General features: G+C 50.1%; 61 protein-coding genes and 1 pseudogene (1 of these 62 running past the window's edge). 1 reads left to right on the top strand and 61 read right to left on the bottom strand.

Annotation, left to right across the window (positions count from 1 at the left end; translation table 11 throughout):
• The 55 genes from QW71_RS06820 to QW71_RS06550 all read right to left on the bottom strand — a co-directional run.
• Nucleotides 1-1,628, bottom strand: the 5' end (the start) of a protein-coding gene (locus QW71_RS06820; RefSeq protein WP_039295266.1) for a PolC-type DNA polymerase III. It extends 2,698 nt beyond the left edge of the window; the window shows 1,628 of its 4,326 coding nt (coding positions 1-1,628); its start codon is at nt 1,626-1,628; its stop codon lies beyond the left edge, outside the window.
• A 160-nt stretch (nt 1,629-1,788) separates the two neighbouring features.
• Complete coding sequence (gene proS, locus QW71_RS06815) at nt 1,789-3,237, bottom strand: proline--tRNA ligase (RefSeq protein WP_039295264.1); 1,449 nt, start codon at nt 3,235-3,237, stop codon at nt 1,789-1,791.
• 99 nt (nt 3,238-3,336) lie between these two features.
• Entirely contained in the window at nt 3,337-4,611 is a 1,275-nt protein-coding gene (gene rseP / locus QW71_RS06810) for an RIP metalloprotease RseP (protein WP_039295261.1), read from the bottom strand.
• A gap of 150 nt (nt 4,612-4,761) precedes the next feature.
• A complete protein-coding gene (locus QW71_RS06805) occupies nt 4,762-5,901 on the bottom strand; it encodes a 1-deoxy-D-xylulose-5-phosphate reductoisomerase (protein ID WP_039295258.1) in 1,140 nt (379 codons plus the stop codon).
• A gap of 22 nt (nt 5,902-5,923) precedes the next feature.
• Nucleotides 5,924-6,727 carry a phosphatidate cytidylyltransferase gene (locus QW71_RS06800; protein ID WP_039295255.1) on the bottom strand — a complete coding sequence of 268 codons (804 nt, stop codon included), beginning with the start codon at nt 6,725-6,727 and terminating at the stop codon, nt 5,924-5,926.
• A gap of 21 nt (nt 6,728-6,748) precedes the next feature.
• A complete protein-coding gene (locus QW71_RS06795; protein WP_039295253.1) occupies nt 6,749-7,516 on the bottom strand; it encodes an isoprenyl transferase in 768 nt (255 codons plus the stop codon).
• 78 nt (nt 7,517-7,594) lie between these two features.
• The gene (frr, locus tag QW71_RS06790; RefSeq protein ID WP_039295250.1) at nt 7,595-8,149 is read right to left on the bottom strand and encodes a ribosome recycling factor; all 555 of its coding nucleotides are present in this window, start codon (nt 8,147-8,149) and stop codon (nt 7,595-7,597) included.
• Entirely contained in the window at nt 8,149-8,877 is a 729-nt protein-coding gene (gene pyrH, locus QW71_RS06785; protein WP_039295247.1) for a UMP kinase, read from the bottom strand. The genes frr and pyrH overlap by 1 nt, the downstream gene beginning before the upstream one ends.
• A gap of 107 nt (nt 8,878-8,984) precedes the next feature.
• Nucleotides 8,985-9,635, bottom strand: coding sequence for a translation elongation factor Ts (gene tsf, locus QW71_RS06780; RefSeq protein ID WP_039295244.1), 651 nt, complete (start codon nt 9,633-9,635; stop codon nt 8,985-8,987).
• Between the two features lie 135 nt (nt 9,636-9,770).
• The gene (gene rpsB, locus QW71_RS06775; protein ID WP_036692565.1) at nt 9,771-10,472 is read right to left on the bottom strand and encodes a 30S ribosomal protein S2; all 702 of its coding nucleotides are present in this window, start codon (nt 10,470-10,472) and stop codon (nt 9,771-9,773) included.
• 196 nt (nt 10,473-10,668) lie between these two features.
• Nucleotides 10,669-11,304 carry a hypothetical protein gene (locus QW71_RS06770; protein ID WP_039295240.1) on the bottom strand — a complete coding sequence of 212 codons (636 nt, stop codon included), beginning with the start codon at nt 11,302-11,304 and terminating at the stop codon, nt 10,669-10,671.
• Nucleotides 11,301-11,879 carry a hypothetical protein gene (locus tag QW71_RS06765; RefSeq protein ID WP_039295237.1) on the bottom strand — a complete coding sequence of 193 codons (579 nt, stop codon included), beginning with the start codon at nt 11,877-11,879 and terminating at the stop codon, nt 11,301-11,303. Before QW71_RS06765 ends, QW71_RS06770 begins: the two co-directional genes overlap by 4 nt.
• Nucleotides 11,880-11,943: 64 nt before the next feature.
• On the bottom strand, nt 11,944-12,252 hold the full coding sequence (locus QW71_RS06760) for a hypothetical protein (RefSeq protein WP_039295234.1): 309 nt from the start codon (nt 12,250-12,252) through the stop codon (nt 11,944-11,946).
• Nucleotides 12,253-12,318: 66 nt separating this feature from the next.
• Nucleotides 12,319-13,722 (bottom strand): DUF342 domain-containing protein, encoded by a 1,404-nt coding sequence (locus QW71_RS06755; protein WP_039295231.1) that lies wholly within the window; start codon nt 13,720-13,722, stop codon nt 12,319-12,321.
• A 30-nt stretch (nt 13,723-13,752) separates the two neighbouring features.
• A complete protein-coding gene (locus tag QW71_RS06750) occupies nt 13,753-14,541 on the bottom strand; it encodes a FliA/WhiG family RNA polymerase sigma factor (protein WP_039295228.1) in 789 nt (262 codons plus the stop codon).
• 77 nt (nt 14,542-14,618) lie between these two features.
• Nucleotides 14,619-15,035 carry a hypothetical protein gene (locus tag QW71_RS06745; protein ID WP_039295224.1) on the bottom strand — a complete coding sequence of 139 codons (417 nt, stop codon included), beginning with the start codon at nt 15,033-15,035 and terminating at the stop codon, nt 14,619-14,621.
• Nucleotides 15,036-15,037: 2 nt separating this feature from the next.
• The gene (locus tag QW71_RS06740) at nt 15,038-15,535 is read right to left on the bottom strand and encodes a chemotaxis protein CheD (RefSeq protein WP_039295222.1); all 498 of its coding nucleotides are present in this window, start codon (nt 15,533-15,535) and stop codon (nt 15,038-15,040) included.
• On the bottom strand, nt 15,528-16,121 hold the full coding sequence (locus tag QW71_RS06735; protein WP_216626453.1) for a chemotaxis protein CheC: 594 nt from the start codon (nt 16,119-16,121) through the stop codon (nt 15,528-15,530). The genes QW71_RS06740 and QW71_RS06735 overlap by 8 nt, the downstream gene beginning before the upstream one ends.
• 36 nt (nt 16,122-16,157) lie before the next feature.
• A complete protein-coding gene (locus tag QW71_RS06730) occupies nt 16,158-16,619 on the bottom strand; it encodes a chemotaxis protein CheW (RefSeq protein ID WP_039295214.1) in 462 nt (153 codons plus the stop codon).
• Between the two features lie 27 nt (nt 16,620-16,646).
• A complete protein-coding gene (locus QW71_RS06725; RefSeq protein ID WP_039295212.1) occupies nt 16,647-18,734 on the bottom strand; it encodes a chemotaxis protein CheA in 2,088 nt (695 codons plus the stop codon).
• A 34-nt stretch (nt 18,735-18,768) separates the two neighbouring features.
• Nucleotides 18,769-20,184 (bottom strand): chemotaxis response regulator protein-glutamate methylesterase, encoded by a 1,416-nt coding sequence (locus tag QW71_RS06720; RefSeq protein WP_039295208.1) that lies wholly within the window; start codon nt 20,182-20,184, stop codon nt 18,769-18,771.
• Between the two features lie 35 nt (nt 20,185-20,219).
• Complete coding sequence (locus tag QW71_RS06715; protein WP_039295204.1) at nt 20,220-21,101, bottom strand: MinD/ParA family protein; 882 nt, start codon at nt 21,099-21,101, stop codon at nt 20,220-20,222.
• Nucleotides 21,098-22,501 (bottom strand): flagellar biosynthesis protein FlhF, encoded by a 1,404-nt coding sequence (flhF, locus tag QW71_RS06710; protein WP_039295201.1) that lies wholly within the window; start codon nt 22,499-22,501, stop codon nt 21,098-21,100. Before flhF ends, QW71_RS06715 begins: the two co-directional genes overlap by 4 nt.
• Entirely contained in the window at nt 22,498-24,480 is a 1,983-nt protein-coding gene (gene flhA, locus QW71_RS06705) for a flagellar biosynthesis protein FlhA (RefSeq protein WP_371916295.1), read from the bottom strand. The genes flhF and flhA overlap by 4 nt, the downstream gene beginning before the upstream one ends.
• 71 nt (nt 24,481-24,551) lie before the next feature.
• Complete coding sequence (flhB, locus tag QW71_RS06700; protein WP_039295197.1) at nt 24,552-25,646, bottom strand: flagellar biosynthesis protein FlhB; 1,095 nt, start codon at nt 25,644-25,646, stop codon at nt 24,552-24,554.
• A 22-nt stretch (nt 25,647-25,668) separates the two neighbouring features.
• On the bottom strand, nt 25,669-26,460 hold the full coding sequence (gene fliR / locus QW71_RS06695; RefSeq protein ID WP_039295194.1) for a flagellar biosynthetic protein FliR: 792 nt from the start codon (nt 26,458-26,460) through the stop codon (nt 25,669-25,671).
• A gap of 4 nt (nt 26,461-26,464) precedes the next feature.
• Nucleotides 26,465-26,734, bottom strand: coding sequence for a flagellar biosynthesis protein FliQ (gene fliQ, locus QW71_RS06690; RefSeq protein ID WP_036692523.1), 270 nt, complete (start codon nt 26,732-26,734; stop codon nt 26,465-26,467).
• Nucleotides 26,735-26,756: 22 nt separating this feature from the next.
• Nucleotides 26,757-27,521 (bottom strand): flagellar type III secretion system pore protein FliP, encoded by a 765-nt coding sequence (gene fliP / locus QW71_RS06685; RefSeq protein WP_039295192.1) that lies wholly within the window; start codon nt 27,519-27,521, stop codon nt 26,757-26,759.
• Nucleotides 27,518-28,048: a flagellar biosynthetic protein FliO gene (locus QW71_RS06680; RefSeq protein ID WP_039295189.1), complete on the bottom strand. Its 531-nt coding sequence runs from the start codon at nt 28,046-28,048 to the stop codon at nt 27,518-27,520. The genes fliP and QW71_RS06680 overlap by 4 nt, the downstream gene beginning before the upstream one ends.
• A gap of 9 nt (nt 28,049-28,057) precedes the next feature.
• Entirely contained in the window at nt 28,058-28,423 is a 366-nt protein-coding gene (locus tag QW71_RS06675) for a response regulator (RefSeq protein WP_039295187.1), read from the bottom strand.
• 26 nt (nt 28,424-28,449) lie between these two features.
• The gene (gene fliY, locus QW71_RS06670; protein ID WP_039295184.1) at nt 28,450-29,760 is read right to left on the bottom strand and encodes a flagellar motor switch phosphatase FliY; all 1,311 of its coding nucleotides are present in this window, start codon (nt 29,758-29,760) and stop codon (nt 28,450-28,452) included.
• On the bottom strand, nt 29,750-30,748 hold the full coding sequence (gene fliM / locus QW71_RS06665; RefSeq protein ID WP_039295181.1) for a flagellar motor switch protein FliM: 999 nt from the start codon (nt 30,746-30,748) through the stop codon (nt 29,750-29,752). The genes fliY and fliM overlap by 11 nt, the downstream gene beginning before the upstream one ends.
• A 40-nt stretch (nt 30,749-30,788) precedes the next feature.
• A complete protein-coding gene (locus QW71_RS06660; RefSeq protein ID WP_039295180.1) occupies nt 30,789-31,256 on the bottom strand; it encodes a flagellar basal body-associated FliL family protein in 468 nt (155 codons plus the stop codon).
• The gene (locus QW71_RS06655; RefSeq protein WP_039295177.1) at nt 31,253-31,477 is read right to left on the bottom strand and encodes a flagellar FlbD family protein; all 225 of its coding nucleotides are present in this window, start codon (nt 31,475-31,477) and stop codon (nt 31,253-31,255) included. Before QW71_RS06655 ends, QW71_RS06660 begins: the two co-directional genes overlap by 4 nt.
• 122 nt (nt 31,478-31,599) lie before the next feature.
• On the bottom strand, nt 31,600-32,418 hold the full coding sequence (gene flgG / locus QW71_RS06650; RefSeq protein WP_039295174.1) for a flagellar basal body rod protein FlgG: 819 nt from the start codon (nt 32,416-32,418) through the stop codon (nt 31,600-31,602).
• A 124-nt stretch (nt 32,419-32,542) separates the two neighbouring features.
• Nucleotides 32,543-32,926 carry a TIGR02530 family flagellar biosynthesis protein gene (locus tag QW71_RS06645; protein ID WP_039295171.1) on the bottom strand — a complete coding sequence of 128 codons (384 nt, stop codon included), beginning with the start codon at nt 32,924-32,926 and terminating at the stop codon, nt 32,543-32,545.
• Nucleotides 32,923-33,408: a flagellar hook assembly protein FlgD gene (gene flgD / locus QW71_RS06640; protein ID WP_039295169.1), complete on the bottom strand. Its 486-nt coding sequence runs from the start codon at nt 33,406-33,408 to the stop codon at nt 32,923-32,925. Before flgD ends, QW71_RS06645 begins: the two co-directional genes overlap by 4 nt.
• Before the next feature lie 26 nt (nt 33,409-33,434).
• On the bottom strand, nt 33,435-34,898 hold the full coding sequence (locus tag QW71_RS06635; protein WP_052769919.1) for a flagellar hook-length control protein FliK: 1,464 nt from the start codon (nt 34,896-34,898) through the stop codon (nt 33,435-33,437).
• Between the two features lie 22 nt (nt 34,899-34,920).
• Nucleotides 34,921-35,880, bottom strand: a complete 960-nt coding sequence (locus tag QW71_RS06630; RefSeq protein WP_235441409.1) for a MotE family protein — start codon at nt 35,878-35,880, stop codon at nt 34,921-34,923.
• A gap of 18 nt (nt 35,881-35,898) precedes the next feature.
• Nucleotides 35,899-36,342: a flagellar export protein FliJ gene (fliJ, locus tag QW71_RS06625; RefSeq protein WP_039295167.1), complete on the bottom strand. Its 444-nt coding sequence runs from the start codon at nt 36,340-36,342 to the stop codon at nt 35,899-35,901.
• Between the two features lie 6 nt (nt 36,343-36,348).
• A complete protein-coding gene (gene fliI, locus QW71_RS06620; protein ID WP_039295284.1) occupies nt 36,349-37,662 on the bottom strand; it encodes a flagellar protein export ATPase FliI in 1,314 nt (437 codons plus the stop codon).
• On the bottom strand, nt 37,655-38,503 hold the full coding sequence (locus QW71_RS06615; RefSeq protein ID WP_039295164.1) for a FliH/SctL family protein: 849 nt from the start codon (nt 38,501-38,503) through the stop codon (nt 37,655-37,657). The genes fliI and QW71_RS06615 overlap by 8 nt, the downstream gene beginning before the upstream one ends.
• Nucleotides 38,496-39,512, bottom strand: coding sequence for a flagellar motor switch protein FliG (gene fliG, locus QW71_RS06610; protein WP_036692485.1), 1,017 nt, complete (start codon nt 39,510-39,512; stop codon nt 38,496-38,498). The genes QW71_RS06615 and fliG overlap by 8 nt, the downstream gene beginning before the upstream one ends.
• A 4-nt stretch (nt 39,513-39,516) precedes the next feature.
• Nucleotides 39,517-41,106, bottom strand: a complete 1,590-nt coding sequence (gene fliF, locus QW71_RS06605) for a flagellar basal-body MS-ring/collar protein FliF (protein WP_039295161.1) — start codon at nt 41,104-41,106, stop codon at nt 39,517-39,519.
• 34 nt (nt 41,107-41,140) lie between these two features.
• A complete protein-coding gene (gene fliE, locus QW71_RS06600; RefSeq protein ID WP_039295158.1) occupies nt 41,141-41,449 on the bottom strand; it encodes a flagellar hook-basal body complex protein FliE in 309 nt (102 codons plus the stop codon).
• A gap of 24 nt (nt 41,450-41,473) precedes the next feature.
• The gene (gene flgC / locus QW71_RS06595; protein ID WP_039295155.1) at nt 41,474-41,920 is read right to left on the bottom strand and encodes a flagellar basal body rod protein FlgC; all 447 of its coding nucleotides are present in this window, start codon (nt 41,918-41,920) and stop codon (nt 41,474-41,476) included.
• Nucleotides 41,921-41,926: 6 nt separating this feature from the next.
• Complete coding sequence (gene flgB / locus QW71_RS06590) at nt 41,927-42,334, bottom strand: flagellar basal body rod protein FlgB (RefSeq protein ID WP_039295153.1); 408 nt, start codon at nt 42,332-42,334, stop codon at nt 41,927-41,929.
• Nucleotides 42,335-42,709: 375 nt separating this feature from the next.
• Entirely contained in the window at nt 42,710-44,110 is a 1,401-nt protein-coding gene (gene hslU, locus QW71_RS06585) for an ATP-dependent protease ATPase subunit HslU (protein WP_039295151.1), read from the bottom strand.
• Between the two features lie 33 nt (nt 44,111-44,143).
• Nucleotides 44,144-44,686, bottom strand: coding sequence for an ATP-dependent protease subunit HslV (gene hslV, locus QW71_RS06580; RefSeq protein ID WP_039295147.1), 543 nt, complete (start codon nt 44,684-44,686; stop codon nt 44,144-44,146).
• A gap of 146 nt (nt 44,687-44,832) precedes the next feature.
• Complete coding sequence (gene trmFO / locus QW71_RS06575) at nt 44,833-46,212, bottom strand: FADH(2)-oxidizing methylenetetrahydrofolate--tRNA-(uracil(54)-C(5))-methyltransferase TrmFO (RefSeq protein WP_047013662.1); 1,380 nt, start codon at nt 46,210-46,212, stop codon at nt 44,833-44,835.
• Between the two features lie 23 nt (nt 46,213-46,235).
• Nucleotides 46,236-48,332, bottom strand: a complete 2,097-nt coding sequence (gene topA / locus QW71_RS06570; protein ID WP_039295145.1) for a type I DNA topoisomerase — start codon at nt 48,330-48,332, stop codon at nt 46,236-46,238.
• A 99-nt stretch (nt 48,333-48,431) separates the two neighbouring features.
• Nucleotides 48,432-49,550 (bottom strand): DNA-processing protein DprA, encoded by a 1,119-nt coding sequence (dprA, locus tag QW71_RS06565; protein WP_200905894.1) that lies wholly within the window; start codon nt 49,548-49,550, stop codon nt 48,432-48,434.
• A 182-nt stretch (nt 49,551-49,732) separates the two neighbouring features.
• Nucleotides 49,733-50,662, bottom strand: a complete 930-nt coding sequence (gene sucD / locus QW71_RS06560) for a succinate--CoA ligase subunit alpha (RefSeq protein WP_039295139.1) — start codon at nt 50,660-50,662, stop codon at nt 49,733-49,735.
• A gap of 35 nt (nt 50,663-50,697) precedes the next feature.
• Nucleotides 50,698-51,855 carry an ADP-forming succinate--CoA ligase subunit beta gene (gene sucC, locus QW71_RS06555; protein ID WP_039295138.1) on the bottom strand — a complete coding sequence of 386 codons (1,158 nt, stop codon included), beginning with the start codon at nt 51,853-51,855 and terminating at the stop codon, nt 50,698-50,700.
• A gap of 358 nt (nt 51,856-52,213) precedes the next feature.
• Entirely contained in the window at nt 52,214-52,681 is a 468-nt protein-coding gene (locus tag QW71_RS06550; protein WP_039295136.1) for a MarR family winged helix-turn-helix transcriptional regulator, read from the bottom strand.
• A 148-nt stretch (nt 52,682-52,829) separates the two neighbouring features.
• Here QW71_RS06550 and QW71_RS06545 point away from each other — a divergent pair, with 148 nt between their 5' ends.
• Nucleotides 52,830-53,258, top strand: a complete 429-nt coding sequence (locus tag QW71_RS06545) for an organic hydroperoxide resistance protein (RefSeq protein WP_039295134.1) — start codon at nt 52,830-52,832, stop codon at nt 53,256-53,258.
• A 220-nt stretch (nt 53,259-53,478) separates the two neighbouring features.
• Here the strand turns inward: QW71_RS06545 and QW71_RS06540 are convergent, their stop codons facing one another.
• From QW71_RS06540 to QW71_RS06515, 6 genes and pseudogenes are all read right to left on the bottom strand, one after another.
• Entirely contained in the window at nt 53,479-55,209 is a 1,731-nt protein-coding gene (locus QW71_RS06540; protein WP_039295132.1) for a YifB family Mg chelatase-like AAA ATPase, read from the bottom strand.
• A 211-nt stretch (nt 55,210-55,420) separates the two neighbouring features.
• On the bottom strand, nt 55,421-55,930 hold the full coding sequence (locus tag QW71_RS06535) for a metallophosphoesterase (protein ID WP_039295129.1): 510 nt from the start codon (nt 55,928-55,930) through the stop codon (nt 55,421-55,423).
• Nucleotides 55,931-55,965: 35 nt separating this feature from the next.
• Nucleotides 55,966-56,379 (bottom strand): hypothetical protein, encoded by a 414-nt coding sequence (locus QW71_RS36950; protein ID WP_052421921.1) that lies wholly within the window; start codon nt 56,377-56,379, stop codon nt 55,966-55,968.
• A 134-nt stretch (nt 56,380-56,513) separates the two neighbouring features.
• Complete coding sequence (locus tag QW71_RS06525) at nt 56,514-56,900, bottom strand: YraN family protein (protein WP_039295126.1); 387 nt, start codon at nt 56,898-56,900, stop codon at nt 56,514-56,516.
• Entirely contained in the window at nt 56,897-57,199 is a 303-nt protein-coding gene (locus QW71_RS06520) for an EscU/YscU/HrcU family type III secretion system export apparatus switch protein (protein ID WP_039295123.1), read from the bottom strand. Before QW71_RS06520 ends, QW71_RS06525 begins: the two co-directional genes overlap by 4 nt.
• Nucleotides 57,196-57,671 (bottom strand): annotated as a pseudogene (locus QW71_RS06515) (DNA ligase); the annotation flags it as partial. The gene QW71_RS06520 and the pseudogene QW71_RS06515, both read right to left, overlap by 4 nt.

Genomic DNA, 57,671 nt, shown 5'->3' with positions numbered 1-57,671 from the left:
AGCAAACGCGCAAGCTCCAGCGTATCCAGTGAAGGATTCGGCAGCGGCGGCTGTCCCAGCTTCTTCAGGGAAGCCTGAATGAACCCCATATCAAACCGTGCATTATGGGCTACCAGAATGCTGTCACCTACAAACTGGACAAACTCCTTAAGTACAGGTTCCAGATCAGGAGCGTCTTTAACCATTTCATCGGTAATGTTGGTCAACTGCTGGATATGATAGGGAATCTTTTCATGCGGATTAACGAAGGTGGTATAACGGTCCAGCTCTTTGCCTTCGCACATTTTTATCGCTGCCAGCTCTGTAATATTGTTGCGCGTGATCGACAGTCCAGTGGTCTCGATGTCAAATACGACATAGGTTGCTGTTTTGAGCTCCAGGGGCTGTGCATTCTCCACGATGTTTACTGCGTCATTTACGACGTTGGCCTCCACACCATAGAGCATTTTGAGCTTATGCTTATGTGCAGCATGGTTCGCATCCGGGAAGCTCTGGACATTACCGTGATCCGTAACAGCCAGTGCCGGGTGTCCCCATTTCGCAGCGGTTTTGACATAATCGGTGATGGTTGCCACTGCATCCATCGTACTCATTGTAGTATGCAGATGGAATTCGACCCGCTTCTGCTTGGCATTGTCCTTGCGCGCCGGCGGTGCAGAGACTTCCGACAAATCTGACGGGATCATCACCAGTTCCGGAATTTGCATGAAACGGTCATATTCAACTTTGCCGCGTGCCCGTACCCACTTACCGTTGGCCAGCTGCCCCATCACTTTCAGATCTTCCTTGGTCTTCGCAAACATCTTCATCTGCAGAGAGTCGGTGAAGTCAGTGATGCAGAAGGTATACAGTGTGTTGCCGTTACGCAGCTCTTTGGTGTCGAGTCCAAAAATCGTGCCTTGAATCGTAATCTTCTTCTCTTCATCCTGGATGTCCAGAATCGATACGGCCTGTTCTTTGATCTCATATCCGATCTGAAGCTTAATTACCTCATTCGGATCACCGGGTTCCTCAGGCTCGTCCGGTTCACTGGCCATCATCATCATCTCTACCAGTTCGCGCTGTTCCTGCTGGAGCTTCTGCTGGAATTCCTCGTAGGCGTCCGCTTTGCTCTCATTCTCGGCAATCTGCAGCTTCACCTTAAGGGAAAGTCCGAAATATTTATCATAATATTTAATAATGGCTGCTTCAATGCCTTTTTTACGGGCCAGTTCAAGAGACATGGAATCGCTCAGACTAAGCAAAAGCGTGCCGTCCTGCAGGTCCTGACTGGAGCGCGTCAGCCATCCGTTAACGGATGGAATCTCACGCTGGACCCACTCGAGGAACATTCCCCAATACTCCTGTACAATATCCGCTCTGCTGATTGTGTCATCATATAGGAACAAGAAGCTGACTTTGGCAATATGCTGCAGCTTCTCACGCATTCTAAGGACAAAGGTCCGGTAGGTCTGGGCCGGAACCAGGCTGTCTTTCGCAATTACAATATGCCAGTCACGGTTGCCGCGGCTGATTTCCACACGCTCGATCTGCCCGTCCAAAAAGTAGGGATCAATGATGGCCGGCGGAATTTCCCCCTGCTTCATTAACAGCTCGAACCTTTTTCTTCTCTCCACGCTTAGCTCCATGGTTTCCCCACCTAACTCGGCAATAATTAGCTATACCCATAATATAATTCTATTATAGTAAGAAAAGCTTCCGGTTCAAAAAGCATTGGGTAATTGCGGCCCGCCGACTCCTCTCGCCAGAAGCTAATATAAAGGATCTAATAAGAATTAGAGTTACCGCTTAATACGCTTTGGCGAATACAACTGTATGCAGGGCCGGCTCACCGCAGCAAATACAAGTCTCTTTCGTTTCGGACGGATTGAATGGAATATTACGGCTACCAGCGCCAGTTTCTTCCTTCACCTTGGATTCGCATTCCTCCGAGCCGCACCAGCCTGCAAGTGCAAAGCCGCGCTTCTCTTCCATGGATTTCTTCATTTGCTCTAAGGTATCTACAGAATAGAAATGATCCTCACGGAACTTCAGAGCCCGCTCGAACATTTCCTGGTGAACCTGCTCCAGCATAGCCTTCACTTCTTCAACCAGATTCTCCTGCTGGATAATCTTCTTCTCTCCGCTGATCCGGGATACGATTACGCAGACTCCGTTCTCCATATCACGCGGTCCAAGCTCCAGACGTACCGGTACACCGCGCATTTCGTATTCATTGAACTTCCAGCCCGGTGTAACATCTGCGCGATCGTCTACACGTACGCGGATTCCGGCACTCTTCAGCTCTTTGAACAGCTCATCCGTGCGCCCGATCACTGCTTCACGGGTCTTAGGCGGCCCGATCGGAATCATAATAACCTGAGTAGGTGCTACCTTCGGCGGCAAAGCCAGTCCGCGGTCATCCCCATGCACCATGATCAGTGAGCCGATTAGACGTGTTGTAGAGCCCCATGAGGTTGTATGTGCATATTCAAGTACATTATCACGGCTTAAGTATTGGATATCAAAAGCAACTGCGAACTTGGTACCCAGATAATGCGAGGTAGCTGCCTGCACAGCCCGTCCATCTTTCATCATTGCTTCAATGGAATACGTATCTACCGCACCGGCGAACCGCTCGGATGGAGTCTTCTGTCCGGTAACCACCGGAATCGCCAGAAAAGTCTCTACGAAATCACGGTAGTTATCCAGCATCTTCATCGTTTCTTCACGCGCTTCCGTCTCATTCTCATGAGCGGTATGGCCTTCCTGCCAGAGGAATTCCGTAGTGCGGATGAATGGCAGTGTACGCTTTTCCCAGCGGACTACGTTAGCCCATTGGTTGATCAGCACCGGAAGGTCACGGTAGGACTGAATCCATTTGGAATACATATGGCCGAACATGGTCTCGGAAGTAGGGCGGATTGCCAGACGTTCTTCCAGCACATCACCTCCAGCTTCAGTCACCCAAGGCAGCTCCGGATTGAAGCCTTCAACATGTTCTTTCTCCTTCTGGAAAAAGCTCTCCGGAATAAACAGCGGGAAGTAGGCATTGCGGTGTCCGGTTTCCTTGAGGCGGCGGTTCATCTCCTCCTGGATATGTTCCCAGATCTCGTAGCCGTCCGGTTTGAACACAATACAGCCGCGGACCGGAGAATAATCCATCAGGTCCGCTTTTTTGATCACATCAATATACCAGCGTGAGAAATCTTCGCCCTGCGGCGTGATTTCCGTAACGAACTGCTTGTCTTTTGCCATGTAAAGAGATCCTCCTAAATTCGCCCCGCAAAGCGCCGGATAACAAGTGAAGCTGTCAAGCACTTTGCGGGGACCCCAAAAGAATGTAATGTGAACGAATCAGCCGCTTATGAGGCGTAATATATCATTATAAGTCACAGCAATCATCACCAGGAACAGCAGCGCAAAGCCTACGAAATGGACCATGCCTTCGCGGTTCGGGTCCACCGGCTTACCGCGCAGCGCCTCCACGCCGAGAAACACGAGCCGGCTTCCGTCCAGTGCAGGAATTGGCAGCAGGTTGAAGATCCCGAGATACAGGCTGAGAATAGCCGCCCAATAAGTCAAATACTGAATCCCCTGCTGGGCAATCTGTCCGGTCAGCTGGAAGGTTCCCACGGGTCCCGAGATATCATCCATATTGAACTTGTTGATCAGCTGCTTGAAGCCGATGAAGATCAGCTTAGTGGTATCCACCATGGCAGTCCCTGACTTGGTGATAGTCTCACCAATCCCGGCCTTGCGTGTAGGAAGCTCCGGAGTGATCCCGACTTTGCCGCCTTCCTCCCCTTCCATACTGCGGGGAATCATAGCTACATTAAGGGTTTCATCGCCGCGCTGCAGTGTCCATTTCATCTCTTTGCCCTTGGACGCGGAGGTGAGCGAGATCATCTTCTGGTAATCTCCACCGATAGTTTCGCCGTTAACGGCTACAACAATGTCGCCTTTCTGCAGACCGGCTTCCTGTGCCGGCATTCCTTCGCTTACATCGCCGATCTTCACATAGGTCGGATTCTCCACCTGGATACCGGCCATTTGCAGATGAAGTGCGAACAGCACAAAAGCCAGAATGAAGTTCATCACCGGACCGGCCAAAATCGCCACCGCGCGCTGGCCTACGGTTTTGCTGCCGAACTGGCGGTCTTTGGGCGCGATCTGCGTCTGCTGGCTTCCCTTAATCATCATCGCCTGCGGATGTACGTCGTATGTGGTTACTTCACCATCCACATCCAGACGGATTTTCAGCTCATTCTCAAGATCGGTGAATTGCGCTTCACCACGGATAACATTTCTGCGTGTATCCAGCGAATCCAGGTAAATATTCTTCACCTTATTATCCTGGCCCAGTCTGACCGCAATGGTCTGTCCGGGACCGATCTCAATCATTTCCGGATCCTCTCCGGCCATCCGGGCATATCCCCCAAACGGCAGCAGGCGAAGCGTGAACTGGGTTTCATTGCGTTTATAAGAAAACAGTTTCGGACCGAAACCGATAGCAAATTCCCTCACAAGAATTCCGGCGCGTTTGGCAAAATAATAATGTCCCCATTCATGGACGGTCACCAGAACAAAGAACATAAATACCGTCAAAAAAACGACTCTTACCATCTCCATTGCGAAACATTCCCCCCTTTAGGTGTAAGACCGAAGTATGTCCTCTTAATTTATCATTATTCCAAGGTAAGGCACAAGAGAATCAACAGTCCACCCCTATTTTTCAGGGCATAACAAATATTTCCGGAATACAAAATGCGCATTGTCCGCTTACAGCACAGCCGCAAGTTCCCGGGTCACCGTATCACAGTGCTCAATCTGCTCCAGATTCGGATGAGCCGCATTCTCATGGCGCTGAAGGACTTCATCAATAATCTCGTCAATCCGCAGGAACGGAATCTCGCCGCGCAGGAAACGGGCAACGGCAATCTCATTCGCTGCATTGAAGGCGGTTGTAGCCGTACCTCCCATGGTCCCGCAGTCGATAGCCAGCTTCAGGGCGGGGAAGCGCTCATAGTCCATCTCACGGAAAGTGAGACTGGCTACTTTGGCCAGCGACAGCCGCTCAGCAGGCGACTGCCAGCGGTCCGGATAAGTGAGCGCATATTGAATCGGAACCCGCATATCCGGCGTTCCCAGCTGCGCAATGATACTGCTGTCACGGAATTCCACATAGGAGTGAATAATGCTCTCCGGATGCAGCAGCACATTAATCTGTTCATACGGGAGGGCAAACAGATGATGCGCTTCGATTACTTCCAGCCCTTTGTTAACCATGGTTGCCGAATCAATCGTAATCTTAGCCCCCATGCTCCAGTTCGGGTGGCGCAGCGCATCCTCTACAGTAACATTCTTAAGCTGTGCTCGCGTATAATCACGGAAAGATCCTCCGGATGCTGTGATGGTAATCGAAGCAACATCTTCGCGGTTCTCGCCGTTTAAGCATTGAAAAATAGCCGAATGCTCGCTGTCAACCGGCAGCAGCTTAACACCTTTGCGGCCCGCCAGCTCTGTAACCAGGTGTCCGGCGGTAACCAGCGTTTCCTTGTTGGCCAGTCCAATATGTCTGCCGGCTTCAATAGCCGCCATTGTAGACTGCAGACCCACGCTGCCCACGAGTGCAGTCACAACCGTCTCTGCGTCACCGCCGGCGGCAATCTCCACCAGACCTTCACGTCCGCTGTAGAGCTCTACACCGGCAGGCAGACTGGATCTGATCTCCGCAGCAAGCTCAGGTGTAGACACGGAAACGCGGCGCGGATGGAAGCGGCGGACCTGCTCCAGCAGCAGCCGGGTATTCGTTCCCGCTGCCAGCCCGTCCACTACAAATGCTTCCGGGTGCATGGCCACGACATCGAGTGTCTGGGTGCCGACTGAACCCGTAGAGCCGAGAATACTGATTCTTTTCACAGTTGAAACCTTCTTCCTGTCGTTAATAGTAAGGCATCAGCATTACGATATGTACGAAAGGAAATACGATAATCCAGCTGTCGCAGCGGTCCAGGATGCCTCCATGACCAGGCAGCAACGAGCCTGAATCCTTAATACCGTACACCCGTTTATAAGCAGACTGTACAAGATCTCCGAGCTGACCCAGAACGGCGCAGGAAACCCCGATAAGCAGTGCGCGTCCGATTGTCAGCAGATCAGGAACCAATAGGGCAAAAACAATAGAAATCACGGCTGAGATTAATACTCCGCCAAGGGCACCTTCGATAGTTTTGTTAGGACTGATCGCCGGCCAGAGCTTATTGCGTCCGAAGCTTCGGCCGACAAAATACGCTCCGGCATCACTTCCCCAGATGCAGCACAGCAGCAAAAACGTCCAGAGAAGCCCATGTCCATCTCCCGCACCGCGGGCGATAGCCATATAAGAGAAGCCCATCCCTATGTATACAATGCCGGTGAACATCAAAGCGGTGATCTTAATATCCAGCTTGTTCTTGCTGAAGACCGTAACCAGCAGGAATAACAGCATGAGCAGCCAGATTCCCTGCTCCCACGATAATAACTCGGAAGTCCCCAGCAGGTTCCAGGGGATCATGAAGCATACTACGGACGCATAACCAAGTACAGCAGTCCCTCCGAAGGTTGCTGTACCTGTCATTTTCACAAATTCATAATAGCCGATGAGGGCCATGGCAGTCAGCAACAGCTGATACGGCCAGCCTCCCAAAAAGCACAAGCCCAAAAACAAGGCTCCGGCAACAATTCCGGTAATCAATCGCTGCTTCAAAGATTCCCATCTCCCATCAGGCTACTTCAATCCACCATAACGGCGTGTGCGGCGCTGATATTCCGCCACAGCCTGCATCAGATGCGTCTTGTCAAACTCCGGCCAGTACACATCTGTAAACCATAATTCACTGTAGGCAATCTGCCAGAGCATAAAGTTACTGAGGCGCATTTCGCCGCTCGTACGGATCAGCAGATCAGGGTCAGGCAGTCCGCCGGATAAGAGTCTGCTGTCTATCAGTGCTGAAGTAATCTCATCAGGTGTCAGAATACCTGCCTGGATATCCTTGCCCAAGCCGCGCATACAGTCTTCAATCTCTTTACGGCCACCGTAGTTCAGCGCAAAATTAAGTATAAGTCCGGTATTCCCTTCGGTCCGGGCAACCGCTTCTTCCATAGCCCGGCGGGTATGGGAAGGCAAAGCCTCGGTATCCCCCATTACACGTACCTGTACATTCTTCTCAATCAGTTCATCCAGTTCAATGGCCAGAAATTCCACAGGCAAGCGCATCAGGAAATCAACCTCATCCTTCGGCCGCTTCCAGTTCTCCGTGGAGAAAGCGTACATGGTCAAGAACTCTACTCCCAGGTCATTCGCCGCGATTGTCGCACGTTTGACCGCCTTCATCCCGTTCTGATGGCCCACAATACGGGGCAAGCCGCGCCGTTTCGCCCAGCGTCCGTTGCCATCCATAATTACAGCTACATGCCGGGGAATATTATCCGGTGAAATCTCGACTGGCTCCTGCCTGTCTTTACGGCTCAGCCATTCTTGAATCCGTTTGATCATTTCCGTTTCCTCCAAGCTCTTATCAGAAAGAGACAAACCCCACCATAGACGGAGGGGCCTGAAGTCTCTTGAATTTCATTATACTTCCATAATCTCTTTTTCTTTGGACAAGAGCACTTTGTCGACTTCAGCTATGAACTTATCCGTTGATTTCTGGATATCTTCCTGATGTCCATGTGATTCGTCTTCCGAAATGCCGTTCTTCTCCATCTTCTTGATGTCATCGTTCGCATCGCGGCGGATGTTACGGATGGCTACCTTCGCTTCTTCTCCGAACTTCTTGGTGAACTTTACAAGCTCGCCGCGGCGTTCTTCAGTAAGCGGTGGAATGGACAAACGGATGATTGTACCGTCATTGGCAGGTGTAATCCCGATATCAGACTTCATAATCGCCCGCTCGATGTCAGACATCGATGTTTTGTCCCACGGCTGGATCAGCAGTGTCCGGGAATCCGGTGTGCTGATGTTAGCCAGCTGATTAAGAGGAGTCGGAGCACCGTAGTACTCCACTTGAATGCGATCCAGCAGTGACGTCGAAGCACGTCCTGCCCGCAGCGTAGCCAAATCGCGTTTTAGCGACAAAATCGCTTTTTCCATACGCTCTTCGGCATTTTTCTTCACCGATTGTGGCATTAATTTACACTCCCTTTAACAATCGTCCCGATCTTTTCGCCGAGAACGACACGTTTAATATTGCCTTGCTCTGTAATAGCAAACACAATGAGCGGTATATTATTATCCATGCAGAGAGAGGAAGCGGTGGAATCCATAACACCCAGGTTCTTGTTCAGAATATCCATGTAAGTAAGCTGCTCGTATTTCACGGCAGTGCTGTCCTTGAACGGATCCGCGGAATAGACACCGTCTACTTTGTTCTTCGCCATCAGAATCACTTCGGCTTCAATTTCGGCCGCTCTGAGCGCTGCCGTTGTATCAGTCGAGAAGAACGGATTCCCTGTTCCTGCGGCAAAAATAACCACACGGCCCTTTTCCAGATGCCGGATTGCCCGGCGGCGGATATAAGGCTCAGCAATTTGCTGCATGGCAATGGAGGTCTGAACCCGTGTAGGGACATCAATCTGCTCCAGGGCATCCTGCAGTGCCAGCGAGTTCATGACTGTTGCCAGCATTCCCATATAATCCGCTGTCGCCCGGTCAATGCCGCTTGCACTTCCCGCGATTCCGCGCCAGATGTTACCTCCGCCGCACACAATGGCAACCTGAACTCCAAGCTCAACGACTTCCTTGACCTGCTCCGCGATGGAGATGATCGTTTCGGCATCGATGCCATAGCCATTCTGTCCGGCAAGTGATTCACCGCTAACCTTAAGGACTACTCTCTTAAATACCGGCTGTTCCAATTGTATACCCTCACTTTCTTACAAAAGACGGAACACTACGTTATATGTGTTCCGCTCTTTTGATGCTTGCCTTTATTCAGTTCTTATTACAAAACGCTTCTCAGCTATTATTGGTTCACTTGCGCCATTACTTCTTCAACAAAGTTATCGACTTTCTTCTCAAGACCTTCACCCAGCTCGTAACGAACGAAACGGCGGATGGAGATGTTTTCGCCAATGGTGCTGATTTTTTCGTTCAGCAATTGGGAAATAGTCTTGTCTGGGTCTTTAACGAATGGCTGTTCAAGCAGGCAATATTCTTCATAGAACTTGCTGATGCGGCCTTCAACCATTTTTTCAACGATTTTTTCAGGCTTGCCTTCGTTCAGCGCCTGGTTTTTAAGAATTTCTTTTTCTTTCTCAACATCTGCAGCCGGCACTTCTTCACGGCGAACATACAGCGGGTTCGCTGCTGCGATTTGCATTGCGATATCGCGTGCGAAATCTTTGAAGGAATCTGTTTTACCTACGAAGTCAGTTTCGCAGTTGATTTCTACCAGAACGCCGATACGGCCGCCAGCGTGGATGTAAGATTCTACTGTACCTTCAGTAGCGATACGTCCAGCTTTGTTAGCTGCTGCGGACAAACCTTTTTCACGAAGCAATTCAGCTGCTTTAGTGATATCGTTGTTTGCTTCTTCAAGTGCCTTTTTACAATCGAGCATTCCTGCTCCTGTTCTTTCACGAAGTTCCTTTACTGCCTTTGCATCTACTGCCATTGTTATTCCCTCCAGATAATTGTCGTTGTCATACGCGGGCTCAAGGCCCATTATCCTAAAAAAAGGGCAGTGAGAGGTTATCCACCTGCCAACCACCCTTTTCATTTAAGTTCTTGTTTATGTCCCGGATACTACTTAAGCAGTAGTTGTGTCTTCGCCCTGATGAGCTTCAACAACAGCGTCAGCCATTTTACCAGTCAAGAGCTTCACGGCGCGGATAGCGTCGTCATTGCCTGGAATTACGTAGTCGATTTCGTCCGGATCGCAGTTAGTATCAACGATAGCTACGATAGGAATACCCAATTTGCGAGCTTCTGCTACAGCAATACGCTCTTTACGCGGGTCAATGATGAACAGCGCGCTTGGAAGACCTTTCATGTTCTTGATACCGCCCAGGAATTTCTCAAGACGATCTTTCTCTTTGCGGAGAAGGATAACTTCTTTCTTAGGCAATACTGCGAAGGTACCGTCTTCTTCCCAAGCTTCCAATTTCTTCAGGCGATCAATACGCTTCTGAATAGTCTGGAAGTTAGTCAGGGTACCACCCAGCCAACGTTGGTTAATGAAGAACATACCCGAACGTTCAGCTTCTTCTTTTACGGAATCCTGTGCTTGTTTCTTTGTTCCTACGAATAGGATTGTGCCGTTGTCGCCAGCGACGCTCTTTACAAAGTTGTAAGCTTCCTCTACCTTTTTGACTGTTTTCTGCAAGTCAATAATGTAAATTCCGTTTCTTTCAGTGAAGATATAACGATCCATCTTTGGATTCCAACGACGAGTCTGGTGACCGAAGTGTACCCCAGCTTCGAGAAGCTGCTTCATGGAAATTACTGCCATCTTCACACACCTCCTAATTTTGGTTTATTGTGTGTCTCCTCCGCCGCGTGTCATCTTTCTACAAGACTTTCTTCAGAAGAAAGCACCTCTTGTCGAAATCAACCGGCGTGTGTTTTAACACCGTCAATTACTATACCATATTAAAACAATCTATGCAACGATTACTGTGAATTTATAAATTTCTTATCCAGAACACTTATTTCTTCACAGTAATCAGCTTATCAATAATAGAGTCCATGCTCTCACCCTTGGCAAAACTGTAGTTGCCGTATTGGATAATCTTGTTCACTTTACGGCTGTTCGCCGTCTTAAGAAACTCCGCTTTATCTTGAATAACTCCGGCACCGGCCAGCACATCAGCAGTTTGGGCGAGTGTAATTCCTGTAGGAATGCGCACAGAAATATCGCCGTTCACTGCAACCGCAGGCGCTTCCGGACTGGCTGGAGCTACAATACCCGTGTCTGCAGCACTGCTCTCCGGCTGTACAGGCGCTGACGGCTTGCCGGGAGTCACAGCTGCACTCGGCTCCACTGCGGCCTTAGGTGTGGCTGCAGGAGCCGGAGAAGCAGTTGCAGCCTGCTCTGCGGGTACCTGGGAGGACTCAGGCGTTCCCGGAGGAGTGCCTTCCTGTGCTTCCTCTTCCCCGTTGGCCGTCCCTTCACCTGTGGCCTGTGCATGATCCACGACGGTCAAATTCAGTCGCTCCGCTTCCTTGATCAGCTGTTCTTTGGTGAGCGGAGCAGCCTTCCCGGCAATCATCAGCTGCAGCAGCAATGCGCCGGCAATCAGACCGACTCCTAACCCAAGCATGAAGAACCGGTTCTTGATCATACCGATTCCTCCTGATGGGCCAACTGCAGAATCAGCTGGACCTCGCCCCGCTGGAGACCTGCAGTCTTGGCGATAGAATCTATCGATTTGCCTTGTTCATGCAGTTCGAACAATCGCGGATACCTCAGCTTAATGGAGCTGACCGGCTTTTGCCTGGCAGGCTGGGTTTCAGCTTCAACAGCTGGTGCTGCAGAAGCATTCTCCGCAGACTGGGCAGCCGAAGGCTCCCTTGAGAAGGTTGCGGCAAGCTGTAGCAGGCCTTTTTCTTCAGCCGTCAGCCGGGCATCCAGAAGCAGCAGGCTCTTACTAAGCTCAGTCACCTGCTCACGCAGTGCGCCAATCTCTTCCTGCAGGGCTGTTTTGTTACTCTGCGATTGCGCTTTGATGCTGCCGACCAGTTGAAGCAGTTCTGTATTCTCATGTTCGATATCTGCCATATATAACTCCAGAGCGGCCTCTGTCTCCTTGAGGCTCTTCTTCTCATCCGAGTCTTCCTTGCTGGCCTTTGCCGGCAGTCTCAGGGCATAAACGATAGCGACAGCGCCTACCAGCACGATATATACCCATGGGTCCAAGTGTCTAATCTCCTTTTACATTCAATTCAATTGAAGCCTTGCTCTTTCAATAGCTTAACGAGACTCAAAGACTGAAATCTATCCGGTGTCCCTTATAAGGATGCTCGGCATCGTGGACAGTCTCCGGCTTCCGTGGCTGACGCGGATCAGTGTGGCTATCCGGCTGATTCTCCTTGCCCCCGTCCCGCAGTGCTGGTTCCGAAGATTCGTCCACCTCACTGCTGCGCATGGCGATTTCCTGGCTATGCTTGACGTTCTGGCCTGCCAATTGCTGCTGGTCAAGCACCGGACGCTGCTGCTGGCTGTTCTGAACTTTAGCCGCATCATGTGTCCGGGGCAGGGCGATTTGCAGTTCCACCGGTTTCAGACTCATAAGATCTCATCTCCCATAGTCCATTTAGAATCAAGGAATAGCAGGCCGCTCCCGCTGCCTGCCTGCTTAAATGTACGGTGTTATCGATATATCCCCTTCACTGTAAACAAAGGATACCCGTTCTGTAGGATCTTTAACGAATCTGGTATACCTGCCAATAACAATCTTTGATCCTCCATAGATTGTTTTGATGACATCCACCCGTGCTCTGCCTGTATCCTCCAGCATCCGCTCGATCTCCAGTACGCGTTCTTTGATTCTCTTTTCTTCACGCATATGGGATTGCTTGGTCGCATTGAGCTTCACGCGGAGCGCCACCTTATCGGGGGAAAGCTGACCGTTGTTCGCCAACTGATTGAGAAGGTATAATGCCTTATTGGTCTTGTCTTCATTCTCAAGAAGGTGACGCAATTCCTGGCGCAGCTCATTAATCTCATTTCTCAGCTCGGGAACAACGCCCACCTCAACCGCTGTAGCCGTCGACATCGTATTGCCGATAGTCCGTGCGACAACTTTATCGCCTGCCTGTACTATCCCGCCTACAATCAAACCTTTGGCACCGTTGCAGAGCACATCACGGCCTGCGCGGATGTTGGAATGCATAATGCTTTGCGAGACAATTACATCTTCTCCGGCCACCACATTGCCATCCTGGATAAATGAGACTTTGACATTTTTCCCGGCGCTTACGAGACCTTTGTTATAGCCGATAATTCCGCCGGTAATTTCGATGGAACCGCCGGATATCAGCTCGGCACCTTCCACCCCGCCAACCACTCGGATATCTCCGGCGGATTTGACAGTGAAGCCGGTAAGCACGTTGCCGCGAATGACAACCGTGCCGACAAAATCAATATTGCCTGTACTGTAATCCACATCACCATTGACCTCATATACAGGAAATACATTGATCTTGCCCTTGTCTGTCAGCGTAACCAATCCATCTATCGCCGAATACATGGAGGTCTCTTCCTGATCCACCAGTACATTCTTGCCAACCTTGAAATGGGCTTGCTTCCCTGCTCTATACGGAAGCTCCTCCCCGGTCACTGTCTTTCCGCTTACACCATTCTCTGCCGGTATGATTCTGGCTATAAGCTGGCCCTTCCTCACATTGTGAAGCCGGACCAGATCCTTATAGTCAACCTTGCCATCTTCTTTCTCCAGCGGCTTACGGTCTTCCTCCAGATCCACGGTCAGTACCATCCGTCCATCCTTGCCGTTGACAGCAGGCTGGCCGATTGCGATTGGCACCCTGTTCCAGAAATATTCTTCCGGGTTGCTGCAGATCCGCTGAACAATATCCCGCTGGATGCCAAATCGAATGTTGTGACTGACCAGGAAGCTTTCAAGATCTTCAATTGTACAGGAGAAATTCTCATCCTTCTTGATGAACTGGAGGTAAGCAATCCCTTTATCATCCGAAAACGTAATACTCAGGTATTGGCCCAAAACATATTGACCGATCAAATTCTGCTCCCCCTTGTCACCGGCGCCCGGTTAATCATTTTGCATAAGAAGATCACGGTTTTTCTCAAGTGTTCCTCTTAGCCGCAAAATAGCCTTCGAGTGAAGCTGTGAGATCCGCGAAGGAGAGAGTGACATCACTTCAGCGATCTCGCTCAAAGATAAATCCTCATAATATAAAAGGGACACGACGGTCCGTTCTTTCACTGTTAATTTCTCGATGCCTTTAGTCAGCGTATCACGCAGATAGAACTCATTCACTTTGCGGTCCGGATTCTTAGCCTTATCATCCACCAGAATAGACATCCGTGTCTCTGATTCTTCTTCACGAATAGGATCTTCTAATGAGCAGAGCGACATGACTGCAACATCCTGCAGCATAGTCTGAAACTCCGTTTCAGTAATGTTCAGATACTGGCTCATTTCCTCGTCACTAACGGATCTCAAATACTTCTGTTCCAGCTGCTGGTAGGCATCCTCGATTTTTTTCGCTTTTTCGCGCACTGATCTGGGAACCCAGTCACTTTGCCGCAGAGAGTCAAGGATCGCTCCTCTTACCCGCCAGGAAGCATAGGTCTGAAATTGCAGTCCCCGCTTGTAGTCGAATTTCTCGATGGCATCAATCAGTCCCATCACACCATTGCTGGCCAAGTCATCTTTGGATACATTTTTGGGCAGTCCCACTGCCAGACGGCTGGATACATAATCTACAATATGGAGATAACTCTCAATCAGCTTTTTTTTAGCCTCAGGATCACCTCGCTCTTTCCATTGTTCCCATAGTCCATCTGTTTCTGACTGAGCAGCTTTATGCTCGTTCAACGGCTTTCACCCTTCCCAAAGTTTAGTCAGCGGGTACCATGCGGCGCAAGATTACGGACTTTCGCCGCAGCACTCGCTTATTCTTCTTTCAGGTGACGAACGGCCTTGGCCAATTCTTCAGGATCTTTCATAGAGACCAGTTTTGGAGGCTGCAGAGGTGTGAAACCACTCAAGTCCACACTTCCCGCTTCCCGTTTCGGAGTCAGCAGGTCCTTCAATTCCTGATCCTCTTCCGGCGTCTGAATATCAAGCTTGGCACCAAGTGCCTCACCGTTATCTTCAAATCCGGCTTCAAGCTCTGAAGATTCAGAGGATTTCCCAATAATAACACCCAATACCCATCTTAGAAGGAAAGCAAGCACAAACCAGATAATAAATCCATATATTCCCCGGATCAGGCTGGTTCCAACTAAATTATGCCCGTAGTTTGTAAGAAACGTAAATAGAAATCCAATCAACCCGAGACCTGTGCTTAATAATATTTTCTTGCTCATGGCTATATTTCCTTCGGGCCTTTTTGAACGCTGCGGATAAAGAGCACCCCGGTATTGCAGGCGATTTCTATCGTACGTCCATAATTGCCACCCGTGTCCTCCGCGATCAGCGGAATGTTCAAAGCGTCCAATGCTAGTTTGCAGGATTCCACATTACGAGGCCCGATCCTCATGGTGTCACTCCCCCCGGCAAATGCGAACATCTGCGAGCCTCCGGCCATCTTGGCCACAATCCGGCTCCGGACCGCCCCTAGCGCCAGCAGGCGGGATAAAAGCTCAGGCACAGCGGTATCGGCAAACTTGGCAATATTCATCTGTCCTTCCCGGGCAATATCTGACGAGGGCAGCATGACATGTGCCATGCCTGCAAGTCTTTTGCCTGGATCAAACAGTGTCAGGCCAACACAGGAACCAAGACCGGTTGTACGGATAAGACTATCCTGGCTCCCTATGTTAAGATCCGCCATGCCTACTTTAATAATGCTCTGTTCTTCAATCATTATCAAACGGTACTCCTAATGCCTTGAATATTTTGGGGAATGATTCGGGATCGGGAATAAGGAAAAATTGCCCTTCAATCTCATTTTGGCCTTCCAGGAACGTCGTATCGATCAGCAGCGCATCATCACCCATTTGACCGAACTGCAGCAGCCCGTATCCAAGAATCGCCCCGGCCATATCCATAGCAAGCGCCGGTACTGTCGGATACATGGAGAGTGAGGTAAAGTCAGCCAGTGATGAAAGGTAGGAGCCGGCAAGGATATTGCCGATTTCGCTCAGTGCGGATAACTCCATTTCACTGAGCTCTTCACCGCCTGAAATCTCAATTCCGGCAATCCGGCTGAGCAGATTGGTCGCTGCTTCCGGAGAGAGAATGAAGAACAGGTTGCCCGGAGCTTCACCTTCTACACGGAGGAATACAGCATACACCAATTCTTCAGCTCCGCCGACCTTATCTGTAATCTCCTCAAAACTGAGAAGCTGCACCTTAGGTACAGCCATATCAATCGGCTTATTGAGCAGCTGAGACAACGCGGTGGCGGCGTTGCCGGCTCCAATATTCCCGACTTCTTTCAGCACATCCATTTTGAAATCCTTGAAGTTTTTGAATAGCTCCACTGGCTAGCCCTCCAGGCTTTCCAGTTGCACGATTTCGCCCTTATTCAGCACTTCGGACAAGTTAAGCATAATCAGCAGACGGTCTTCTCCAATTTTGGCCACCCCGTCCAGATACTTCGCTTTGATCCCGCCTACAACATCCGGTGGTGTATCAATAATATCACGGTTCAAATCAATAACATCATTCGCAGAATCGACGATGAAGCCTACTTCCATCTCATTCACATTCACAATAATGATCCGGGTCTGGTCTGTATGCTCTGCTTCCTCAATACTGAAACGGCCGCGCAGATCAATTACGGGGATGACTACACCGCGCAGATTGATTACACCTTTGATAAACGAATAGGTCTTGGGCACGCGGGTAATGGGCATCATACGCTCGATGGTCTGGACCTTCTCCACTTCAATGCCGTATTCTTCAGTGCCAAGCTTAAATACTATGACTTTGATATCTTCAGCCATGGAATGAACCTCCCTGTTCTATCCTGATTATTTAATAAAAGCATTCGGATCAATAATAAGTGCAACTTGCCCGTCACCAAGAATAGTGGCACCGGAAATCCCTTGAACATCTGGCAGATACTTGCCGAGATTCTTGATGACAATTTCATTCTGTCCGATAAAGTCTTGAACCGCCAGGGCAACCAGGCGCTCTCCCTTACGTACAACCACAATCTCTGTTTCCTCTTCGGTGCTCTCATCATAGTCCGGAATAGAGAAGATCTTGCTCAGTGAAACGAGCGGAATATGGCTGCCCCGGAATTCCAGCATTTTGTTACCGTGAATGGTACGGATCTGAGACTGTTTCACAATCCCTGTCTCTACTATGGAAGAGAGCGGAATTGCATATTTCTCTGAACCCAGACGAACCAGCATGGCTGCGATAATCGACAGAGTCAGCGGGAGCTGAACGGAGAAGTTCGTGCCTTTACCCGGTGTAGAGTAAATGGTGACGTTGCCGCCCAGTGAGGAGATCTTTGCTTTGACTACATCCAGACCGACCCCGCGGCCCGATACGTCAGAGATCACCTCTGCGGTACTGAAGCCCGGTGCAAACAGAAGCTGATACGCTTCATCATCAGACATCGCATTAGCCTGCTCCTGGGTAATGGCGCCTTTCTTAACAGCAGACCCCAGAATCTTCTTCGGATAGATGCCTCTGCCATCCTCTTCAATCTCGATAAAGACATGGTTGCCGCTATGGAAAGCCCGGAGGTGGACGGTCCCTGTCTCCGGCTTCCCGGCAGCGACACGGTCCGCTATGGACTCAACACCGTGGTCTACTGCATTACGCAGCAAATGTACAAGCGGATCACCAATCTCGTCAATTACGGTACGGTCCAGCTCTGTTTCAGCACCGGTAACGATCAGATCAACTTTCTTGTCAAGCGATTTGGCAAGATCGCGCACCATCCGCGGGAACCGGTTAAATACGGTATCCACCGGTACCATGCGCAGCTTCATCACTATATTCTGCAGATCCCCGCTGACCCGGCCCATATGTTCAACCGTTTCGGTAAGATCCCCGTTCTGCACTTCGGAAGCCAGCTGTTCCAGACGAACGCGGTCAATGAGCAGCTCACTGAACAGATTCATAAGTACATCCAGACGCTCGATGTCCACGCGGATCGTGCGGGAAGGAGAAGGCGCTCCGCCAGCTCTTGCCGGTGCTGCCTTATTCTCTTCCTTGCCATGTGCGGAAGCAGCCGGTGAAGCGTTAGAGGCAGCAGGAGCAGTCTCCGCTGCCGAAGCAGGGGCAGGCGCTTCTGCGGTAGCTGCAACACTTTCCTGTCCCATCTGACGCAGGGATTCCTGATCAAGTGCTACGGCTGTAACCGTATCGATCTCCGACAAATTCAGGATCATCTTCTGAATTTCACTGGCATCCTTTTGGGTTATGTAGTAGAGGGAGAATCCGTAATCGAATTTCTCCTGCTCTATGTCCTGAACCGAAGGGAAGGACTTAACAACTTCTCCTGAACGCTCCAGAAGGTCGAAGACCATATATGCACGCACTGCCTTAAGCTGACAGTCCTTGCGGATAGCAACATCAACATACAGCACCTGATGGCCTTCCTGCAGCGACTGCTCCAGCACAGAGTACTGGAATTCATCCAGAAACACCTGGGCATCCGTGGCATTGCCGGCAGCAGCCGCAGTGACTTCTGCAGCAGCTCCGCCGGCGGCAGCGGGAACCTCTCCCCGGACGATAGCCTGGAGGGAAGTTACAATTGCCGATACATCAGCCTTCCCCTCTCCTCCGCCTGTGATGTCTTCCACCATGGACTCCAGAGCATCAATACTCTTGAACAGGGTGTCAAAAATGAAAGCCTGCATCCGCAGTTTATTGTTACGCACCAGATCAAGCACATTCTCCATTTGGTGCGTAAGCGAAGCCAAATCCTCAAAACCCATTGTAGCCGCCATACCTTTCAAGGTATGGGCAGAGCGGAAAATCACCTGGACAATACTCAGATCTTCAGGATTTGCTTCCAGCCCCATCATGCTTTCGTTCAATGACTGCAGATGATCATTTGACTCATCAATAAACATGGATAAATATTGGTTCATGTCCACTAACGAGCACCTCCCCTTCGAGTTCGCTTTTCCTTTATTTAACGGCTTGCACCAGCCTTGGAGCAATTTCTTGCAAAGGCAGGATATGTTTCACGCACTGTAGCTCCACTGCAGACCGCGGCATTCCGTAAACGACACAGGTCTCTTCACTCTCGGCAAAGGTTGACGTCACACCCGAGTCATAGAGTGCCTTCATCATACGGGCCCCGTCGCTGCCCATCCCGGTCATAATGACCGCATGACGTTCAAGTGAGGTAAGCTGCAGTACCGATTCGAACAGTGTATCTACAGAAGGCCGATGTCCGTTACGGGCTTCTTCCTTGGTAAGCTCAATCACATATTGGCCGCCGGCCGCCGGAGCAACCTTCAAATGATAACCGCCGGGAGCTATATACGCAGCCCCCTGCCGCAGAACCATGCCATGCTCCGCTTCAGCAACCTCCAGCGCGCTGAAGGTATTCAGCCGCTGAGCCAGCGATTTGGTGAAATTAGGCGGCATATGCTGAACAATGACAATCGGTGCCGGAAAATCACCGGGAATGTTCTCCAGGAACGCCTTGAGCGCCCGGGGACCGCCGGTAGAGCATCCTACAGCAACCAGCTTGCGCAGGCCCCTGTTTCCGTTCACGGGGCCTGCCTGCGCTACAGGAGGATCAATGAAGCCTCCTGTGGCCGTCTCAGCGGCAGCAGCCCGCAGATCGGGCAATACTGCTCCCGTATCCCCTTGGGTCCGGCTTCTGAAGCGTCCGGATGCAGGAGGTGGCACTGCCGGAGCCGGCTTGCCCAGCCGCTTTGTAACTTCACTGACAGGGCCTTTCACTGGCAGATTCTTGTCTGCCGGCAGCTCCAAAGGTGCTCTGCCCTTCGGCTTCAGCGTATCCTGGACCGGCTTGCGCAGGGAGTTCGTTTCTTTCTTAAGCGGCTCTGCCTTACGCTTCACTGGTTCTATGACCGTTCGCGGAGCAGGAGGCGGCGCTGGCAGAACGGGCTGATCAGCAGGCGGCAGTTCAGGAGCCTTGTAAGCAGAAGCGCGTGCTTCACGCTGTTCGCGCGCCAGCATGGCTTCCTTCATCTGCTCGCGGAGTGATTCCCCGACTGCGATAATATCCTGGGAGTTTGAAATGGACGGCTTTCGGATGAAATCGAAAGCCCCCCATTCCAAAGCCAGAATGGTTTCCTTCATCCCCTCTTCATTAATGCCTGACAGCATAATGACTGGAAGCGGACGCTGGGCCATTATTATTTTCAGCGCCTCCAGACCATTCATTTCCGGCATTTCCACATCCATGGTTACCAGATCCGGACGAAGCCCGTTCACTTTCTCGATAGCTTCACGGCCGTTGGACGCCGTTGCTGTTACCTGAAAGTCAGGATCGTTTTCAATTAAATCGGAAATGATTTTACGCATAAAAGCGGAATCATCAACGACCAAAACCTTGTATGGCCTCATAGCATTTCCACCTCTGTCCCTCAAATTCAGAACAATTATTTGTTTCGTTTCAACCACTTGCTGATAAATCCCTTGATGCCCTGTACTTTAGCGGTTTCTACTGAATCAACAGCCAGATAGCTCAGCGCAAGCCGGTGCACATCTTTAGCTGCTATACTGTTCGGAAAAGCCACTGAGAATGGAATTTGTTTCTTCACTGCCTGAACTACATGGGGATCACTGCTTATATAGCCCAGAAACGGGAGTTCGAGCTGCAGAAACCGGCTGGCGGCCATGCGGATTTTATCACTGGTCACTCTTGCTTCCCGTTCATCTCCCGCCTGATTGACAATCAGCCGGAAGGAAACCTCAGGATGCGAATTATGAACAACTTTCATCAGCGCGTATGCATCCGTAATCGCGGTAGGCTCAGGTGTCGTTACAACCAGGCAGTCATCTGCAGAAGTGATAAACTTCATCGTTTCCTTCGACAATCCGGCCCCTGTGTCAAAGAGTATAAAGTCCATCGTGTCGGCAATTTGCGCAATCTGAGCGGTAAAGTAGTCCAGATCAGCTTCTGAGAGTGAGAACAGCTCATCCATTCCGGAACCGCCTGCGATAAAAGGTAAGGATTCCGGACCCAGCTGAATGATCTGTCCGATATCGGCTTCCCGCTTAAGCAGATGGTACAGATTGTATTTCGCTGACACGCCCATAAGCACGTCTATGTTAGCCATGCCGATATCGGCATCGAACAACAGGACTCTACGCCCCAGGGATTTCAGTGCAAGTGCAAAGTTAAGGGTGAAATTCGACTTTCCGACTCCCCCCTTTCCGCTGCATACGGTAATGATCCGGGCAGAGACTCCGCTGCCGGTGAGCTGCCTGGAATCCTGGCTGGATACTAACCGTCTTAAAGCTTGCGCCTGATCCATCACTCGCCCCCTGTTCCCAGCAGCATTCCGGTAATCTGCTCTCTGGTAGCCATCAGAAGATCATCAGGAACATTCTGGCCATTCGTAATATAAGAGAGCTTTAGCGGAAAATCATTCAGAACATTGAAGAGCGGGCCATAGCTGCCTGTTTCATCCAGCTTTGTGAAAATAACCTTATCCAACGGGTATCTGCCAAAGTGCTCAGCGATCTTTTTCATGTCGCGGCTTTTGGAGGTCAGGCTGAGCACCAGGAAGGTTTCGCTTTTAAGCTCCTTGGCAAGCAGACTCTGCAGTTCGGCCACCAGCATTTCATTGCGGTAGTTCCGGCCTGCAGTATCCATAAGTACCAGATCACAGCCCTCCAGGCGGAACATGGCTCTTTGCAGATCCCCGGGTGACTGGACAACCTCCAGCGGCATATTCAAAATGGATGCGTATGTTCTAAGCTGCTCGACTGCTGAAATCCGGTAGGTGTCCGAGGTAATCAGGCCCACTTTGCGGCCCTGCTTAAACAGCTGCTCCGCCGCCAGTTTGGCAATGGTCGTTGTCTTGCCTACACCTGTAGGTCCGGCAATGTATACGATCTTTGTATCGGGAGCAATTCCTTTACCGATGCGTCCGGCCAGGAATTCACCGATTTGCTCTTCCAGTGCTTCACCGAAGCGATCCGCACTCCAGCCGCTGCCTTCTCCCCGGTAGCGCTCCAGAACATTTCCAATCCATTCATCCACAAGTACAGCGTCTGTCTCCTGATCAATCAGACGGCCTTTGAGCACTTCCAGCGCGTCCGGCAATTCAGCTGTCCCGGAGGAATAACGTGCGATACGTTCCATCCAGTGCTTCATATCCCTGATTTCACGAAGGACATCGCTCTCTTGTGCAGGAACACCGCCAGGGGCAGGCTCTTCCGCGACAAGGGAATCATAGATTGCCGAGAGAGCTCTGCGGCTCTCCTCCGGATTTGGAACCGGCTGCGGCTCTTTGGCGGGTTCGACTGCCGTAATGTCCGGCTCCTCTGTCTTGGATAGTGCCGTCATCACCGCTACGCCTCCGCCGCCCTGATCAGAAAGTGCAGCGGCAATCTCGGCAAATGAGCGGGCTGATGTTGTTTCTTTCACCGGACCAGCCTGTGGAGCAGATGCTGAAGCCGCCTTTTGGTAAGCTTGCGGAACAGCGCTTCGTGGTATATTCATCGGTTGAGCAGGTGCTTTTTCCGGCACGGCCGGCTTCTGCGTATTCTCAACGGCTGCCACGACTTCGATTTTCTTTTTGGTGAACATGCCCATAAATCCGCCGACTTTCACCTCTTTGGTGCTTAAAATGACGGCGTCGCTTCCAAGTTCGCTGCGGATGGAATGCATGGCGTCAGGCATCGTATCGACCACATAACGCTTCACTCTCATAAATTCACCACCCCAACGCTTTGAATTTCAATATTTGGCTCGAGCTCGCTGTAAGACAACACCGGGATATCCTGCATCGTCCGTTCAATCACCTGCCGCAAGTACATTCTAATGGTAGGAGATGTCAAGACGATCGGCTGCTGTCCGGATTGCAGGAGACGGTTAATCTGCTCCGTAAGCCGCTGATAGACGGTTTGAGTGGAAACAGGATCAAGTGCCAAATAGCTGCCTTGCTCTGTCTGCTGAACACTTTCGGTAATCTTCTTTTCAAGTGTGGGACCTACCGTAATTACACGCAATGTTTCACCCGATTGTGAGAATTGCTGTGTAATCTGCCTAGACAGGGACTGCCGGACATATTCCGTCAGAATATCAGGATCCTTGGTGTATGTACCATAATCCGCCAGAGTCTCGAAGATCGTTACCAGATCCCGGATGGAAATCTTCTCACGGAGCAGCTTGCCAAGGACTTTCTGAATATCACCAACCGCCAGTATGGAAGGAATGAGTTCGTCCACCAGAACGGGATAATTCTCCCTGAGATTGTCGACCAGCTGTTTGGTCTCCTGACGTCCCAGCAGCTCATGACCGTGACGTTTGATTAGCTCTGTCAAATGTGTGGCTACAACAGAAGGGGGATCCACTACCGTATAACCGGATAACTCCGCCCGTTCTTTAACAGATTCATCAATCCATAATGCAGGTAATCCAAACGATGGTTCGATAGTCTCAATCCCGCTAATCGACTCGTCATCATAACCGGGACTCATGGCAAGATAGTGATTAAGTAATAATTCACCGCCGCCAACGTTATTTCCTTTAATTTTGATGACATATTCATTCGGTTTTAGTTGAATATTGTCGCGAATACGAATAACCGGCACGACTAGACCCATCTCAAGCGCACATTGCCGTCGAATCATGATGATACGGTCGAGCAGATCGCCCCCCTGTCCCGTATCCGCCAAAGGAATCAGGCCATAGCCGAATTCGAACTCGATCGGATCAACCGTCAGCAGATTAATGACACTTTCGGGACTACGCACTTCTTCTATCTGCTTCTCCTCTACCAGCTGTTCATCGGCAATCTGCTGCCTGCTGGCCTTCTGCCCCATGCTGTAGGCCGCATAAGCCATCAGACCCGCCAGAGGCAATGTAGACATCACCGTAATCGGGGTGAAGAAACCCAGAAAAGCAATGGTCACTGCTACAATATATAGAAGCTTAGGATAAGACAGCAATTGTCCAGTCAAATCTTCAGCCAGATTACCTTCCGAAGCCGCCCGGGTTACGATCAGACCGGAAGCGGTGGAAATAAGCAGTGCCGGAATCTGACTGACCAGGCCATCCCCGATCGTCAGTATGGAATAGGTCGAAAGTGCATCCTGGAAGGACATTCCGTGGATTGTCATCCCGATAATAAAGCCGCCGATCAGATTGATCAGCAGGATGATAATACTGGCAATGGCGTCACCTTTAACGAATTTACTCGCACCATCCATGGCTCCGAAGAAATCCGCTTCGCGTTCAACATTACGCCGGCGCTCGCGCGCCTGCTGCTCATTGATCATCCCTGCATTCAGATCCGCATCGATACTCATCTGTTTACCGGGCATCGCATCCAGTGTAAAGCGTGCCCCCACCTCGGCAACGCGCTCTGAGCCTTTGGTGATTACAATGAACTGCACAACAACCAGAATCAGGAAGACGATGAAACCTATAGCGATTTGTCCCCCTGCAATCCAGCTTCCGAATGTAGCTACCACCTCACCGGCATGACCATCACCAAGAATCAGTTTGGTGGTAGAGATATTCAAGGCTAACCGGAACAGTGTAGTGATCAAGAGTAATGAAGGGAAAATCGAGAACTGCAGCGGATCCTTCGTATTCATTGCGACCAATATAATGGTCAGGGCTATTGAGATATTGACAATTAACAGTACATCCAGAAGCCAGACAGGGATGGGCAGAATCATCATAAGCACAATGCCGATTACGCCCAGTAGAACTGTTAGATCTCTAGCTTTCAATGTCCTTAACCTCCCCCGGCTTATCTCCTCTTACCTTTAAGCTTGTATACATAGGCCAGCACTTCGGCAACAGCCTGGAACAAATCGGCCGGAACCACATCACCGATTTCCGCTCTCTGGAATAGCGCCCGTGCCAGCGGCTTATTCTCCATAGTCACAACACCATGCTCCTTGGCCAGCTCCCTGATACGGAGCGCCACATAATCCTGGCCCTTGGCTATAATCTGCGGAGCCTCCATTTTGGAACCGTCATACTTCAGGGCAACTGCAAAGTGGGTCGGGTTCGTGATGATAACATCGGCCTTAGGGACCTCCTGCATCATCCGCTGCATCGCCATTCTGCGCTGGCGTTCCCTGATTTTACCTTTAATGATGGGGTCGCCCTCCATCTTTTTGTACTCGTCCTTGATGTCTTGCTTGGACATTTTCAGACTTTTCTCATGCTCGTATTTCTGATAGATATAGTCCAGAACGGCCATGATAAAAAGAGCCGCCGCAATCTTGATGCCCAGGCTCATGGTCAGCTTCGCAGCGAAGCCGAACACACTTTCAGCGCTAACACGTGCGAGGGAAGCAAAGCTCTCCTTCTCCCCCCAGAGCGTGCTGTAGACCAGATAGGCTATCAGCACCAGCTTGAAGATCGATTTGAGGAACTCTACAAACGAACGCATGGAGAAAATATTCTTGAAGCCTTTGATCGGATTGATCTTCTCGAACTTAGGTGTAATCCCTGCCCCGCTAGCCATAAAGCCTACCTGCGCAAAGTTGGCCACAAGCGCCAGAAGGAAGGTGATGCCCAGCAGGGGAGCCAGCAAAATCAGAATCTGCAGCCCGTACTGGTTGAACAGCTTGGAGATATTCTCCGCTGTTACTTCCATCATCATCCGGTTCTGAAACACATCTGTGAACAGCTTGACAAAGCGTTCTTTCATGAATCCGCCGAAAATGCTCAGCGACAACAATGCCGAGAACAGCACCACTGCGCCGGACATCTCCGCGCTCTTGGCAACCTGCCCTTTCTTGCGGGCGTCCTGCCGTTTCTTCGGGGTGGCCTTCTCAGTCTTATCTCCCCCGAACAGCTGAAGATTTAATTTATATCGTTTCGGCTTAGCCATGACACTCTCTCCTTACCGTTACCTAAGGACTCTTCCCCACGAGGCCAAGTAAGTTATGCATGGACTCAAACATAATGTCGAAGAGATTCTGGAACAGCACAGCCAGCCCCGGCATCAGTATTAGAAGTAGCGCCAGACCTACAATGATTTTGAGCGGAACCCCGATGACGAATACATTATATTGCGGAGCAGTTCTCGCCAGGAAGGCCAGACCCACATCCGTTAAGAATAGTGCGGTAACCAGCGGCGCCGACATTTGAAAGGCCAGCATGAAGGATTGTGCGAAGGTGCGTATCAGGAATTCCGACAAGCTTCCGTCGATCATTTTGAGGAACAGGTCATTGTCGATCGGCACCCATTTATAACTGTAAACAATGGCATCCAGCAAATAGTGATGTCCGTTCATCGCCAGAAACAGCAGCAGCGCAATCATATACTTGAAGTTACCGATGATAGGAGCAGATGCACCAGTCATCGGGTCAATTACATTGGCGATACCAAACCCGATCTGAATATCGATAAAAGAACCCGCCGTCTGAATCGTCATAAACATCAGATACGCGACAAATCCAAGCAGCAGTCCGATTAAAGCTTCTCTGACGATCAGCAGAATAAAATTGAGATCCTGCGGAACGGTGACGTTCATCCCGCCTGAGCTGAAGATAACCATGGAAACAAAAAAAGACAAACCAATTTTGAATGTTGTCGGCACACTTTGCGAAGAAAAGACAGGGACGACAACAAAAAAGGCTGTAATTCGACAAAAAATCAGCAGAAAGACTGGAAAACTTTGCAGCAGGGTCTCTATATTCATAATCTCAACCGATATACATATAGAGGCTGCCCAAAATTTGACTGGTGAAATCCACCAGCTTCGTTATAATCCACGGACCGAATAGCAGTAATGCGAGCAGTACGGCAACGATTTTGGGAACAAACGCCAGGGTTTGCTCCTGAATCTGGGTCGTGGCTTGAAATATACTGACGATCAGTCCTACCACCAGACCAAGAATCAGCATGGGGGCGCTGGTTTCCAGCACCAAATATACGGCTTGGCCGGCTAGACCGATAATAAACTCCGCATTCATCCCTTACGCCTCCTCTTAAGGGTCAGGTGTTAAAACTTAGCAGCAGTGATTTGACTACTAGGTACCAGCCGTCCACTAGCACAAAGAGCATAATTTTGAAAGGCAAGGATATCATGACCGGCGGCAGCATCATCATCCCCATGGCCATTAGCGTACTGGATACTACGATATCAATAATGAGAAAAGGTATAAAAATCATAAAGCCCATCATAAACGCTTTTTTCATCTCACCAATCGCAAACGCCGGTACCATAACTGTCAAAGGGATATCATTGTAACTGGCCGGTTTGACCGTAGCATTGTTGCCGGTATAGTTCATGAACAGCAGCAGGTCCTTGGTATTGGTCTGCTTGAACATAAATTCCTTCAGCGGTTCCTGCGCTTTATTGAGCGCCTCGCTCTGGGTCAGCGTGCCTTTCATATACGGCTGTAAGGCCGTTTCATTCACTGTTGCCAGTGTCGGTGACATAATAAACAGGGTCAGGAACAGAGCCAGTCCCACAAGCACCTGGTTTGGGGGCATTTGCTGCGTACCGAGCGAAGTTCTTACGAACCCCAGTACGATCACTATCCGGGTAAAGCTTGTCATTAACACCAGAAATGAAGGAGCTATGCTCAGAACCGTTACCAGCAGCAGTATGGAAATTGAACTCGTGCCACCGCTTGCAGTATCGTTATCACCGACCTGAATACTGATATTAGGAATAGGATCCGCGTGAACCGGATGCAGAAGAACAATACTGAATATACCTAGAAGCAGTAACGAAAGAATCAGCTTTTTTTTCATAAATCCCTCGACTCATTCTTAAGGTCTTCATCCCGCAGCAGCTCTTCGAGCTTCTCTTTACGCTCAGGCGCAAGCGCAAGCTTGGACTGCAGCGTCTCATAGAAAGACGAAGTCTCATTAAGTTCAATTTCCTGGGACGGGACTTCACCGCGCAGCTTGGATTTGATTTTGGCGATAAGCGGTGTAATAAAGTTGTCAGTTCCTGACGTTTGATCTTCGAATGCGGAAATGATTAAAGCAACTTCTGCCGGATCGGTGATTTTATCCATCATGGATATATTCTCACCCACTCCGATCAGATAGAGGCTGCCGCCGAGTTCGATGATCTGAATCGACTTATTCGGACCGAGCCCCATCGCACCAAGTGTACGGATGGAACGGCCGCTCATCATTGTCTGATTGCGGCGTCCCAGAAAACGGATCAGCAGCACGATAAGAATGACAATTACTGCAAGAACGAAAACAACTTTGAGCAAATTCAGCAGGGCATTACTACCGTCTCCGAGCGTTCCGGAATTGGCTAACATACCTGTTTCCTACACACCCAACGTTTTATTGATAGCTTCAATTACACGGTCAGCCTGGAAAGGCTTAACGATAAAGTCCTTCGCTCCGGCTTGAATTGCATCAATGACCATAGCCTGCTGACCCATGGCTGAACACATGATGACTTTGGCATTGGCATCTACTTTTTTGATTTCTTTTAGGGCGGCGATTCCGTCCATTTCAGGCATGGTGATATCCATCGTGATCAGATCCGGACGCAGTTCCTTAAATTTCTCTATAGCCTGTGAACCGTCCTGGGCTTCACCCACTACCTCAAATCCGTTCTTCGACAAAATGTCCCGGATCATCATTCTCATAAATGCTGCATCGTCCACGATTAGAATTCGGTTACCCATTTTTACAAAATCCTCCCTAAGTATGCTTATTGTAATTTTTGTATACGGTCCCACTGGCTGACGATATCCGTAACGCGGACACCGAAGTTTTCGTCTATAACTACGACTTCCCCTTTGGCAATGAGCTTGTTGTTAACCAGAATGTCAACAGGCTCGCCCGCCAGTTTGTCCAGTTCGATAATCGAACCTTGCGACATTTCCAGAATATCTTTGATCTGCTTCTGGGTCCTTCCTAATTCTACGGTCACTCTCAGTGGTATGTCCATCAATAAATTTAAATTATTTTCGTCAATATTGCCAAAAGCCCCTGCACTGAGGTTGGCAAATTGTACCGGCTGCACATTCACATTGCGATTAGGTGCAGAATTCTGCGGCGGCGCCTGAGGATATGGCATTCCTTGAGGCGGCATTCCATAAGGCGGCATACCCGGCATTCCATAGGCTGGCATACCGGCCGGAGGATAATAATAGCCACCTTCAGGCATTCCCGGATATGGCGGCATTCCCTGCGGCGGATATTGAGGAGGGATCCCTCCAGGGTCAGGTGCCGGCATCTGCTGCTGTACCGGAGGTGCTGCCGGAGCAGGTTCTGGTGCTGCAGCGGGTTTGGGAGGTGTTTCGGTCGACGTAACGGCCGCTTCCTGGTCAGCCTGGCTGACATCACCTAATAGCATGGTCACCATGTCTTTTGCGAACGGTACCGGCAGCAGCTGCATAATCGTGGAATCGATCAAATCTCCGATCTTCAGCCGGAACGAAATCTGGATTAATGTTTCATCATCCGGCAGGCTTCCAACCCCTTCTCCACTGGACATATTTAGAATATCGATGCCTGGAGGAGAAATATTGACGAATCTGTTAAATATAGTCGACATGGAAGTTGCGGATGAGCCCATCATCTGATTCATGGCTTCCTGCACGGCGCTGATATGAATTTCATTCAATTCCTCGTCTTTGGGTTCACCTTCACCGCCAAGCATTAAATCGGCAATGACCTGTGCATCCCTGATCTTGATAACCAGTGAATTGATCCCCTGGAAACCGTCCACATACTGTACATGAACTGCGACATGAGGTTTAGGGAATGCTTCCTCGAACTCACTGCGGGTAATAATCGATACCTTTGGAGTCGTGATATCAACCTTTTTGCCGAGTAGAGTAGATAGCGCAGTCGCTGCACTGCCAAATGTGATATTACCGATCTCTCCCAGCGCATCCTGTTCAAAAGGTGTTAAATAATCATCCACTGTCTTCGGCGAGGGAGCCAGGTTACCTTCCGCAGACTGTCTAAGAAGAGCATCTATCTCTTCTTGGGACAAATAATCTTTACTCGTCAAACTCTTCAACCCCTTCGCTGACAATCTCGTCTATTTGCACAGCCACTCGTTCTTTGATTATCCCAGGACTTCCGATGAATTTCAGCTTGTCCCCTACCTTGATTGACAGTCCGGAATCCACAGTCTTGTTAAGAGAAATCACGTCGCCGACACTGAGCCCGAGAAATTCAGCAATGGATAACCTCGATTCACCCAGCTCTGCTACTATCGGAAGCTGAGCCCGGTGAACTCTTGCCCGGATGGCTTCAAGCTCAACCTCATCCCGCACCTTCTTCTCGGATACAAACCACTGGTGAACAGACAGCCTCGACATAATCGGCTCAAGAACAACGTGAGGGATACAGAGGTTGATCATCCCGGTGGTATCTCCAATTTTGGTGCTGAGGGAGATAAGAGCAATCGTTTCATTTGGCGATACAATTTGCATAAACTGCGGATTCGTTTCCAGTGCTTCCATCCGTGGATGGATGTCCAGAACTGTCTTCCAGGCTTCCTGCAGACTTTCGAAACATCTGCTGAAAATTCTCTCCATAATTGTCGTTTCGATTTCAGTCAGGGCGTTAATCTTCGAAGGTGCTGTACCAAATCCGCCAAGCAGTCTGTCCAGCATGGCAAAGGCTATATTCGGATGCACCTCCATGACCATCCGGCCCTCTAAAGGTTCGGCTTCAAAAATATTCAGTATCGTCATTTTGGGAATGGAGCGGATAAACTCATCATAAGGGAGTTGCTCTACTTGAACGACACTGATTTGTACAAACGTACGCAATTGGGCCGAAAAGTACGTTGTAAGGTAGCGGGCAAAGTTATCATGGATCCGGGTAAGACTGCGGATATGATCTTTGGAGAAGCGTACGGCCCGTTTGAAATCGTAAGAGCGAATTTTTTTCTGGGTTTCTTCTTTTTTTAGTTCATCGGCATCCATTTCACCGGATGAGAGTGCAGCAAGCAGAGCATCAATTTCATTTTGTGATAGTACATCAACCAATTTCAATCACCCCCCCATCAAAGAATTATCCCGCCAGCAGTTACATTGGTGCCAAGATGAATTTGGTGAATTCGATCTGGGTAATCGTGCCTTCAGTCAAATTCTTATTGATTATGTTCACCAGTTTGCTGCTGAATTGATCTTTGCCGCTGGCCCCGTTTAAATCCTCAGGCCGGGCATCGGCAATCGCTTTGATAATAAGCGGTGCAATTTTAATAGCTTTTATCTTTTCGAATTCTTCCTTGGACTTCGCTGAATCTAGCTGAAACGCGATGTCAACTGAAAGGATATAATCGGGATCGGCAAGATTAGTTTTGATATCAGTGATTTCCGCCGTCAAGGCGACGATTTCATCCGCGCTTAGTCTCTTAGCTTCCACGTTCTGGACAGCCTGGTTCACATCATTCGCATCACTGGGGAAAAACCTGTCCATTAGTAAAAATGCGGCTACTACAATGAGCGTAATCGCCAGTAAAATCGTAATGAGCCATGGCATCATCTTCTTCATGAAAGCTCCTCCATCGATTGGACTTTAATGGTGGCAGCATGTGTGCCTATGTCCCTGTTGTATTCCTTGATCTTCTCAATGACTTCATCAGCCTTTTCAAGCACAATCAGCCTTTTGCCGGTTACGAGCGTGATATACGTATCCGGGGATTCTTCAACCATTTCAACCAGCAGGGCATTTAACCACATCGCCGCCCCATTCAATCTTGTTACCGAAATCATAACAGGCCTCCTAACAAAATAGGGGGAGGAGTCCCCCCCACGACTATAATAACGATACCGCCTCAGGCGGAAAGTTACTATTATACAGCAAGTTTATGACTAACCCTCATATTCTCAAAAACTTAACGCTTGAGGTTAACAACTTCCTGGAGTACTTCATCTGAAGTTGTAATAATACGTGAGTTCGCCTGGAAACCACGTTGTGACACGATCATCTCCGTGAACTCGTTCGTCAGATCGACGTTAGACATTTCCAACTGGCCGGCAACAATTGAGCCTGTTCCTACTTCAGCATTGTTGGCAGTAGTCGGTTCCAGCGCTCCCTCTGCGTTGGCATTCAACGTCATCCGGTACAGATTGCCGCCGATTTTCTCAAGACCTTGCGGGTTGCTAACTTTGGCAACACCGATCACTAAATCTGAATTTATTGTTCCGTCCTCCAACGTTTGCAAAATCGTACCATCATTGGAGATGGAGAATGCGGTAGCACCTTCATCTAATTGAATAGCTTCTCCACCTGAACTAAGCACATGCATTCCATCCGAGGTCACAAGATTCCGGTTAGAATCCACATGAAAGTCGCCAGCACGTGTCAGAAATGGTGTCTCCTGATCATCAGTCAGACCCACTAGGAAGAATCCATCCCCATCAATCCGCAGATCCGTAGGGTTATTAGTAGTCATGGCACTGCCCGCCAAATGCATCGTGTCCACAGAACCAATGCTTACCCCTAGCCCGATCTGTTTGGCATTAACCCCGCCTTGTCCGCCTTCAACAGGTGCCGTAACACCGGATACCGTCTGGCTCATGATGTCCTTGAACATTACGCGGCCTGATTTGAAGCCGATGGTGTTGACGTTGGCAATATTGTTACCGATAACGTCCAGCTTAGTCTGGAACCCGCGCATACCTGATACTCCTGAATACATAGATCTTAACATTATTTGTCGTCCTCCCGGATTTAGAGTCTTTGCAGACTCTTAAAATTAGAATGATGGAAATTGGAGTGATGCCCGCGTCAGTCGGTCGGCGGACATTCCGGCTCTCCAGTTAGGACCAGCCGGTTCATGAAATAATTACTGCACTGTCAATCTGCGTAAATACATTATCTTTCATAGACTTCCCATCCATAGCTGTAACTACGGTACGGTTCGCAACACTTACGATTAACGCCATATCTTTCATCAGGATCAGCGATTCTTTGCTGCCCTTGGCTGCTGCCTTGTCTACCGCAGACGAGATTTGGTCCAATTGGCGGCTGCCAAGCTCAATCCCCCGCTGTTCAAGCCGCTTTGCCGCATGATTGCTGAACTTCAGCATATTCTTCTGCAGCACGCTCTCAAATGAAGCTTCAGAGCTTACAGAGCTCTTGGCTGACTGCTGACGTTGCAGCGTTGAAGGGTGTACACTCGCCGGATACAGCTGGCCTATTGTCAGTCTGTCGCTCATGTGGTCGCCCCGCTCTCCCCGCCGCCCGTTGAAGTATCACTGCCCGCTGCCGGTTCAGCAGAGGGATTCTGAATTTGTGTGATATCTGTTAAGGCGATCCGCTCACTGCCTACAACCGCGTACTGTACACCGCTGCTCACAACAATGGATTCTACATTGCCTGATTTCGGTAATTTGGTTTGGGCATCCATCCAAGTGACATCTTTGCCGATCAGACCGGATACAGAACCTAGTGACTGATTCAGCGCCGTAAGCTGGGTGGAAATGTTCATTAGCTGTTCGACAGATGAAAACTGGGCCATCTGGGCGATAAATTCCTTATCCTCCATCGGCTGCATCGGGTCCTGATTCTGCAGCTGGGTAATCAATATTTTTAGAAATTGATCCTTGCCCAGTGTCGAGCTGCCTGTTGTCTTGGTAGTTGAACTATCCGATACGTAATTCCATGAGTTACTGCCAGAAACGGGATTCGTTGTTGCCATTTCATTTCACCTCGCTTGTCCAGTTATTATACTTTGGCCGAAAAACTGCCGTTCTGATTATTATCTTGCTGCGTTGCCGAGACCCAATCTTTCCATTCTCCATTAAGCTCTGCGGCAAGCACCGCATCTGCGGATTCTTCCTGGCGCTCTCGAGAGCGTCTGCCCTGCTGTTGTCCGCCAGCTCCCGTCTGTTGACCCTGCTGTCCGGTCCATTGTGACTGAGCCGATGGGTTGTTCTGGGTTACCTCAAGTCTTTCTACCTGAAGGCCTTGGGACTGTAAAGCTAAACGAAGCTGGTTCATCTGTTGCTCAAGAATATCCTTCGTCCCGCTATGCTGGGTCAGGAATTGGGCAACCAGATTACCATTTTGCATCGATATCTTCACATCGACTTGTCCAAGATTCTCCGGGAATAAGGTGATTGTAGCCTCAGCTACTCCGCCCTTTTTGACGATCTCCAATTTACCGCTGATAAAAGTGTTCATTTCCTGAGCGAATTGCTGAACCGGCACTGGTGAGGTTGGTGCTTTCAGTGGTGCGGAAATTCCGTTACTGAGCGATAACTGGCCTAAAGTAACGATTTCAGGCTCGCCAGCTGATGTTTTGACGGCCGGCAAAGCTTCCTCGGCAGTTGCCGTCTCCTTGACTGAAGCTATCCCCGTGGAAAGGAGCTGAGGGCTCTCTTCTGCAGTTACGGTTGTACCGTTAACTGCCTTTGATACTGGAGCAGCCTCTGTCTTAACTGCGGCGGAATCCAAAAATGTACGGATATTTGAAACTAGTCTTCTACTATCCTCAACATTCTGTTTGGTTTCTGTTCCGGATGCCTGCTTAAGCGATGCTGACGAAGCCTCTGTTGTACTTACTGTCTTAAGCTTGGGTTTGTTATCGGCAGGCACGCTTTCAGCCAGAATAGCCGAGAATTGATTCAACAGTGCAGCGCCTTTGGTTGCTGTTTCTTCACTTCCGCTTACAGCTGCATCCTGAACCAATTGAACCAGGCTGTTCAGCTCATCCTGGACTGCAAAACGCAGGGTTTCCGGGTTCTGGGCAAGTGGCGACAAACCTGTAGATGCTACTGCTCCAGTGTCTGATGCATCTGTCTGTTCAGCCGGAGTATTACCGGATAAGAGCGCCGACACTTGAAGAATCCACCCTTGAAGAGCAGCAAGCAGTGCGGGATCAGCCTCCAGACTTGCATCCAGATTCTCCATGTCCTGAGTTAGGCCTTCCAGAAGTTCTGCTTTCTTGGCGTCTGTACTGGCGGATTCTTCACCCTTGGTCTGTACCGCGTTCAGAAGACCCTGCAGCAAGGAAGCCAGATTGCCTAATACAGGTGCTTCCGTCCCTTTAGCAGTAGTGCCTCCCATGCTTTGTACAAGCGTCTGGGCAAAAGGTGTAGCCGTACTGGCAGTTCCACTGGTACCCGTTGACGTTCCACCGGCAGCAGCCAGGTTACCTGCACTTAATGTTTGTACGATTAAACTCATCTTTTTCACCTCCCTTCAAGTGTTATTTACCGCCCATCAGCCGGTTTACAATTTTGGCTGTCTGTGCGCTGTCATTCTTGGTCATCTCCCCCAGGATAGAGGATCTTACAGTATCACTAACTGTGTTCAGTATTGTGATAACCTTGTCCGGGCTAATGCTGTACATCGAACCCAGCAGTGTAGCCGCGTCAGCAGCAGGCATTGAGGTAAAAGTCTGGCTGAGCTTCTCCCGATCAAGATTGGCTGAGGCTGCAGCCGTGGTTGTACCGGCTTCATCCTGTTTCAGTCTCGATTGAAGGGCTGCAATAGCCATATCGGTTGAATTCGTTGTTTCTTTTAGCTTTATAGATACATCCGCAGCTTTTTTCGGGTCCATTTTTTCCAGGATGGCCGTTTTGCTGGCATTGCTCATCACACTGAAGATTTGGACCATTTCATCTGTGGTCAAGTTCTCCATAATTGGTGCAGCTTTGGAGGCCTTCATTCCCGCATACAGCTTGGCCAGATCCGTAACCTGCTTGAGATATGGATCTTCCTCTTCCTCAGTGGCTGCAACTGCCGCGGCCGCTTCTTCCTTCATCCCGTCAATCTGCTTCTGAAGCGCCTCAGCTTTGTTAGCCTCGGACGCCTTGTCTTCTTCTGCCTGTTTCAGCTGCGCTGCCTGTGCGTTAAGCTGAGACTTCAGCTCTTTAATTGTGCTCTCCGAACTGGCCGCCTGCTCTTTACTTTCAGCTTTCGGATCATCTGCGGTTTCTCCGGCGGTATCTGAATCCGGATCCGGGGCAGGTTCAGGCACCCATTTCTCCACCACAGGAATCTTGTTCGCAATCTCAAGGACATTATTCCGGATGTCCATATTAAATAGGGTCAACAGTACTCCAAGCAATACAAGCGTGAAGATGATCGGAATCATCAAGAATAAAAAACGCTCGAATTTACCTGCCGACCCTTCATCTTCAAGTTCCATTTGATTATTTGCCACTAGCGGAAACCTCCCGGGTTAGAGGGATTTCATCGCGAAGCGGACGGTAGCCATCTCATCCAGTTCGTTTTGTTCCCGTAAACTCATATTCTGCAGAAATGCTGTTTGTGCTTTGTCTTTGGCCTTGAGCCATACCTTCTCATCCAGAACCTTGGTACTGAGATGATCCTGCTTGCTCTGAACCTCTATATGCGCCCGGCTAATATCGGAATGCTTGCGGGCAATACACTTATCCAGATAATCCACATAATCCTGCATTTCGCGAAGCTTAGCCATAGGTGTCTTTTGCTCAGCTGCACTCTGTAAAGACGACATTACCGCATTGCGCTGTATAATTAATTCATCAAGGCTTTTTTCCTGTGCCTGCAGTTCTCCGAGCGCGCTTGAGAGCATCCACTCTGCCTGTGTTTTTTCGTTACCCTTCAAGTCCACCACTTTTTGAAAAGTATAATGGAATCTCATGATCAATCAACTCCTCGAGAACTGTGAAATCAAAGACTGCTGCACTTCGCTAAGGGTTACCTTCTCGTTCACTTTTTGCTTGGTGAAATCCCAGATGCTGTCGATGTAATGCATCGATTCATCGATTTGGGCGTTCGAGCCTCTTTGGTAAGCTCCGATATTGATCAAATCCTCGGAATCCTTATAGACCGCCATAAGCCGCTTTACATTCTCGGCTGCAGCAATCTGCTCTTCCGGTGCTATATCCTTCATAACACGGCTGATGCTGGAGAGAACATCGATTGCCGGGAAATGTCCTTTATTCGCGATATTCCGGTTCAGGACAATATGTCCGTCCAGGATACCGCGCACAGCATCGGCGATCGGCTCGTTCATATCGTCACCGTCAACAAGCACTGTATAAAATGCGGTGATTGACCCTGTAGGGCCTGTTCCGGCCCGTTCCAGCAGCTTAGGCAAACTGGCGAACACCGACGGGGTGTACCCTCTCATTGCAGGAGGTTCACCTACCGCCAGCCCAACCTCGCGCTGGGCCATAGCATAACGGGTAACCGAGTCCATCATCAGCATGACATTCAGTCCGCGGTCACGGAAATATTCGGCGATTGTAGTGGCGATCAAAGCACCTTTGATCCGGATCAGCGCCGGCTGATCCGAAGTAGCCACGATAACCACCGAACGCTGCAGCCCTTCCGGCCCCAGGTCGCGCTCAATGAAATCAAGCACTTCCCTGCCCCGCTCACCGATAAGGGCAATAACATTCACATCTGCCGAAGTGTTACGGGCGATCATTCCCATCAGTGTACTCTTGCCGACGCCAGACCCTGCAAAAATGCCGACCCGCTGTCCTTTACCGATGGTGAGAAGTCCGTCAATCGCTCTGACCCCGATGCTGATAGGTTCAGCTACACGCGGACGGTTAAGCGGATTGGAAGGGATGTTGAAGGTCGAACTATGCGGCATACGGGCAGGAATGAGTGAGCCGTCAAGCGGCTGGCCCAAACCGTCAAGCACCTTGCCCAGCAGCTCCGAGCCTACCTGTACACTCAGCGGCTTGCCTGTGCCGACAACATCACAGCCAGGCCCGATGGCCTGCAGTTCTCCAAGCGGCATCAGCAGCACCTTGTTGTCACGAAATCCGACGACCTCTGCCTGAAGCGGCTTAGTTCCTTTGGCGGGATAAATAAAGCACACATCACCGATGCTGGCATCCGGACCTTCCGACTCCACCATCAGTCCGATGACCTGGGTAACCTTGCCGTTAATCCGGACCGGGTCAAAATTACGCAGCTGTTCTTTGTACTTTCCGCTGTCAAGCATCGTCTTCCCCATTTCTGTGTTCACCTACGTCCAGGGCGATTCGCAGCAGTTCTTTTTTGATCTCAGCCAGCTGGGTATCCACACGTGCGTCGATGCTGCCAAAGGAGGAGCGGATGACACAGCCCTGATCCTTAACCGTTGAGTCGGGAAGTATCTGCAGCTCTGCCTGTGAGTCCACGGCGAGTGAAAGCTCTTCTCGCGCTGCGTTGACAAACGCGAACTGTGCCGGAGAGACACATAAGGAAATCAACCCCTGCTCGCGCTTGCGGGCCAGGTTCTTACGGATCAGCTCCATTGCAAATTGCGGTTCCACGGTAAGCTGCTTGTCCACTATTTTCTCGGCGATATCGCAGCTCAGCTCTACCAGAAAAGGTTCAGCTTCTTGGATAATCACATCTCTTGCCCGGTACGCTTCCTGAAGTACTGTTCTTGCTTCCTCCATCATCTCGGCAAGCCGCTGGGACATCTCCTGCTCCGCATGGGCGAGACCTTCCTGGTAGCCTTGCTGAAACCCTTCAGACTTGACGGCTTCCACAAGATGCTCATCCTGCTCCCTGCGCTGCCGCCACCATTCTTCAGCTTCATTCCGTGCTGATTCCATAATATTCTCAGCTTCCTGAGATGCACTGCGGACCTGCCCTTCAGCAAAGTCCAGGGCATCTTTCAGCATTTGCTTGCGTGCCTGCTCTGCCGCTTCCCTGGCGGGATCCTGATAGTGGACTTCGCCTGGAGCCTCCTCGGCAACAGAATCTTCGGTAAGCCCTGCATGATGTCTGGCCTGCTCCAGCCGCTTCAGCACATCTACCGGAACATATTGAGAATGTTTGATCAGCTTAGACAATAATGTCATCTCCTCCGCCACGGGCGATGATAATTTCACCAGACTCTTCGAGTCTGCGGATCGTGCCTACGATGCGGGTCTGGGCTTCTTCCACATCACGCAGCCGCACAGGACCCATGTATTCCATTTCTTCGCGGAAGGTTTCCGCCATACGCTTGGACATATTGCGGAAAATAACATCCCGTACTTCCTCGCTGGCAACCTTGAGCGCAAGCTGCAAATCCGCATTGTCGATATCTTTGATGATACGCTGGATTGAACGGTTGTCCACATTGACGATATCCTCGAAGACGAACATCCGCTTCTTGATTTCTTCCGCCAACTCCGGATCCTGTATTTCCAGCGAGTCGAGAATGGTACGTTCCGTACCACGGTCAACACCGTTCAAAATCTGTACAATCGATTCAATACCGCCCGCATTTGTGTAATCCTGGGTAACTGTAGCCGACAGCTTTTGTTCCAGCACCCGTTCAATCTGGGTGACAACCTCAGGAGAGGTACTGTCCATAATCGCTATTCTCCGGGCAACCTCGGCCTGCTTCTCCTGAGGAAGGGAAGACAGGATAGAAGCGGCTTGTTCAAACTGCAAATAAGAGAGTACTAGTGCAATAGTCTGGACATTTTCGTTCTGGATAAAGTTGAGAATCTGGTTCGGGTCCGCTTTGCGGGCAAAATCGAACGGTCTTACCTGCAGCGTCGCCGTCAGTCGGTTAATAACTTCAAGAGCTTTGGCTGAACCCAGCGCTTTCTCGAGTATCTCCTTGGCATAGTTAATACCGCCTTGAGAGATATATTCCTGAGCCAGACAGATTTGATGAAACTCTGACATAATCGACTCTTTCTCTCCGCTGTCCACCTTGCGGACATTCGCAATTTCCAGAGTCAGCTGCTCGATTTCCTCATCTCTTAAATGTTTAAATATTTGTGCCGACACTTCAGGCCCTAGTGTGATAAGCAGGATCGCCGCCTTTTGACGGCCGCTAAGTCCCTGCTGGCTAGCTTTTGCCATTCCTTCACCTCTGTTCTTCAGCAAGCCATGTACGCAGCAGGTTTACGAATTCATCCGGCTTTTTCTTCGCCAGACTTTCCAGCTGCTTGCGGACCTGACTTTCATTCGTCACGCTCTCCATATTAATAGAAGGAAACTCGGTAGGAACCTGCAGCGGAATATCATCTTCCGCTTCTTCCTCCTGCTTATTCTTGCGGCTGCGGTAGATGAGGTAACCGCCGCCCGCACCGACCAGCAATGCGGCTCCGCCAATTGCCCAGAGCATCCAGCTAGCCAGTCCGCCGGATGCAGCATCCGCCGCCGTACTTCCAAATTGTTGCGAGAACACCGAAACTTTTTTGGTTAAATCCGCGTCTGTATAAGTAATACCTGAATCTGCTAACGAAGCACGGACAATATTGACCAGAATATTCTGGATCGCCGCTGAAGTTGTATCATCCAAAGTTGTTTGCCCATTAGGTGGTTCAACTGCAACATTAATGGTTAAATCTTTAACAGTATATGGGCTTGCAATAATATCTTTGGTGATTCGATTCACTTCATAGTTCCTGGTCTCCGACGATTCCTCTGAAGAAGAAGTACCCGTGTCAGTCCCCGAAGGATATCCAGAGACATCTTCCGACCCTGTTCCGGCAACACCACCTGATGTATTCCCTTGACCCGAATACGTATTGCTGATAATTTGCGAACTGATCTCAATCCCTTTCATATTCTCCGCATCTACCGGCAGTACGATTTCTTCCTGACGATTCTCCTTATCGAAATTGAGCTTGGAGAACACCAGAACATCCACTTTATCGGGACCCGTGAGCGTACTTAGAAATTGCTTGACATCTTTCTTGACATCATCTTCGAATTTCTTCTGCAAAGCGAAGTTCTCTTCGACTTGGCTAGACACGCCAGCTTGTCCGCCTTTAGCTGTCGGCATCAATTCGACTTCATTATTAGTGATCGTAATGTTGTCAACCGGCAAATTCGGTACGGCGGTCTTTACGAGATTGAAGTACCCGTCGATATTATCCTGTGTAGGCCTAAATCCGGGATTGAAGCTAAGCACCACGGAAGCCAACGCCTTCTCCTGATCCTCCTGTGAGGCAAACACAGTTTCCTTCGGCAGGGTAATCAGAACCTTGACATCTTTAATCCCCTGCATTCTTCTCATCAGCTGCTCAACTTCGCCGTTCAGCGCATTGTTGTACTTCACGTTGAATTCACTGTCTGTAGTCCCAATCATCGAAGAAGATTCATCAAATACTTTGTACCCGATGGAGCCTTCCTGTACGATCCCCTGCGAACCAATGGCTATCTTGATGCGCGCGGCGTCAGTACTGGGTACTGAGATACTCTTCCCATCCGGACTTAAACGGTAAGGAATCCCCGAAGTATCCAAATAAGTCATAACTCCCGCGGAATCGGTACTGTCCAGATCCTGAAAAGCAACTTCATATTCTGTCTTTGATAATTGCATGGTCAAAACTACGATTATTATTATGATGATAAACAGAGTGGAGAAAAATAATATTTTCTGTTTACCGCTGAATCTGTTCCAATACAGGGTGATCTTCTCCCGGTACTGGGCCAATCTTTCATTCACAGTGTCACCCCATCCGAAACGTAGCTAGGATTATTTAGATTTGAGTTCTCATAATTTCCTGATAGGCTTCAATTACTTTGTTCCGGACTTGTGTAGTCAACTGCAAACTCAGCAATGCCTGTTGGGACGAAATCATAGCTTCATCAATGTTGACTTCTCCCAAAACAAATTTGTTACTCATGTCTTTAGCCTGCTGTTCCTGGTCCGCCACCTGATTAAGGGCGTTCTCCAGGTATGAACCAAAGCTTTGTCCCGTTTCGGAGACGGCTGAAGCTTCTGAAGCTACGGGTTTCATAGCCAGCGGCTGTACAGCCTGAGTTCCAATCAATAAGTTCTGTATCAATTATTCTCCTCCTAATCAATTCAATTAACGGCCGATTTCGAGCGCCTTACCCACCATCGCTTTGGACGCATTAAGCATCGTTACATTCGCTTCATAAGAACGTGAGGCAGACAGCATGTCCACCATTTCCTTGGTAAGATCCACATTCGGCATGTACACATATCCGTCAACATCCGCATCAGGATGACTTGGATTGTATACGGGCTTCAGCGGTGAATTATCCTCAATAATCGACTTCACTTTAACACCTTCGCTGCCGCCGCTCATTTTTGAATCGAGTATATTAGAGAAGCTATCAGCCTGGGCTGTTTCCAGCACTACAAGCTTACGGCGGTAAGGTACGGCTTTGCCGTCAACCACGGAAGCTCTGGTTGTCTCGGCGTTGGCGATATTGGAGGAAATCACATCCATCCGCAGGCGCTGGGCAGTCAATGCCGATGCGCTTATTCCAAAGCTGCTACCAAAGTTCATTATTTATTACCCTCCCTGCACAACTGTACGCATCATAGTAATCTGACTGTTCAACTGTTCAACGTAAGAGTTATACCTTAGCTGGTTCTCAGCGCTCAGCGCCTGTTCGCGGTCCATGTCCACATTATTGCCGTTGTTGTTCATAGAAGTAGTCTCATCTGTACTGACAACAGCAGCCGGCACGCCGGTTACTGTTCCAAATTGGAAATGCCGGGAGTCTGATACTTTCGCACTCAGTGTAGGTTTTACACCGCTCTCCTGTTGTCTCAGGAAACTTTCAAAACTGACATCAGAGCGTTTAAAATTCGGCGTATCAACATTTGCAACGTTATTAGCCAGAACACTTTGTCGTTTGGTGGCGGCATCTAGGCCTCCCTGTAATCTTTGAAAACTGACACTGTTCAGCAAACCCATGGTAATCCCCCTTCCAAACCTATCATAATGAAAAGAATTCCACAACTTCCCCCGAATCCCTGCTTACTTTCGACAAAAAAAGCTAAAATTTTCATTAATTTGTCGAGGGCAGGTCGAACGCTGTCGATGGATGATTCTTATGTCAATCTCACATACATTGATTCTCTTAGAATTTGTATATTATTACAATAAGAAATAAGCCCTATCTTTTCAGAAAAGAGAGGGCTTAAAGCATGTTTTTACAATATTCTACCTTTTTTATTCCATATAATTCTTTTAATTACTATTATTTAACTCTTTATGCACAATTTTCGAATTGAATTTGCATAGCAATAATTCTTAATACCTAATTTAGCGGGATAACACTCTGTCGCTTTAAAGGATATATTGACTTAAATCGCGATCCTGGGCGATTCCTGCCAGTTTTTCGCGAACATACTCCGGAGTTATGACCATTGTCTCCAGTGTCAGCTCCGGCGCTTCGAAGGATAGGTCCTCCAGCAGCTTCTCCAGAATCGTATGCAGGCGCCGGGCCCCGATATTCTCCATATTCTGATTCACGGAAGCGGCGATTTTGGCAATTTCCTGAATCGCTTCCTTCTGGAACTGAATTTCGATGTTCTCGGTCTGCAGCAGATGAACATATTGCTTCGTCAGCGCGTTCTCCGGTTCGGTCAGAATAGAGACAAAATCCTCAAGAGTAAGACTGCTCAGCTCCACACGGATCGGGAAACGTCCCTGAAGCTCAGGAATTAGGTCCGAAGGCTTGGCAATATGAAAAGCTCCGGCAGCGATGAATAATACGTAATCCGTCTTCACAGGCCCGTATTTGGTCATCACAGTGGAACCTTCAACGATAGGCAGAATATCACGCTGCACCCCTTCACGGGATACATCCGGACCGGAGCCTTTACCCTGGCTGGCCACCTTATCAATCTCATCGATAAAAATAATACCGGACTGCTCTGCGCGGGCTACCGACTCCTGAATCATATCATCCGTATCAATCAGCTTGGCAGCCTCATCCTGAATCAGCACCTTGCGGGCTTCACGGATCGGCAGCTTGCGCTTCTTCGTACGCTTAGGCAGCAGGCTGCCGAACATTTCCTGCATGTTCATGCCCATCTGGTCGTTGCCTTGGCCGGCAAACATATCCATCATCGAAGGAGTGGTGTCTTCCACATCGATTTCAATGATATCGTCCTCGAGCTGACCCGCCAGCAGCTTGAACTTAATGCCTCTGCGGCGCTCGCTCAGACTACCGTCCTCCGGCTCTTCTTTGGCTTCCTCTGCACCGCCGTTATTGCCGCCAAAAATCATCTCGAACGGATTGCGCTGCGATTTGCCCTTCGAGGTCGAAGGAACCAGTATTGCTACAATGCGGTCGTTCGCCAGTTCTTCAGCGCGGTCCTTCACCTTCTCGGTACGTTCCAGCTTCACCATACGGATTGAAGTCTCTACCAGGTCACGGACCATCGATTCCACATCACGGCCTACGTAGCCGACTTCCGTGAATTTAGTGGCTTCCACTTTGATGAACGGTGCATTGACCAGCTTGGCCAGACGCCGTGCGATCTCCGTTTTGCCGACACCTGTAGGACCAATCATGAGAATATTCTTAGGAACAACCTCATCCCGGAGCTCTTCGGATAAAAGGCTGCGCCGATACCGGTTGCGGAGAGCAACGGCCACCGATTTCTTAGCCTGTTTCTGACCTACGATATATTTATCCAGCTCTGCTACGATCTGGCGGGGTGTAAGCGATTGATTCACCATTGTGACTTCCTCCCTCTTTCTATGGCACCATGCCTATAATTGTTCGACAATAATATTGGAGTTGGTATACACACAGATCTCGGAAGCGATCTGCAGAGCTTCTCTGGCAATATCCGCTGCGCCCAGATGCGATGCATGACGTTTGAGCGCGCGACCGGAAGCCAGCGCAAAGTTGCCGCCGGAGCCAATTGCCAGAACGTCATCATCGGGTTCAATAATTTCGCCGTTTCCGGAAATAAGCAGCATGCCTTCCTTGTCCATCACGATCATGAGCGCTTCCAGCTTGCGCAGGATACGATCCTGGCGCCAGTCCTTGGCCAGTTCTACTGCAGCCCGCTGCAGATTGCCGTGATGCTCCTCCAGCTTCCCCTCAAACTTCTCAAACAAAGTAATCGCATCCGCTACGGAGCCCGCAAAACCGGCAATTACTTGTCCTCTGTACAGGCGGCGGACCTTCTTGGCCGTCGTCTTCATAATGACACTCTCTCCGAATGTAACCTGACCATCGCCGGCAATCGCGGCATGACCGTCATGTCTTACCGCACAAATCGTAGTCGCATGAAAGCTGGGTAACATAATGGGCACCCTCCTAAAGTTTTTGTAGCATAGCTTTCCTTGAATCACTTAGAACAAACCTGATCCGGAAGCATACACTTAGTGTTGTGGCATAAGCATCCCGGACCAGCTTCGGACAAACCGTCCCGGAAGCTTACGTTTAAGTTTTATTGTGCCGGACTTTCCGCTTCGGTAAGCTGAGGTTCTACGACCTCCGGCTCAGTATAGGCCAGGCCTTTGTCTGCAGCATAGGCAGCAAGACTATCCAGCGCACGGTAAGCCAGGCGTTCGTTTTTCTCTTTTTTACTGCGGAATCTCGTTTCAAGCTTTGGCAGCAGGCCAAAGTTGGCGTTCATCGGCTGGAAATGCTCGGGATCTGCAGAAGTGATGTAGGCCGGCATGCTGCCCAGCACGGTATCCTGCGGGAAGATCAGACCGTCCTCACCGAGTGCCGCTCTGGCAGCATTCATACCCGCGATCATACCTGAAGCCGCAGACTCCACATAGCCTTCAACCCCTGTCATCTGGCCGGCAAAGAACAGTCTTTCCCGTCCCTTCATTTGATAGGTGGGATGCAGCAGCTTGGGAGAATTGATAAATGTATTGCGGTGCATGACACCATAACGGACATACTCTGCGTTCTCAAGACCGGGGATAAGTGAAAACACGCGTTTTTGTTCGCCCCACTTCAAATGGGTCTGGAAGCCAACCAGGTTATAAAGCGTTCCGGCTGCATTATCCTGACGAAGTTGCACAACCGCGTAAGGAAGCTTCCCTGTATGAGGATTCATCAGACCTACGGGCTTCATCGGCCCGAAGAGTGCTGTCTGCTTGCCGCGCTTCATCATAATCTCGATCGGCATACAGCCTTCGAAGTAAATCTCTTTCTCAAAATCTTTGAGTGCGGCAGTCTCAGCCGAGATCAGTGCATCATAAAAAACATCGAATTCCTCTTCCGTCATCGGACAGTTCAGGTATGCAGCTTCACCTTTGTCGTATCGGGAGGCCAAATACACCTTGCTCATATCAATGGTGTCCTTCTCGACAATCGGGGCAGCCGCATCATAGAAATAGAAATACTCCTCGCCAAGCAGCACTTTAATCTCAGCGGAGAGTGCCGGAGAGGTTAGCGGGCCTGTCGCAATGACAACAGTCCCTTCCTCCGGTATATGCGCAAGTTCTTCATTTATGACTTCCACCAGAGGGTGATTATGCAGCATCGATGTAATTTCACCAGAGAAACCATCGCGGTCTACGGCAAGTGCGCCTCCAGCCGGAACAGCATGCCGGTCGGCTGCACCTAGTACCAGCGAGTCCAAACGGCGCATTTCCTCCTTGAGTACACCTACCGCATTACCAAGGCCGTTGGCCCGCAGAGAGTTACTGCAGACCAGCTCGGCGAACTGGTCCGTATGATGCGCCGGTGTCTTCACAACCGGACGCATCTCATATAATCTGACCGGAACCCCGCGCGAGGCAATCTGCCAGGCGGCTTCACTGCCGGCAAGTCCGGCTCCAATCACGGTTACTTTAGCTATATCAGTCAATTTCCTTTCCTCCTGTAACACAATTATTCTGCCAGTTCTTCGTTGTCCAGCACTGCCTCGGTATGATCACAAGAAGTGCATTGCAGCTTAGTCCCCTGTTTGTTGCGCTTCTCTACCATCCATGAGCCGCAGACAGGACATGGTTTAACCGACGGTCTATCCCAGGATACAAAGTCACAGCCCGGATACTGATCGCAGCCGTAGAAGACACGGCCTTTCTTGCTGCGGCGCTCTACAACCTTACCCTCATGACATTTCGGACAGCTTACTCCGATATCCTTGATGATCGGCTTCGTATTACGGCAGTCCGGGAATCCGGAGCAGGCCAGGAATTTACCGAAACGGCCCAGCTTGTAAACCATCGGCTTCCCGCATTTCTCGCATAGCTCATCGGAAACTTCATCTTCTATCTCAATTTCCTTCATTTCTTCTTCGGCGTAGAGGAGACGTTTCTCAAAAGACTCATAGAACTGGGCCAGCACTTTCACCCAGTCCTCAGCACCTTCCTCCACATGGTCAAGATCCCCTTCCATATGGGCTGTGAATTCCACATCCAGAATTTCCGGGAAGAACTCTTCCATTTGCTCTATGATCAGCTCACCGAGCTCGGTTGGCATGAACTTCTTCTCTTCAATCGCTACATATCCGCGCTTCTGGATCGTCTCCAGTGTTGGCGCATACGTACTCGGACGGCCGATCCCCAGTTCCTCCAGCGTTTTGACCAGACGCGCTTCCGTATATCTTGGAGGCGGCTGAGTGAAATGCTGCTTCGGCTCAATATCATGTTTGGTTAAGTCATCGCCGGCCTTAAGCGGCGGCAGATACTTTTCCTCATCCGTTGTGCCGTCATCATTGCCTTCTACGTATACCTTCATGAAGCCCGGGAAAGAAACCTTGGACCCGACGGCTCTGAAAATCGCAGTGCCCGCTGTAATATCCACAGATAGCGTATCAAGCAGGGCTGAAGACATCTGACTGGAAACAAAACGCTCCCAAACCAGTTTATACAGGCGGAATTGGTCACGGCTCAGGAATTCTTTGACCATGTCAGGCTCACGGAGCGCCGAGGTTGGACGGATCGCTTCATGCGCATCCTGGGCTCCCGCAGCTTTCTTGGAATACTGGCGCGGTGTCTCGGGAACGAACTTCTCACCGTATTTGGAGAGGATCAGCTCCTTAGCTTCTTCCTGGGCCGTAGCAGACAGACGGGTGGAATCCGTACGCATATAGGTAATTAAACCGACAGTGCCTTCCTTGCCCAGCTCAACCCCCTCATAGAGCTGCTGAGCAACAGACATGGTCTTGGATGCGCGGAAGCCAAGCTTACGGGCAGCTTCCTGCTGCAGTGAGCTTGTTGTAAACGGAGCGGAAGGATGCCGTTGTCTTTCCTTCTCTTTTACCTCTTTAACCTGGAAGGCGGAATTCTTAATAGCATCCAATACTTCCTGTACATCGCTCTCCTGGCCCAGCTCTTTTTTGTCGCCATTCAGCTTGTGGAACTTGGCTTCGAACAAGGAATCGCGGATGCCCAGCTTCGCAGTAATACTCCAGTATTCTGTGGGAACAAAAGCAGAGATTTCGTTCTCGCGGTCCATAATAATCTTCACAGCTACCGATTGTACCCGTCCTGCGGACAGGCCTTTTTTGACTTTCTTCCATAATAGGGGGCTAATCTTGTATCCGACGAGCCGGTCCAGAATACGGCGGGCCTGCTGGGCATTCACAAGATCCATGTTAATTTTGCGCGGAGTCTTGAAAGCATCCTTTACAGCCTGCTTCGTAATCTCATTAAAGACAACCCGGCATTCCTGTGTGTTGTCCAAATCCAGCGCATGCGCCAAATGCCAGGCAATAGCTTCACCTTCGCGGTCCGGGTCAGCTGCGAGATAGACTTTTTTCACTTTTTTGCTGGCATCCTTGAGTTCCTTCAAGATAGAGCCTTTGCCGCGGATCGTTATATATTTGGGGTTGAAATCATTCTCCACTTCCACACCAATCTGACTTTTCGGCAAATCTCTGATATGTCCCATTGATGCCTTTACAATATATTTACTGCCCAGATATTTACCAATCGTTTTTGCTTTTGCCGGTGACTCTACAATAACCAACGCATCTGCCATAGGTTTTCCTCCCAAAAGTTTGTAAGCATACATCCTCCTGAACCTGCCCTCAGGCCCGGCGGAAATCAAGAGTCTATGCTTAACACGGTTACTTCTATATTAAATTACCTTATAAATTGCACCCGGCAATTGTGTTACCGCTTTTTTTATGATTAAAGATAACAGAACTGAATGCAAATGTCCAAAATCCCACCTCGTGGACGCCAGGAGCTCATCGAGTGTAAAGGGGCCTTGATGCAGTATATGGTAAAGGTGTAACTCCTCACTTGTCAATTTCTTTTCGATTAACCCGTCTCCGGCGGAAGGCCCGGAACCGCTTGCCGGAGACCCTGAAGTACCCTTTCCAGGCAGATAAGCTATGTATTCTTCCACGATATCCGCGGAGCTTGTTACCACCTTCGCACCTTGTTTAATCAGCTCTAATGCGCCTCTGCTCTTGGGCGAGGTTAGCGGACCCGGGACAGCAAACACATCCCTTCCTGCTTCTAGCGCAGCGTCGGCGGTAATCAGGGAACCGCTGCGGCTGTCTGCTTCGACCACCACCGTGCCGAGCGACAGTCCGGCGATAATCCGGTTGCGCTGCGGAAATAACCCGGGATGGCTCGGGGTGCCCAGCGGATATTCGCTAAGCACAAGCCCGACACGTGAAATCTGCTGCTCCAGCTCACGGTTCTCAGGCGGATAGACCTTGTCCAGCCCCGTTGCGACCACCGCAATGGTACTTCCGGCTCCCGTTAATGCAGCTTCGTGGCAGACACTGTCAATCCCTCTCGCCAGGCCGCTTATAACCGTGAGACCGGCCGCACTCAGCTGTCCAGCCAGCATTTCACCAATCTTACGTCCATAGGCAGTAGGCACACGGGTACCAACCATAGCTACAGAAGGCCGGGAAGCCAGCTCCAGACGGCCGCGATAATACAAAACCCAAGGCGGCTGGTGGGTTTCCTTTAACTGGACAGGGTACACTTCATCCAGCAAAGTCACCATCGAAACACCGCTTGCTTCCATTAAAGAGCGGCGCTGCAGAATCCATTCTTCATTAAAGACAGCGTTAAGCCTGGCCGACATTTTGCCGCTGATTCCGGCCCGCTCCCAATCTGTAACGGAACAGGACAAAGCTTCATTCGTCAAAAGTCCCGCCTGTCGTATTCTGTCCATACTTTTCCATCCAATGCCTTCTACTTCATTTAAACCGAACAGCAGATCCCGCGTTTCCATATGCACTCTCTCCTATACGGAAGGGCCAGCCTTCCTTAATGATTACATAACCTGCTAAAAAAGACAAAAAAAGCAACCTTTCACCCCGGTACTCCGGGACAAAAGGTTGCTTACCTTTAAAATGATTATACATGAATCAGCGGTAAAAGCAGTGATCTTTGTGTGATTCTGCAGGCAGATCTCTAGTGGGTGGTGAAAGCATTCAGAATGCCGCGTTCCTCAAGCACACTGACGAGCGTAGAGCCCATCTCCGCAGGCGTTGGCGCGACCTTGATCCCGCAGGACTCCAGCACAGCAATTTTCTCGCTGGCCGTTCCTTTGCCGCCTGAAATAATCGCCCCTGCATGGCCCATCCGTTTGCCGGGAGGTGCAGTAACGCCACCGATAAAGCCGACTACAGGCTTTGTCATATTCTCTTTAATCCACAGAGCCGCCTCTTCCTCCGCCGTCCCGCCGATCTCTCCGATCATGATGACAGCTTTGGTGCCCGGGTCATCATTAAACAGCTTCAGAATATCTATGAACTCCGATCCCTTGACCGGATCTCCACCGATACCTACAGCCGAAGACTGGCCGATACCACGCTCCGTCAGCTGATGTACAGCTTCATAGGTCAATGTTCCGCTCCGCGAGACAACCCCTACATAACCCGGCATATGAATATAACCCGGCATAATCCCGATTTTACATTCTCCGGGCGTGATAACCCCCGGACAGTTGGGACCGATCAATACAGTAGAACGGCCCTCCATATATCTTGATACTTTTACCATATCCAGCACGGGAATGCCTTCTGTGATACAAATGACGAGTTCCATTTCAGCATCCACAGCTTCCATAATCGAATCTGCAGCAAAAGCCGGCGGAACATAAATCACACTCGCGGTTGCACCCGTGGCAGCTTTGGCGGCAACGACCGTATCAAATACCGGAAGACTGGCTTCCGTGCCATTTTCAAGAGTGATCTGAACAAAGGTTCCTCCCTTGCCCGGGGTTACCCCGCCTACCATCTGGGTGCCGTAATCCAGTGCCCCTTTAGTATGAAATAAGCCCGTAGCGCCCGTAATTCCCTGTGTGATGACTTTCGTATGTTTATCTACAAGAATGCTCATGCGTCAGGTCACATCCTCACTTTTATTGTCGAATATTACACCAGAGCAACAATTTTACGGGCACCGTCAGCCATGGAATCGGCAGCAACAATATTCAGTCCCGATCCGGCGAGAATTTCTTTGCCCAGTGCTACATTCGTGCCTTCAAGACGTACAACCAGCGGCTTCGTTAACCCGAGCTGTCTTGCTGCCTCAACTACACCAGTAGCAATGACATCACAGCGCATGATTCCGCCGAAAATATTAACAAAAATCCCGCTTACCTTATCATCCGAGAGGATGATCTTGAAAGCTTCGGTTACCTTCTCTGTGGTTGCGCCGCCCCCTACATCCAGGAAGTTGGCCGGCTCTCCGCCGTAATATTTAATAATATCCATGGTAGCCATCGCGAGGCCCGCCCCATTCACCATACAGCCGATGTTGCCGTCAAGCGCGATATAGCTAAGATCGTATTTGGAAGCCTCAATCTCTTTGGCATCCTCTTCGTCCAGGTCACGGAGCTCCAGAATATCCTTATGCCGGAACAGCGCGTTAGAATCGAAATTCAGCTTGGCATCGAGCGCCATTACATTTCCATCAGCCGTTACAACCAGCGGATTAATCTCCGCGATAGAGCAATCTTTATCCACAAAAGCCAGATATAGCGCTTGCATGAACTTGACCGCTTTATTTACCAGCTCTGAAGGTATGGCTATGCTGTAAGCCAGTTTGCGCGCCTGGAAGGTCTGTAGTCCCACTGCCGGATCAATGATCTCCTTGAAAATCTTCTCCGGATGTGTGGCCGCCACCTCTTCGATCTCTGTACCGCCCTCCTCGGAAGCCATCATGACTACCCGTCCGGAACCACGGTCTACAACCAGTCCGATATAATACTCTTTGACAATCTGGCAGCCCTCTTCAATCAGCAGCCGCTTCACTACCTTGCCTTCGGGTCCCGTCTGGTGGGTGACCAGCGTCTTGCCGAGGATTTCAGCCGCATAGGCACGAACCTCATCACTGTTCTTCGCCACCTTGACGCCGCCGGCTTTACCGCGTCCGCCTGCATGAATCTGAGCTTTGACTACAACTACCGGTGTACTCAGCGCTGCGGCAGCTTCCACTGCTTCCTCCACTGTATAAGCTACTTTTCCGTTCGGTACGGCTACGCCGTACTTCTTAAGTACTTCTTTTCCCTGATACTCGTGGATATTCATACCGGAAGCCTCCTAAAGTTTTGCGGTGGCCGTGTAGCAGGCAGCCTGCAGCCATTCCGCATTCCGTTTTGATTGTCCAAAGCCGGGTCCAGACCGGTGAAAACTGGCAATATCCCGGCACATGCAGAAAACCGCCGCCTGAATACTAAATCCGTAAACGGTACAGTTTTCTGCTAGTGGCATATAGAACATATTACAGAGTGATATCTATAATTACCTATATGCCAGAATGTGAAACCCAGAATATTGTAACATGTTTTATAAGCGCTTTCCTTAAAAACTTTCACTATTTATACATACATTTTCGCTCGATTTCATGCCGGAATGCGAACGATTGCATTGACTTTGTGCTGATAGACTATTTCGAATTGCTAATATTGCTTTCATGAACACGGGTGAGCAGGTCTTTGAACTGGCCGAGCAGTCCAACAAACTCCTCGGGGGAGAGCATGGTGCCTTCGGCCATTTTACCGGGAATGCACATCGCATCCTGCTGCAGTGCCAAACCTTGTGCGGTTAATGAAATTAACACCTTCCGCTCGTCCTGCAAAGAACGTTCGCGCAGAATCAGCCCTGCAGCCTGCAGTCTCTTGAGCAGCGGAGTCAGTGTACCGGAGTCCAGGAACAGAGCTTCACCAAGCTCCTTGACCGTACATTGCCGTCTCTCCCAGAGGACAAGCATAACCAGGTACTGCGAATACGTTAATCCGATCTTGTCCAGGTGAGGCTGGTACAGCTTCGTAAATTCACGCGAACAGGCATAAATCGTAAAGCAGAGCTGATTCTCAAGCATTAGCTCCGGAGGGGTCATAGTTTCTTCTTGCATATCTTCTTCACCTGCCTTTGTGACATTAGTTTATCACAATTCATTCATAATATCATGTTAATAGCGGGAAATAGATTGACTTTTATTTTAATTGTGTTAAATTAAGTTGTATACAATACAATTTGAAAACGAACGGGAGCGATTTATAATGATGACTATTCAACAGAAAATGTATGAAACAACAGTAAAAGCGGTTGGCGGAAGACAAGGATATATCGAATCTGAAAGTCCTAAGCTAAACCTTACGATCAGCACACCGCGCGAAATGGGCGGCGCCGGCGGCGAAGGCACTAACCCTGAACAGCTGTTTGCAGCAGGCTATTCCGCATGTTTCGACAGCGCACTGAATATGGTGGCCCGTATGGGTAAAATCAAGATCGAAGGCAGTGAGGTAACTGCTACGGTAAGCTTCGGCAAAGTCGAAGACGGCGGCTTCGGCATTGCCGTGAAGATGGATGTTCTGGTCAAAGGTGTAGATCACGACACTGCAGTCCAGCTGGTAGAAGCGGCTCACGGCGCATGCCCTTACTCCCGCGCAACCCGCGGCAATATTGAAGTTGAACTGAATGTGCTGTAAGTCGAAATAGCGATACTTTCTTTAAAATAAACACCCTGTCCAGCGCCCCGGACAGGGTGTTTGCCGTTAACCGGCAAACTTTATGCTTTGAGGTCCGTGTTACAATTAACTTTCAAAAGAGTTACTGATACGCATTCCCTGGCGGACCAGTTCCCGATCATTTCAGGCGGATGAACAAGATAACGCCCTCTTAGTCCGCTTCATTCTTCTCACCGCTCACTCAGTATTCCTCCTCTGCCGTCACCTGGCGGTCCAGATTACGGTACTGGACAGCTTCGGCAAGATGCGCAGAGCCAATCTCCTCCGCCCCTTCCAGATCGGCGATGGTGCGGGCCAGCTTAATGATCCGGTCATGCGCCCGCATGCTGAGGCCAAGACTCTCCAGAATTCGGTTCAGTAGCAAATTCTCTTCATGCCTTAGACCTGCGTAACGGCGTAACGCCGCTCCCGAAAGCTCACTGTTCCAGGAGATCGGCAGGTGCTGGTAACGCTTAGCTTGAATAGCCTGAGCCCGCAGAACGTCCTCACGCATCCGCGCTGTAGACAACGCCGGCACATTCCGGTCCCATTCCTTCGGGCGGGGAACATCGACCTGCATGTCCATCCGGTCCAGCAGCGGTCCTGAGATTTTGGCCCGGTACTGGGCGATTCGTGCCGGACTGCAGGTACACCGCTGCTGTGAGCTGCCGTTCCCGAGAAACCCGCACATGCAGGGGTTCATGGAGCAGGCGAGCAGAAACTGGGCGGGAAAGGTAAACGACGCCCTGGCCCGGCTGATAGTCACTACCCCGTCCTCCAGCGGCTGGCGGAGCACCTCAAGGACCGTACGGGAGAATTCTGGCAGCTCGTCCAGAAACAGAATTCCGCGGTGTGCCAGGCTGACTTCTCCCGGCTTTGGTATTCCCCCTCCGCCAATCAGTCCGGCAGCCGAAATCGTGTGATGCGGGGAACGAAACGGGCGGAGGCGCATCAGGCCCCCATTGCTGTCCCTCAGCTTACCGGCGGCACTGAATATCTTCATCACCTCCAGCGATTCATCATCGCTCAGGTCAGGGAGAATGCCGGGAAGGCGTTTAATCAGCATCGTTTTGCCTGTCCCCGGAGGGCCGATCAAGATAATATTATGCATTCCGGCAGCGGCAATAGTGAGCGCGCGCTTCACGTGATTCTGTCCAATTACATCGCTGTAATCCTCCTTCATCAGATGATCCTCCCGGCTCGGCGCAATAACCTCGTTCCCTTCCAGCTGATATCTCAAATGGTCTAGCGTCAGCACCTGAACTGGCGGACGGTTCCTCGGGGACAGCTCATTGCTAACCGATACCGGAAACGGCAGCTCTATCTGCGGCATGGATAGTTCCGGAACGGCTGAATCAGGCACTTCTGTTGGTAATCGCGGCTCCAGTCCTGGAGCTGGCTCTACCGTAGACGGAGAAGCCGGAACACCAGCAGCTGAGGGTGACAACTCGCGCAAATGTCCGGCAGTATATACACGGATTCCCGTAATCAGCGCTGCTTCGGCAGCATTTCCCGGTGGTACGAGGACTGCCTGAAAGCCTGCCCGGCGCGCTGCCTCTACCATAGATAACACCCCATTGACCGGACGCAGACTGCCGTCCAGCGCCAATTCTCCGATGAGCAGCATTTTCCCGGCATCCGGCATAATAAGCTGACCGCTTGTTGTCAGAATCCCCAGGGCGATGGCCAGATCGAACGCAGATCCCTCCTTGCGCAGATCTGCAGGTGCCAGATTGATCGTAACGCGCTGCTGAGGATAGCTGTAGCCGCAGTTTTTAACCGCAGCCCGGACTCTCTCTACCGCTTCCCTCACAGCAGAATCCGGCAATCCGATGATTATCGTCTGCGGCAGCCCGTTCGCCAGATCAATTTCCACTCCGATCATTACGCCTTCAATACCGTACAAACATGCACTATGCATTTTTCCGTACAAAAAAAACACCTCTCCTCCTGAAATACGCCCGGAACGGGCGTTTATTTCCAAGAAAAAGGGTGCTTCCTCTTTTTTCCTTTAGCTTTATTATGTTGAGTATACCTATAGCCCCTGCTGTCATGCAAGGACTATTACGCACAAGGCGCTGCGTAAATCCCAATTCCCACTCGTATTGCATAATTGTGCATCTATGACTAGAGAATCAATTTGTTCAGCCTTCCTCACTGGCCACAACGGCATCCCTGATCTGTTCAAAGGACAACGGCGCGTAATTCCAGTGCTCTACACAAATGTTAAAATGGCTGTTGCCTTCATATTTCTGTCCATGAATATGGCCATGCACATTTACGTAAGGCATATGCTTGTTCATATACATAGGTTCATGGGAGAGCATAAAAAACTCTTTATAAATGATCGGGTATTCACTGACCTCGTCAAATCCGGCTTCCAGCCACCAATTACGCCCGCGTCCGCGGTCATGATTACCGAGAATCAGGATTTTGTAGCCGTTCAGCGCAGAAACGATATTCCGGGTAGCCTCCTGATTCAAGAAGGAGAAATCCCCCAGATGAAATAACTTATCCCCTTTGCCCACCACAGCGTTCCAGCTGGCAATCATCGACTGGTCCATCTCCCCGGCACTGCCAAAGGGACGGGATTCGAAATCTATGATCAGCTTATGGCCAAAATGATGATCCGAGGTGAAAAAGACATTAGTCAAAACAGCTCCCCCATTTCAAGTACTTCAGGAATGGTTTATTTATTCCAGTTTCTCTTGGAAGAACGCCGATTCACGTCAACCTGAATTAACTCAGCCAGAGGAGGGGTTTCCTCATGCTCGATCAGCCATTGACGCATTTCCTTAATGGCCTCTACCTGACCGTTCCCCTTATCCTTCCAGGTAAGCAGCTCGATGACATTGATGACAAGTGACAACAGGCTGCTGTTGCTGCTTTCTGTTTTTTCCGCACGCATTTTATGGAATAAAGCCTCATGCTCCCAGTCAATTAATATCTCTTCCGCTATTGCAGGCCGCATAACGGTAAATGTCTTATTACAATTGCTGCAGCAGACAACGGACAGAGGCTCTCCGCCCAATTCCGCTACGACTCTGTGCTCGCAATGCTGGCAAGTAAAACTTACCTGTATATCAATCGGTTGATTTCTCACTCGGACAGCCCTCCTCATGGTGACATTAAAAGTTACACTAATGTTTACCCATTTCTTTCAAGAAATGACCCATGGAGCCCATGATATGTCAAGGATAAATAAGCAGAATCGTTGAACACAGGCAAAAAAAAGAGCTAAAATGCCTCACGGATATGCCGTAGTGAAGCAATACTTAAATCTCTATTTAGCTGTACGGCGATTACATCAAAGGAAATCACCGCATCATGCAGACCCTGCATATGTAAATACACCTGGGCTGTATTTCTCACCTGGCGGATTTTGCGTTCATCCACTGACTCCTCCGGGGTTCCCTGCACACCAGCCCCGCTCCGGCTGCGCACTTCAATGAAGACAATCCCCTCTTCATATTCAGCAATAATATCAAGCTCTCCGCTGCGGCAGCGCCAATTGCACTCCCTAATTATGTATCCCCGGGAGGACAGATACAGACTTGCCGCCTGCTCGGCAGCCGCCCCTTTTTGCTTGCGGGTATAATTCGTCCTGTCCGCCCCGTGACTCACTTCGGTCTCCGTTCCCCGGCAGAACGGTCACTCTGATATACATAACTCAGAATCTCCGCGACCAGCTGGTACAACTGAGGCGGAATCTGCTGATCCAGATCCAGCTTAGAGAGGACCTCCACCAGCGCGGCATCCTCCTGCACAGCAACCCCGTTTTCCTTGGCTTTTTGCAGAATGATATCGGCTACCGAGCCTTGTCCTTTGGCAACAACAACCGGGGCTTCGCTTTGGCCGGGGATATATTTAAGGGCAACCGCCTTTTTGAGGTTCTGTGAAACCTTATGTTCAGACTCACTCATATGCGGTAATCGACTCCTTTGTAGGAATCCGGAACATAATCGGACTGTTTGGCAGGAGCTGCAGCCGTACTCAACTCGGGCAACGGCTCCGTGCGCAGGCTGGACAGCTGATACCCTATAGATTCAACCGCTGTCTTAATGTCCTCACGGCGCCCTTCCAGCAGCTCCAGCACCCAGGGTTCATTATTATGCAGCTTAAGGCTGACAATCCGGTCAACGACCTGTACGTCCACCATAGTCTGGCCGAGCTGCTTCATATCCAGATCAAACCACAGGCGGCAGTTCGCCGCATCCAGCTCGCCTTTGCGGCCGCGCCGGGACTGGATATGGACGGAAGCCGTCTCCTGGCCGTCCGCCCCCCGCAGCGGCAGGAACATCGTCACCTGCGCGAACGGCGCGGTGCGGTCTGTATTCAGCAGCAGCTGCTGTCCAGTCAGCTGCTGCACCAGCTGGCCCGCGGCTTCCTTGACCG

Origin of the sequence: Paenibacillus sp. IHB B 3415, from assembly GCF_000802655.2 — a bacterium.
GTDB lineage: Bacteria > Bacillota > Bacilli > Paenibacillales > Paenibacillaceae > Paenibacillus_AQ > Paenibacillus_AQ phytohabitans.
Note: the sequence above shows the minus strand (reverse complement) of the source record. Positions and strands in the feature narration are given on the sequence as shown.

Bases quoted from the DNA above. Each gene is read 5' to 3' on its own strand.
- QW71_RS06660 (WP_039295180.1), bottom strand. From the start codon at position 31,256: ATGAAGAAGATGATGCCATGGCTCATTACGATTTTACTGGCGATTACG.
- flgD (WP_039295169.1), bottom strand. From the start codon at position 33,408: ATGGCAACAACGAATCCCGTTTCTGGCAGTAACTCATGGAATTACGTA.
- frr (WP_039295250.1), bottom strand. From the start codon at position 8,149: ATGCCACAATCGGTGAAGAAAAATGCCGAAGAGCGTATGGAAAAAGCG.
- QW71_RS06760 (WP_039295234.1), bottom strand. From the start codon at position 12,252: ATGAGTCTGAAACCGGTGGAACTGCAAATCGCCCTGCCCCGGACACAT.
- fliQ (WP_036692523.1), bottom strand. From the start codon at position 26,734: ATGAATGCGGAGTTTATTATCGGTCTAGCCGGCCAAGCCGTATATTTG.
- rpsB (WP_036692565.1), bottom strand. From the start codon at position 10,472: ATGGCAGTAATTTCCATGAAGCAGCTTCTCGAAGCTGGGGTACACTTC.
- QW71_RS06680 (WP_039295189.1), bottom strand. From the start codon at position 28,048: ATGTTAGCCAATTCCGGAACGCTCGGAGACGGTAGTAATGCCCTGCTG.
- rseP (WP_039295261.1), bottom strand. From the start codon at position 4,611: ATGGAGATGGTAAGAGTCGTTTTTTTGACGGTATTTATGTTCTTTGTT.
- topA (WP_039295145.1), bottom strand. From the start codon at position 48,332: ATGGCAGATGCGTTGGTTATTGTAGAGTCACCGGCAAAAGCAAAAACG.
- QW71_RS06635 (WP_052769919.1), bottom strand. From the start codon at position 34,898: ATGAGTTTAATCGTACAAACATTAAGTGCAGGTAACCTGGCTGCTGCC.
- flgB (WP_039295153.1), bottom strand. From the start codon at position 42,334: ATGGGTTTGCTGAACAGTGTCAGTTTTCAAAGATTACAGGGAGGCCTA.
- QW71_RS06645 (WP_039295171.1), bottom strand. From the start codon at position 32,926: ATGAGCGACAGACTGACAATAGGCCAGCTGTATCCGGCGAGTGTACAC.
- QW71_RS06720 (WP_039295208.1), bottom strand. From the start codon at position 20,184: ATGAGGCCATACAAGGTTTTGGTCGTTGATGATTCCGCTTTTATGCGT.
- fliI (WP_039295284.1), bottom strand. From the start codon at position 37,662: ATGCTTGACAGCGGAAAGTACAAAGAACAGCTGCGTAATTTTGACCCG.
- QW71_RS06745 (WP_039295224.1), bottom strand. From the start codon at position 15,035: ATGAGCAAGAAAATATTATTAAGCACAGGTCTCGGGTTGATTGGATTT.
- proS (WP_039295264.1), bottom strand. From the start codon at position 3,237: ATGGCAAAAGACAAGCAGTTCGTTACGGAAATCACGCCGCAGGGCGAA.
- sucD (WP_039295139.1), bottom strand. From the start codon at position 50,662: ATGAGCATTCTTGTAGATAAACATACGAAAGTCATCACACAGGGAATT.
- flgC (WP_039295155.1), bottom strand. From the start codon at position 41,920: ATGAACTTTGGTAGCAGCTTTGGAATAAGCGCATCGGCATTGACTGCC.
- QW71_RS06730 (WP_039295214.1), bottom strand. From the start codon at position 16,619: ATGGCTGAAGATATCAAAGTCATAGTATTTAAGCTTGGCACTGAAGAA.
- QW71_RS06770 (WP_039295240.1), bottom strand. From the start codon at position 11,304: ATGATCAAGAACCGGTTCTTCATGCTTGGGTTAGGAGTCGGTCTGATT.
- tsf (WP_039295244.1), bottom strand. From the start codon at position 9,635: ATGGCAGTAGATGCAAAGGCAGTAAAGGAACTTCGTGAAAGAACAGGA.
- QW71_RS06545 (WP_039295134.1), top strand. From the start codon at position 52,830: ATGATGACTATTCAACAGAAAATGTATGAAACAACAGTAAAAGCGGTT.
- fliP (WP_039295192.1), bottom strand. From the start codon at position 27,521: ATGAAAAAAAAGCTGATTCTTTCGTTACTGCTTCTAGGTATATTCAGT.
- QW71_RS06740 (WP_039295222.1), bottom strand. From the start codon at position 15,535: ATGATTGAAGAACAGAGCATTATTAAAGTAGGCATGGCGGATCTTAAC.
- QW71_RS06735 (WP_216626453.1), bottom strand. From the start codon at position 16,121: ATGGATGTGCTGAAAGAAGTCGGGAATATTGGAGCCGGCAACGCCGCC.
- QW71_RS06550 (WP_039295136.1), bottom strand. From the start codon at position 52,681: ATGCAAGAAGAAACTATGACCCCTCCGGAGCTAATGCTTGAGAATCAG.
- flgG (WP_039295174.1), bottom strand. From the start codon at position 32,418: ATGTTAAGATCTATGTATTCAGGAGTATCAGGTATGCGCGGGTTCCAG.
- dprA (WP_200905894.1), bottom strand. From the start codon at position 49,550: ATGGAAACGCGGGATCTGCTGTTCGGTTTAAATGAAGTAGAAGGCATT.
- fliJ (WP_039295167.1), bottom strand. From the start codon at position 36,342: ATGAGATTCCATTATACTTTTCAAAAAGTGGTGGACTTGAAGGGTAAC.
- sucC (WP_039295138.1), bottom strand. From the start codon at position 51,855: ATGAATATCCACGAGTATCAGGGAAAAGAAGTACTTAAGAAGTACGGC.
- hslU (WP_039295151.1), bottom strand. From the start codon at position 44,110: ATGGTGAATCAATCGCTTACACCCCGCCAGATCGTAGCAGAGCTGGAT.
- hslV (WP_039295147.1), bottom strand. From the start codon at position 44,686: ATGTTACCCAGCTTTCATGCGACTACGATTTGTGCGGTAAGACATGAC.
- flhA (WP_371916295.1), bottom strand. From the start codon at position 24,480: ATGATGATTCTGCCCATCCCTGTCTGGCTTCTGGATGTACTGTTAATT.
- fliG (WP_036692485.1), bottom strand. From the start codon at position 39,512: ATGGCAAAAGCTAGCCAGCAGGGACTTAGCGGCCGTCAAAAGGCGGCG.
- QW71_RS06795 (WP_039295253.1), bottom strand. From the start codon at position 7,516: ATGATCAAACGGATTCAAGAATGGCTGAGCCGTAAAGACAGGCAGGAG.
- QW71_RS06655 (WP_039295177.1), bottom strand. From the start codon at position 31,477: ATGATTTCGGTAACAAGATTGAATGGGGCGGCGATGTGGTTAAATGCC.
- QW71_RS06675 (WP_039295187.1), bottom strand. From the start codon at position 28,423: ATGGGTAACCGAATTCTAATCGTGGACGATGCAGCATTTATGAGAATG.
- flhF (WP_039295201.1), bottom strand. From the start codon at position 22,501: ATGAGAGTGAAGCGTTATGTGGTCGATACGATGCCTGACGCCATGCAT.
- QW71_RS06520 (WP_039295123.1), bottom strand. From the start codon at position 57,199: ATGAGTGAGTCTGAACATAAGGTTTCACAGAACCTCAAAAAGGCGGTT.
- fliR (WP_039295194.1), bottom strand. From the start codon at position 26,460: ATGAATATAGAGACCCTGCTGCAAAGTTTTCCAGTCTTTCTGCTGATT.
- flhB (WP_039295197.1), bottom strand. From the start codon at position 25,646: ATGGCTAAGCCGAAACGATATAAATTAAATCTTCAGCTGTTCGGGGGA.